Below are 57,075 nucleotides of genomic sequence, written 5' to 3'. Positions count from 1 at the left end.
CAGATTGTCCAGCTTGCTGCGGTCGAACGTCGGGCCGAAAGTGCGGCGCCCGCCACGCACGAGCGCGAAGGCCAGAAATGACCAGTAGAGCAGGAAGTCGTCCATGAACCGGTGCGGCACCGGGTTGTCGATCACGGTGACGTGGTGTCCGAGTTCCTCGAGCAGCGTGGCGGTCTCGAGGGTCAGCTCGGTGACCTCCGCGCTGGCTCCATGCGATATGGACTGAGTGCACACCGCGATTCGCAGCCGCTGCCGGCCGGGTCCGGTCACATCTCCGATCGGCGCCAGCTTGGGGTTGGCGACGACCTTCTCCATCTCGCGGTAGAAGGCGGCGGTGTCGCGAACCGAGCGGGTCACCACCCCGTTGGCCACGATGCGCAGCGGCATCTGCCGCATGTGCCGGTCCAGCGGCAGCCGGCCGCGGCTGGGTTTGAGGCCCACCAGGCCGTTGCACGAGGCCGGAATCCTGATCGAACCGCCACCGTCGTTGGCGTGCGCGACGGGCACCACTCCGGCGGCGACGAACGCCCCCGAACCCGAGGATGACGCTCCGGCAGTGTGATCGGTGTGCCACGGATTGCGCACCGGACCCAGTCGGGGGTGTTCGGCGGCGGCGCTGAACCCGAACTCCGACATCCGCGTCTTGCCGACCGGCACCAGGCCGGTGGCCAGGAAGGCGGCGGCGAAGTCACCGTTGTCGCCGGCCGGCACCGGATCCCAGGCGTCGGTACCGTTCATGGTGGGCATCCCGGCGACGGCCACGTTGTCCTTCACGAACGAGGGCACGCCGTCGAAGAACCCACCGTAGGGCCGGCGGGACGCACCGCGAGCCCTGGCCCGCGCATAGGCTTCGTGGGCCAGACCGTTCAGTGCCGGGTTCACCTTCTCGGTCCGCGCGACGGCGGCCTCGATCAGTTCTGTGGCCGACACCGCGCCCCGGCGCATCTCGTCGACCATTCCGACGGCGTCGAGGTCACCCAGGGCGTCGTCGCCGAAGGCGGTTACACGATCCATGGCCGGAACGGTACCAAAGCGTACCGCCACCGACCGGCCGGTTCGCCAGGGCCGACAGGGCCGGCCGGTTCGGCAGGGCCGACAGGCGTCACTCCGCGCGCCGAAGTACTGCCACCAGGGTCATCGCGAGGATCTTCCAGTCCAGCCACAGCGACCAGTTCTCGATGTAGTAGTTGTCCCACTCGGCACGGTCAGCGATCGAGGTCTGCCCGCGCAGGCCGTGCACCTGCGCCCATCCGGTGATACCTGCCTTGACCCGGTGACGGTCTCCGTAGCGGGCAATCTGCACGTTGAACAGGTCGACGTATTCCGGTCGTTCCGGCCGCGGACCGACCAGGCTCATCTCACCTCGGACGACGTTGATCAGCTGGGGCAGTTCGTCGAGAGACGTGGCGCGCATGAACCTGCCGATCGGCGTACGGCGGTCCTCGCCCTCCACTCCTCCCGGAGCGGAATCCGGATCGAGGGCGAAGGCCGCGTCGGAGGCTGCCGGCGGGCGCATCGATCGGAACTTCAGGCACGGGAACACCCGGCCGTCACGGCCTATCCGGGGCTGGGCGAAGAAGACCGGGCCGGGTGAGCTGAGCCGGACCAGCAGCATCAATGTGAGGAACAGCGGTGAGATGAGCACCAGCCCGACGGCGGCGACCACTCGGTCGGACACATGCTTGGCCACGAACTGCCAGCCGCGGGGGTCGGTGCCCGGGGCCGCGATCAGCGGTAACCCGCCGATGTGGTCGATGCGGGCGTGCACGCCGATGGTGTCGAAGATCCGCGGCACGATCCAGACCGCGAGACCGCGCCGGTGCGCCGCCCTGACAGCGGCTGCCATCGACTCGTCGCGGGTGCGGGAGAAGGCGACGATCATGCACTGGGCGCCACTGCGGGTGATTGCCTGGTCGATGTGGTCCAGCTTCCCCAGATAGGGGACGCGCCAGGGCTGGTCGCGTTTCAGCCCCACCGACGGCAATTCGTCGTCGACCACCCCGACCGGTCGCAGCCCGTACTCCGGCGTCATGTCCAGGCGGTCGACGACTTTGGCGGCGATACGCCCGTTACCGACGATCAGGGTCGGGGCGGTCAGCACGTTGCGGCGGTACAGCTGCCGCTTCACGCCGAACCACAGCAGGCGCCCCAGCGGGATCAGGATCGCCGCACACAGCCAGACGACCGAGACGGCCGTGCCGGCCGCGTCGGACACGGCCGGATTGATCACGAGACCGCTCAGGAGCAGCACCGCAGTCAGCGCGGTGACCGCTTCGATGGTCGGCAACTCGTCGAGGAAGGTGCGATTGAGCGCGCGCCGGTACAGCCCCCGCAACGCACCGAGGGCCACGACTGTCGGCGCGAAGAACCACATCATCCAGGTGGGTGGCAGGGGCAATGCCTCGTTGTTGGCCAGGGTCATTCCCAGGGCCACCGCCACGGACGCCGTCGTGAGATCGATCATCGGGCCGGCGACCGGCTCCCATACCCGTCGCGCGGGTAACTGGCCGACTTCCGCCGGAACCGGGGCCGGGACGTCTGGCGTGGCGACGGTGTTTGCCATCTGCTCGGACTCAACTGTGTTTGTCAACGTGGACCACAGCAGTCAACACGGTCCACCATGCACTGAGATTAGCTCCACCGAGGGCCCGACTGACGCCGATTGCCGTCCCCGGCGCGGCTTCGGTGGCGTACCGGTTAGCTGACGCCATTGCTGAATCCCGGTCGGCCGATGCCGGGCAACAGGCCGGGAGAACAGTGGGGCGCTGCTCGACTCGTCTTTCGCCTGCGCACCGACATGGCGGCAAACAGCCGACCAGCGGTGGCGCCGTCGCTGCACCGGCCGGTGCGCAGCGCAAGGCCCCCGGGACCTGCGGTCCCGGGGGCCTCATCACGCTGGGTCACACTGGGTCACAACACCGGGTCACACCGGATCGACACCGGAGCGACCGGCTGATCAGCCCTGTCCGACCTCGAACCGGACGAACCGCGTCACGGTCACCCCGGCCTCGTCCAGCAGTGCCTTGACGGACTTCTTGTTGTCCGACACCGACGGCTGATCGAGCAGCACGACGTCTTTGTAGAAGCCCGTCACCCGACCCTCGACGATCTTCGACAGCGCCTGCTCGGGCTTGCCCTCGTTGCGGGCGGTCTCCTCGGCGATCCGGCGCTCGTTGGCGACGATGTCCTGCGGGACATCCTCACGGGTGAGGTACTTGGCCTTCAACGCCGCGATCTGCAGCGCCACCGCGTGAGCGGCCACGGCGCCTTTCTCGGCGTCGCCGGCTTCGAACTCAACCAGGACACCCACCGCCGGCGGGAGATCGGCGGCACGCTTGTGCAGGTAGGTCTCGACCGTGCCGTCGAAGTAGGCGGCGCGACGAAGTTCGAGCTTCTCGCCGATCTTGGCCGACAGGTCGGCGATGGTCTGCTCGACCGTGGTGTCACCGAGCTTGACGGCTTTGAGCGAGTCGACATCGGCCGCCTTGGCCTCGGCCGCCGCGGTGACGATCTGCTCGGCGACAGCCTGGAACTCGGCGTTCTTGGCGACGAAGTCCGTTTCGGAGTTCAGCTCGATGAGCGCGCCGTTCTTGGCTGCGACCAGGCCCTCGGCGGTGGCACGCTCGGCGCGCTTCCCGACGTCCTTGGCGCCCTTGATGCGCAGCAGTTCGACGGCCTTGTCGAAATCGCCTTCGGCCTCGACCAGGGCGTTCTTCGAATCCAGCATGCCGGCGCCGGTCAGTTCCCGGAGGCGCTTGACGTCGGCAGCGGTGTAGTTAGCCATAGAAGTCTTTCCTCAGATTCGTGGCGTGTCAGGACTGTTCGGGTGCGGCCTCGCCCGAGGCGGCCTCGGGTGCGGCGGTGGTGGCGCCGGCCAGCAGCTCCTGCTCCCATTCGGCGAGCGGCTCGGCAGCCGCCCCGTCCTGACCGGCGGCCTGCTTGTCGGCACCGGCACCGGAACGGGCCTGCAGACCCTCGGCGACGGCCGAGGCCACCACCTTGGTCAGCAGGGCGGCCGAGCGGATGGCGTCGTCGTTACCCGGGATGGGGTAGTCGACGAGGTCGGGATCGCAGTTGGTGTCCAGGATCGCGATGATCGGGATGTTGAGCTTGCGCGCCTCGGCGACCGCGAGGTGCTCCTTGTTGGTGTCGACGACCCAGATCGCCGAGGGGACCTTCTGCATGTCCCGGATACCGCCCAGCGAGCGCTCCAGCTTGTTCTTCTCACGGGTCAGCATCAAGATTTCCTTCTTGGTGCGACCCTCGAAACCGCCGGTCTGCTCCATGGCCTCGAGCTCCTTGAGGCGCTGGAGGCGCTTGTGCACGGTCGAGAAGTTGGTGAGCATGCCACCCAGCCAGCGCTGGTTCACGTACGGCATGCCGACGCGGGTCGCCTCTTCGGCGATGGATTCCTGCGCCTGCTTCTTGGTGCCGACGAACATGATCGAGCCGCCGTGCGCGACCGTCTCCTTGACGAACTCGTACGCCTTGTCGATGTAGGTCAGCGTCTGCTGCAGGTCGATGATGTAGATCCCGTTGCGGTCGGTGAAGATGAACCGCTTCATCTTGGGATTCCAGCGACGGGTCTGGTGCCCGAAATGGGCGCCGCTGTCAAGCAGCTGCTTCATGGTTACAACAGCCATGGTTGTGTCTTACCTTCGGTTGTCGGTTGTCGTCCGGCGTCGGGTGAGCCGAACCCTGGCGACTGCTTCGATGCCGGACCCGCCTTCGGAGAAGAACCCCGGGGGCGGGACCGCCCGGCATACAGGTGACGAACCGGTGGGTCCGTGCCGCAGACGCGCGAAGTCAGCCCGCGCAAACGAGCTGCGGGTAGCAGTTTACACCCCCGGAGCAGGTGCTTTTACCAGCGCGCAGAGCATCCACAGCAGGCCGTTTTCTGGGTTACGCACCGCGGCGGCAGTGCGCTGAACTGGAGGGATGCATCGCGCGGTGATCAGGACGGTGATCAAGACGGCGGCCCGGGTGTCGGTGGTGGCCTCGGTCCTGGTCGCGGTCCCGTCGCTGACCGCAGCCCCGGCCTCGGGCGGCATCGGCCGGCTCGGTTGGCCGCTGCATCCCCGCCCGGCGGTGTTGCGGCAGTTCGACGCACCCACCCCGAACTGGCAGCGCGGCCATCGCGGTGTCGACCTGGCCGGCGTCCCGGGTCAGACGGTGTTCGCCGCAGCCGAGGGCACCGTGGTGTTCGCGGGCACGTTGGCCGGCAGACCTTTGGTTTCCATCGCTCATCCGGGAGGGCTGCGCACCACGTATGAACCGATCGAGCCCGCGGTCCGCCGGGGGCAGTGGGTCACGTTCGGCTCTGCGGTGGGCGCGCTGTCCGCCGGCCACCCCGGCTGCGCCGCAGCCGCGTGCCTGCATTGGGGCGCGATGTGGGGATCGGCGTCGCGGGCCGCCTACGTCGATCCACTCGGACTGGTGGCGACAACCCCGCCGAGACTGAAGCCGGTGCGCTGACGGCGATCGCGATATTGCATGGCGCGCTGGCACTTTCGCCGCTACCCGGCGGATGGCCGGTGGCCGCGGTAAGTTCGCCGGGTGCACACTTTGGGGGGATCTGTCCGCCGTGTCGCTGCGTTGCCGGCGGCCTCCTGTTTGACCGCCGCCGCTCTGGTCACCGCCTGTCTGGTCACCGCCTGTCTGGTCGCCGTACCGACGGCGGTCTCGGTCGCCCAGCCCGCGGCAACCGACGCCACACTCGATGTCGGCCCCTACCCCACCGTGCCGGCAGCACCGCTCGGCGCGGCCGGGTCGCCGCACGCGGGCGCTGCCGCAGAAGGCCGGCGGATGGCCGACTTCGTCGTCGGACCGTGGGAGTTCGACCCCGCGCTGATCGGTGAATACGAGAACAGCGCCGTCGTCATCGACGGCCCTGAGACCGCCCGCGGCGAATTCCCGGTGGAGGTGGCCGACGTCCTGGCCGGTCACCAGCTCATCGACGGCTTCGGTACGGCGCGCTGGTCCGACGACATCGAGTTTCAGCACACCGTGCTCAGGTTCGCCGACCCGGATGTCGCCGCCGCGGCGGCCCGAGATCTCGCCCATGCGATAGCGCACCGGCCGGTGCCCGCCGGACCGACGGTGCCAGGGTCGATCCCCGGCCATCCGCAGACCGCGGCGTTCGAGGTACCGCTGGCCGAGGACGGCCGCACGGCGACCTACGTCCGCGCCATCACCGCGCACGGGCCCTACGTCTTGTCCGAGCGTGTGACGTCGGCTGCCGGAGTGGACGCCGCCGCGACGATGATCGCGACGGTTCTGGACCGGCAGCTCCCGTTGATCGACCGGTTCCCGTTGACCCCGCCGCCGTTGCTGGCCGGCCTGCCGGTGGACCCGTCCGGCCTGATGGCGCGCACCCTCCCGCTCCCGTCGGACCAGATCACCGCGAGCCGGCCCGGCAGTTACGGCACCCACGGCACCCTGCATTTCCAGAGCAACCCGGTCCGCTCGGCGAAGATCTTCGCCGAGACCGCGATGAGCAACGCGGCCTACGGGTCGACCGGGGTCTATGAGACCCGTGATGCCCAGGCCGCACAACAGCTTTCGCAGGAGCTGATCGCCCAACACCTGGTGTACGGCACCGAAGCCGGTGCGGTCGAAGGCATCCCGGCCAGCCGCTGCACCGACATGATCGACCCGGACAACGGCCGTTACAGCAGTTACTGCGTCGCGACATTCGACCGCTATCTGGCCGAAGCCCAGGCGGACACCCTGCTCGACGCCCAGCAGCGCACTGCCGCGCAATACGTCCTCTTGACGCGGTAACCCGCCGACGAGGCGGCAATCGTACGGTCGACGCGGCCACCGTGCCGTCGCGCGGCCTGGGGCACCCGCAGCCCGCACCAACCATGCCGAGAACCCGACCATGCCGAGAACCCCGACCATGCCGGCACCGCTCCCTCGACGGACCCGTCTATGTGAGCGTTCACCGTGGCCAGTCGTCCGTCTTGATCTGCATGATCAAGCATTGACAGCGTCAAAACGTTAGCGTTAACATTCGACCAGTGTAATCCAGGCCACACTCGCGTTCCGCTGTGACCGAGCCGACGGCATGGGCCACACAGGCACGAGTGCCGACCCCCAGGAGCCGGACCCCCCAAAAGCAAGGAGCGATCGTGAGAACACGAGCACTGTTCGCGGCAATGGCAGCCGCAGTGGCCACCCTGGTGGTGGCGTGCGGCAGCGGACCCGCGCCGGGCAATGGCGGCAACAGCGCCGGCGGCACCGGCGACGGCAGCATCACGATGGGCTTCTCCCAGGTCGGCGCGGAGAGCGGATGGCGGACCGCCAACACCAAATCCGTGCAGGAGGCCGCAGCGGCGGCCGGTGTCGACCTCAAATTCTCCGACGCCAACGGCAAGCAGGAGAACCAGATCTCAGCCCTGCGGTCCTTCATCCAGCAGCGCGTCGACGTCCTCGCGTTCAGTCCCGTCGTCCGAACCGGTTGGGACGCAGTGCTCCTGGAGGCCAAGAACGCCGGCATCCCGGTGATCCTCACCGACCGCGCCGTGGACACCACCGTTCCCGACGCGTACGTGTCGTTCCTCGGCGCGGACTTCGTCGACGAGGGCCGCCGCGCCGGCCAGTGGGCGGTCGACGAGTACGCCGACCAGACCGACCCGGTGAACATCGTCATCCTGGAGGGCACCACCGGGGCCGACCCCGCCATCGACCGCAACACCGGTTTCTCCGAGGCCATCTCGGCATCGCCGAACCTCAACGTGATCGCTTCGCAGACAGGCGATTTCACAAGGTCCGGCGGCAAACAGGTGATGGAGGCGTTCCTCAAGGCGCACCCCGACATCGATCTGGTGTTCGCCCAGAACGACGATATGGGCCTCGGTGCGGTGGAAGCCATCCAGGCGGCGGGCAAGACCCCCGGTCAGGACGTCAAGATCGTCGCAGTCGATGCGACGAGCGATGGCATGCGCGCGCTGGCCGAGGGCAAGTTCAACTTCCTGGTCGAGTGCAACCCGCTGCTGGGGCCCCAGCTGATGGAGCTGGCGGAGCAGGTGGTCGCCGGAGAACCGGTGCCCGCGCGTGTGGTGGTCCCCGACGAGACCTTCACCACGCAGCAGGCGATCGAAGCCCTTCCCAACCGGCAGTACTGACGCGGTCAACGGACAGCGAAACCGGCTGACATGGACCGAAGCGACGAAGCGGTGGTGTCGATGCACGGCATCGACGTCACGTTCCCCGGGGTCAAAGCGCTCGACGGGGTGGACTTCCGGCTGCTCCCCGGTGAGGTGCACGCGCTGATGGGCGAGAACGGCGCCGGAAAGTCGACGCTGATCAAAGCCCTGACCGGCGTCCACGACATCGACGGCGGTCAGATCACCGTCGACGGCGTGCCCCGCCGGTTCACCGGGCCGAGGCAAGCCCAAGAAGCCGGGATCAGCACCGTCTACCAGGAGGTCAACCTGTGCCCGAACCTCACGGTCGCCGAGAACATCCTCTTGGGCCGGGAGCCCCGCCGCTTCGGTCGCATCAGGTACCGGGCAGTGCACGATGCGGCACGCAGGCTGCTGGCGCAGCTCGAACTCGACATCGACCCACGCTCGACGTTGGGCACCCATCCCATCGCCGTCCAGCAATTGGTCGCCATCGCCCGCGCGATGGCCGTGTCGGCCAAAGTGCTCGTGCTCGACGAGCCCACCTCGAGTCTGGACGCCGACGAGGTCGCCGAGCTGTTCCGCGTCATCCGTCGACTCCGTGAGCGCGGCGCAGCCGTCCTGTTCGTATCCCACTTCCTCGATCAGGTCTACGAGATCTCGGACCGGATGACGGTGCTGCGCAACGGCAGGACAGTCGGTGAATGGCGCACCGCCGACCTCGACCGTCACCGGCTGATCGCGGCGATGGTCGGTCACGAACTCGACGTACTCGGCGAGATCGCCTCCGACGCTTCGGAACTGCGGGTGGACCAGACGGCCACCGCGTTCGTGTCGATGCGGCAGATCGAGCGCGCCCCGCGGGTCAAGCCCACCGACCTGGACCTGCGAGCCGGTGAGATCGTGGGGCTGGCCGGGTTGCTCGGGTCCGGACGCACCGAACTGGCGCGACTGGTCTTCGGCGCCGATCGGCTGACCGACGGCGAGATCCGTGTCGACGGTGCACCCGTACAGATCCGTTCACCGCGCGCCGCAATCGACTACGGGTTCGCCTTCACCTCGGAGAACCGTAAGACCGAGGGCATCGTCGCCGACATGTCTGTGCGCGACAACCTGGTACTGGCACTGCAGGCGCGTCGTGGGTTCGCCAGACCGCTGGCCGCACAAGTCAAGAACGACCTCGTCAAGCGCTACATCGCCATGCTCGACATCCGTCCCGCCGACCCCGACATCCCGATCAAGAATCTCAGCGGCGGCAATCAGCAGAAGGTGCTGCTGGCCCGCTGGCTGATCACCGCGCCCCGGCTGCTGATCCTCGACGAACCGACCCGCGGTATCGACGTGGGCGCCAAGGCGCAGATCCAGAGGCTGATCACCCAGCTGTCGGCCGACGGGATGGCAGTGCTGTTCATCTCCGCCGAGCTCGATGAGGTCGCCCGCATCAGCAACCGCATCGCGGTGCTCCGCGACGGACGGACCGTCACCGAGATCAGCGGCGGCTGTTCGGTTTCCGACCTCACCGCATTGATCGCCGGGAGCGCACGAGAATGACCGGTCCCGAAACCACAACCGACACGACCGACCCCGCGACCGACCCCGCGACCGACACCGTCGGCCGGATCCGAACCGGCTGGGGGCCGCTGCTGCGCCGGGTCAAGGGCTCACCTTTGATCTGGCCGGCCCTCGCGCTGGTCGCGCTGATGGCGCTCAACGTGGTGCTGACCCCCGGATTCCTCAGCGTGCGTATTCAGGACGGACACCTCTACGGCAGCACCATCGACATTCTGCGCAACGGGGCGCCGACCATGCTGGTCGCCCTGGGCATGACTCTGGTCATCGCATCGCGCGGGATCGATCTGTCGGTCGGCGCCGTGGTCGCCATCTCCGGCGCGCTGGCGTGCGCCCACGTCGCCGGCTCCGCAGATCCCACCAGCACCACCACGATCATCGTGGCGATGGCACTCGCCCTGGGCGCGGCAGCGGTACTGGGACTGTGGAACGGCGCGCTGGTCTCGATATTCGGAATCCAGCCGATCATCGCCACTCTGGTGCTGATGACGGCGGGCCGCGGCATCGCACTGCTCATCACCGAGGGCCAGATCCTGACGGTCACCGGGGAACCCTTCAAGGTCCTGGGCGCCGGATATGCCTTCGGGTTGCCGGTGGCGGTGCTGGTCAGCCTCGCGGTGTTCGCCCTGGTGGGATTGATGACCCGCTGCAGCGCGCTGGGGATGCTGGTGGAGGCGGTCGGGATCAATCCCGAGGCCAGCAGGCTCGCCGGGGTCCGCTATCGCAGCATCGTCTTCGCGGTGTACGTGTTCTGCGCGGTGTGTGCCGGGGTCGCGGGCGTGATGATTGCGTCGAACATCGCCGCCGCCGACGCGAACAACGCCGGACTCTGGATCGAGATGGACGCGATCCTGGCTGTGGTGATCGGTGGCACGTCGCTGCTCGGCGGCAAGTTCAGCCTGACCGGAACCCTGTTGGGTGCGTTGATCATCCAGACCCTGACCACCACGGTCTACACCGCCGGCATCACGCCGGAGACCACGTTGGTGTTCAAGGCCGCCGCGGTCATCCTGGTCTGTCTGGCGCAGGCGCCCAAGTTCCGGGCGTTGCTGCGGCGCGGCCTCGTCCGCCGACGCACCCGACGACCGGTGCGGCCCGCCGGGCCCCCGCAACCCGACACAGCGCACCCGGCTTCGGCAACCGAGCCGCGCTCGCAGAAGGTGAGCACGTCATGAGCCTTGAGCTCGCGCCCCGGCCCCGACTCCTGGACCTACCCCGCGGGGTGGACCTCGGCGGTCGCTTCCGGCCGCTGCTGGCGTCGTCGGGGTTGTTCGTCGCGTTGTTCGGTTTCGTCGTCCTGCGCTACGAATTTTCCAGTCCCACACAGCTGTTCCTGAATCTGTTGATCGACAACGCCCACCTGGTGGTGCTCGCCGTGGGAATGACCTTCGTCATCCTCACCGGCGGGATCGACCTCAGTGTCGGGTCGGTGGTGGCGCTGTCGACCGTCATCCTGGCCAAGACCCTGCAGGTGGGCTGGCCCACCCCGGTCGCCGTTGCGGTGGTGTTGCTGGTCGGACCCGCACTGGGGCTGGTGATGGGGTTGATCATCGAGTACTTCGAGGTGCAGCCGTTCATCGTGACGCTGGCCGGCATGTTCCTGGCGCGCGGCCTGTGTTACGTGGTCAGCGTCGAGACGCTGCCGATCAACGACCCGTGGTTGCGCACCTTCGGGTTGCACTACCTCTATGTCTGGGAGGACAAGTTCATCCGTCCCACCGTGGTGGTGATGCTGATCGTGATCGCGGTGGCGGCCTACGTGCTGCATCAGACCCGCTTCGGGCGCACCGTGTACGCCGTCGGCGGTAACCGTCAATCGGCAATGCTGATGGGCCTGGCCGCCGGCCGCGCCCGGGTGTCGGTGTACGTGGTCAGCGGTCTGTGCGCATCGCTGGCCGGACTGCTGCTCAGTGTGCAGAAGCTCTCCGGGTACAGCCTCAACGGGATCGGGCTCGAGCTCGATGCCATCGCAGCGGTCGTCATCGGCGGGGTGCTGCTCTCCGGCGGCGTCGGGCTGGTCCTCGGATCGGTGATCGGCGTACTGATCCTGGGCACCATCCAGACCCTGGTGACCGCGGAGAACCTCGACTCGTACTGGACCCGGATCGTGACCGGCGTGCTGCTGTTGTTGTTCGTCCTGGTTCAGCGCGCACTGTCGAGGGACACCCGATGAGCGCCGACCGGGCGCTGCGGCGACCTGTCATGGCCGACGTCGCCCGCCTCGCGGGCGTGTCCCATCAGACGGTGTCGCGGGTCATCAACGGCTCGGACAACATCCGGCCGGCGACCCGTTCGCGGGTCGAGCACGCGATCGCTGCCCTGGGGTACCGACCCAACACCGCGGCCCGCACGTTGGTCACCCGCCGGTCCAAGACCATCGGCATCATCAGCAGCAACACGTCCCAGCACGGGCCCGCGAGCATTCAGCACTCGCTGCAGGAAGCGGCCCGCTCGGCCGGCTACTTCAGCAGCGTCGTCACCCTCTCGGAGGTCACCCATCACGAACTGCGCGACGCCCTGGACCATCTCGATCGCCAGTCGGTGGAGGCCATCGTGATGATCGCGACTCAGAACGACGCGCTCGCGGTCGCGCATGCCGAGGTGACCTCGACCCCGCTCGTCCTGGTCGAGGGCGAGCTGACCGGACGCGGATTGTCGGTGGGCGTCGACCAGGCAGCCGGTGCACGGCTGGCCACCCAGCACCTCGTCGATCTGGGGCACCGGCAGATCGTGCACGTGTCGGGGCCCCTGAGCTGGACCGAAGCGCGGGCACGCCGCACCGGCTACATCGAGGTCATGCGTCGCGAGGGACTGCGCGTCGACGCCGACCTCGAAGGCGACTGGAGCCCGGCCCGCGGCTGCGCAATCGGCCGCTCCCTGGCCGAACGAGGCCATTTCACCGCGGTTTTCGTCGCCAACGACCAGATGGCGCTGGGCATCCTGCACGCCTTCGCGCAGGCCGGTGTCGCGGTCCCGGCCGACGTCAGTGTGGTCGGCTTCGACGACATCCCCGAGGCGGCCTACACCAACCCGTCGCTGACCACCGTGCACCAAGACTTCCCTGCCGTGGGAAGACGGGCAATCGAGGTGGTCACCGCCGTGCTCAGCGGCGTCGAGGTGGCGACCCCGTTGTTGGCGCCGCAGTTGGTCGTCCGGGCCAGTAGTGGCCGGGCGTTTCCGAATCAGCAGAAAGGACTCAGGGCATGATCGGTTCCCGCCTCGTCGACTCCGAGGTTTGGTTCGTCACCGGCAGTCAGTCGATGTACGGACCGGACACCTTGGAACAGGTGGCCGTGCAATCGCAGGAGATCGCCGCACTGCTCGACAGCTCTCCCGAGATTCCGGTCCGGGTGCGCTGGCAGCCGACCGTGGTGTCGGCGGAGGCGATCGCCGCGGTGGTGGCCGACGCGAACCGGGATCCGCACTGCATCGGCATCGTCGCCTGGATGCACACCTTCTCCCCCGCCAAGATGTGGATTCGTGGGCTGAAGGCGCTGGATCGCCCGCTGCTGCATCTGCACACCCAGCACAATGTGGAGCTGCCGTGGAGCACCATCGACATGGACTTCATGAACCTCAACCAGGCCGCCCATGGCGACCGCGAGTTCGGTTTCATCCAGTCTCGGCTTTCGGTGCCCCGCAAGACTGTTGCCGGGCATGCCAGCGATCCGACGGTACGGCGCCGGATCGGCGCCTGGGTGCGGGCCGCGCTCGGCTTCGCCGAGATACGCACCATGAAAGTGGCCCGCTTCGGGGACAACATGCGCAGCGTTGCGGTCACCGAGGGCGACAAGGTGGAGGCGGAGGCACATTTCGGCGCGTCGGTGAACAGCTTCGCCGTCAACGACCTCGCCAACGCCGTGTCGCGGATAGGCGAGGACACCGTCGACAAACTGATCCGCGAGTACCGCGACCGCTATGACGTGGCCGAAGAGCTGCTGCCCGGCGGTGCGCGCCACACCGCACTGCGTGACGGCGCCCGGATCGAGGCCGGTCTGCGCCGCTTCCTGGAACAGCACGACTTCCGGGCCTTCACCACCAATTTCGAGGATCTGGGCGCGCTGACCCAACTGCCCGGGCTGGCCGTCCAACGGTTGATGGCCGACGGATACGGATTCGGCGGTGAAGGCGACTGGAAGACCGCGGTGATGCTGCGGACCGTCAAGGTGATGGCCGACGGGCTTGCCGGCGGCACCTCGTTCATGGAGGACTACACCTACGACCTGACGCCCGGCCGGGAGCGCGTCCTCGGGGCGCACATGCTCGAGGTGTGTCCGTCGATCACCGAATCGCGGCCCTCGCTGGAGGTGCACCCGTTGTCGATCGGCGACCGCGACGATCCGGTGCGGCTGCGATTCACCGCCACCCCCGCAGACGCCACCATCCTCGGGATCTGCGATATGGGACCGCGGTTCCGCTTGGTGGCCAACGCCGTTCGGGTCGTCGAGCCGACCGCCGCCCTCCCCCGGCTACCGGTCGCGTGCGCGGTGTGGGAACCGTTGCCGAGTTGGTCGGTCTCGACCGAGGCGTGGCTGGCCGCAGGGGCGCCGCACCACACGGTGCTCACGACCGCCTTGGGCACCGAACCGTTCGCCGACTTCGCCACCATGACCGGCACCGAACTGCTCGTCATCGACGCCGACACCACAATCGGTTCGTTCGCACGGGAACTGCGCTGGAACAACGCCTACCACCATCTGGCGGCCGGGCTGTGACCATCGTCGCACCGGTGACCGAGACCTCCACGTGCGGGGACGAATACGAGCTGACCCTGCCCGGTCGGGAACCGGTGCGGGCGGTGATCACCGAGGTCGGTGCCGGGCTCCGAGAGCTCTGGGTCGGCGGGGTGGCTCTCACACCGGGGTACCGCACCACCACGCCGCGCCCGTTCTTCAGCGGTGTGGTGCTCGCGCCGTGGCCCAATCGGGTGCGCGACGGCCGGTGGCAGCTCGACGGGGTGCCCCAGCAACTCGACATCACCGAACCCGAGCACGGCAACGCATTGCACGGGCTACTGTGCTTCACCGCCTACCGGCCGACCGAGATCAGTGCCGCAGCGGTCACATTGGGCGCCCGCATCCACCCGCAGCACGGCTACCCGTTCAGCCTTCGGACCCGGGTGCGGTACGCGCTGACCGACTGCGGGCTCAGCGTCACCCACACCGTGGGCAACCTCGGCTCCACACCCGCTCCCGTCGCGGTGGGGGCGCATCCGTTCCTCGGCATCGGCGGCGTCCCCACCGAGGATCTCGTGCTGACCGTCGCGGCGGACCGGCACATCGACGTCGATGCCAGACTCAATCCCATCGGCACCACCGCGGTGGCGGGCACCCGGTGGGACCTGCGCCGGGGGCGCCGGGTCGCGGAACTGGATCTCGACGACAGCTGGACCGGGGTGCGCACCGTCGGCGGTGTCAGCACCCACACGCTGCGGGCACCTGACGGTCGTTCCGTGTCACTGTGTGCAGGAACCGGATTCGACTATGTGCACATCTTCGTGACCCGGCACTATCCCGCGCCGGACGGACACGTCACCGCGGTGGCGGTCGAACCGATGTCGGCGCCGGCGGACGCGTTCAACAGCGGCTCCGGTTTGCGCTGGCTGGGCCCGGGACAGTACTGGTCGGCGTCGTGGTCGATCCGCTATCAGAGCCCCGTTCAGTAGACGCGGCGCGCCGCGGCCGCGCAGGGGGCGGCCAGAAATCGGGGCTGCGGCAACCCGTTGTCGTGTGCCCGTCGCAGCACCGCCTCGGCGACGACCGGCACCCGCCTGCGCTCGGTGAGGACCAGCACCGAGCCACCGAACCCGCCGCCGATCATCCGGGCGCCGAGCGCGCCGACGTCGAGCGCCGCCTCGACCGTTCGGTCCAGTTCCGGTGCACTCACCCCCAGGTCGTCGCGCAGCGAGTTGTGCGAGGCACTCAACAACGGTCCGATACCTGCCAGGTCCGCCGACCGCAACCGCGTCACCGCGGCGTCCACCCGCCGGAATTCGGTGAGGAGGTGCCGCAGTGAACCGCGCAGATGTGCTGCCCCCAGGGTGGCGAGATCGACCACATCGGATACATCCGCACCGGAGTGCACGACGGTCGGGTCCACCCGCGCGTACGCCTGCTCGACCTGCGTCCGGCACCTGCGGTAGTCGTCCTCGACGAGGCGGTGCGGAGAGTTGGTGTCGATCACCAGGAATGCCAGATCCGGAGTTCCCCCGTCGAGCGCGATGTGTTCGATACTGCCGTCGCCGCAGTCGAGCACCATGGCATGTCCGGCTCGGGCGCGCAGCGACACCGACTGGTCCATCGTGCCGGTCGACGCCCCTACCACGACGTTCTCCGCGGTCGCACAGTCGCGGGCCAACACCGCCCGCCCGGTGTCATCGGTCGCCACCCCGGCAAGCTCGGCAACAGCCAATGCGACAGCGCATTCCAGCGCAGCCGAACTGGACAGTCCTGCTCCCTGAGGCACCGTGGAGCTCACGGCGATGTCGACGCCGGGCATCCTGGCGATGGTCTCGTGATAGGCCATCGCCCACACCACCCCGGCGGCGTAGCCGGCCCAGCCCGCGGGTCGGCCCGGACCGATGTCACCCACCCTTCCGGTCCAATCCGGGTGCGGCCCGGTCGAGGTGCACCGCACCACGTCATCGGAACGGATCCTGACCGCCACCGCGGTGGCATAGGGCAACGCGAACGGCACCACCCGTCCGCCCACGTAGTCGACGTGCTCACCGATGATGTTGGCCCGGCCCGGGGCCACCCACACACCTTGCGGCGCAACGGCGAACGCTTCGGCGAACACCGTGTGGACATGCTCGGCGAGCACCTGGTCGGGCACCGGCGGCAGCAGACGTGGCCGCGTGATCGGGAACGCGTTCACCGGACCTCCCGCAACCGATCGGCGATCCGTTCGGGGGTGGTGTCGTTGATCCAGGCCCCCATTCCCGACTCCGACCCGGCCAGGTACTTGAGCCGACCGGGCGAGCGCATGACCGAGAACAACTGCAGGTGCAACCGTCCGAGTCCGCGGTCGGCGCTCAGCGGGGCCTGGTGCCACCCCGCGACGTAGGGGGTCTCGTCGACCCCGTCGAAGAAGCGGTCGACCCGGCCGAGCAGGTCCAGATAGATGGTGGCCAACTCGTCCCTCTCGTCGTCGGAAAGCTCCGGGAAATCGGCCACCTCGCGGTGCGGCATCAGCTGTACTTCCAGCGGCCAGCGTGCGGCGGCGGGCACGAACGCCGTCCACTGCTCGCCGGACACCACCACCCGCCGGCCCGAACGCCGTTCGGCGTCGAGCACATCGGCGAACAGATCGGCCCCGGTCGCGGCACGGTGCCGTCGCGCCTGGCGCAGCATCGCCTCGGTGCGCGGCGGCAGATACGGATAGGCGTAGATCTGTCCGTGCGGGTGGGTCAGCGTCACCCCGATCTCCCGGCCGCGATTCTCGAAGCAGAACACTTGTGCGACGCCGGGCAACTGGGAGAGCTCGGTGGTCCGGTCAGCCCACACGTCGATCACGGTGCGGGCGCGCCGATGACCCAGTGTCGCGAAGCTGGCGTGCGGGTCACTGGTGAAGCAGACCACCTCGCAGCACCCGGTTCCCGGCTGCAGCGGCCACAGCGGTTCGGCGTCGAGGTGCGGCGGGAGGGTCTGGTCGGCCGCACGCGCCGACAACGATGGGAACCGGTTCTCGAACACCACGACGTCGTAGTCGGCGGCCGGGATCTCGGTGGCCGGGCCGCCCGGCCGGGTCGGCGCCAGCGGCGAGGCCGCCACCGGCGGCAGATAGGTGCGGTCCATGCGCTGAGCCGCGATGGCGATCCACTCCCCGGTCAGCGCGTCATAGCGCAACTGGGAGTGCGAGGTTGCCGGCGGGAGGGTACGGGTGTCACGTGCGGTCCGCGCCGGCGCGTCGCTGTCGTCGAAATAGATCAGCCGGCGCCCGTCGGCCAGGGTCGTCACCGTCTTGCGCACAGCCGATGCGGCACTGTGCGCTACCGGCATCGGCGGGTTAACGGCCACCGCGACGCTTGTTGTACACGTCGAAACCCACTGCGGCCAGCAACACCAGCCCCTTGATGACCTGCTGGACGTCGGTGCCGATTCCCAGGATCGACATGCCGTTGTTGAGTACACCCAGCACCAGCCCGCCGACGATGGCGCCGAGAACCGTCCCGACTCCGCCGCTGGAGGAGGCCCCGCCGATGAACGCGGCCGCGATCGCCTCCAGTTCGAAGTTGATACCCGCCTGCGGGGTGGCCGAGTTCAGCCGCGCCGCGAACATCAGGCCCGCGACCGCCGCCAGCGCACCCATGTTGACGAACACCAGCAGCGTGACCCACCGGTTGCGGACGCCGGACAGCTTGGCCGCCGCGGCGTTCCCGCCGACCGCGTACACCTGCCGGCCGAACACGGTGTTGCGCATTAGGAACGCATAGACCAGCGTCAGCACCACCAGGATGATGCCGACGATCGGAACGCCGCGATAGCTGGCCAACAGGAGCGTGACCGCGCCCAGCGCACCGGTGATCGCCACGCATTTGGCGATGAACAGCGCCATACCCGAAACCGGCTGACCGAAGCGGATCTGGGAGCGACGCCGGCGTATCTGCATGCCGACCGCAGCCACCACGATCACGCCGCCGAGCAGGATCGTGGGCCAATGGTAGAGCGCGTCGGTCCCCCACTCGGGCAGGAACCCGCTGCTGAACGTCTGCAGCGCGGGGGGCATCGGCGCGATCGACTGCCCCTGCAGGATGTACTGCGTGGCGCCGCGGAAGATCAACATCCCACCGAGGGTGACGATGAACGACGGGATGCCCACGAACGCGATCCAGAACCCCTGCCAGGCTCCGATCAAAGCGCCCATCGCGACGCACAGCACCACCGCCAGCAGCCACGGCAGATCATTGCGCACCATCAGGACCGCCGACATCGCCCCGGTGAACGCGGCGATCGAGCCCACCGACAGGTCGATGTGACCGTTGATGATGACGATCACCATCCCGATCGCGAGCACCAGGATGTAGCCGTTCTGCTGGATGATGTTGGTGACGTTGAGCGGCATCAGCAGGATGCCGTCGGTCCAGACCTGGAAGAGCAGCACGATCGCCAGCAGGGCGACCACCATGCCGGATTGCCGGATGTGCGAGATCAGGAACTGTGCGATGCGGTCCCGCAGGCCGGGCGGATTACTATGAGATCCGTTGGGCTGCTGGGTCACCGGCGAATTCTGCGACGGTTGGTCGACGGTGGCGGTCACGGAATCAGCGTCCTTTCATCATCAGCCGCATCAGGGTCTCCTGATCGGCGCGCGCCCGCTCGACTTCGCCGGTGAGCCGCCCTTGGCTCAACGCGTAGATGCGATCACAGAGACCGAGCAGCTCGGGTAGTTCGGAGGAGATCACGATCACGGCCTTGCCGCGGGCGGCCAGTTCGTTGATGATCTGGTAGATCTCATATTTGGCGCCGACGTCGATGCCCCGGGTGGGCTCGTCGAGGATCAACACGTCGGGATCGGTGAACAGCCATTTGCTCAGCACCACCTTCTGCTGATTGCCGCCGGACAGTTTGCCCGTCACCGTCGACACCGACGATGCCTTGATCCGCATCGATTCCCGGAATTGCTCGCCGACAGTGGTTTCGGCGCGGAAGTCGATCACCGATCGGCGGCTGATCTTCGTCAGCGACGGCAGGGTGATGCTGGTGGCGATGCTGTCCATCAAGTTCAGCCCCAGCTGTTTGCGATCCTCGGTGACGTAGGCGATGCCGTTGCCGATCGCTGCCGGGACCGTGCTGGTGTTGATGTCGCGGTCGCCTTTGCTGACCCGGCCGCTCACGTACCGCCCGTAGGAACGGCCGAACACGCTCATGGCCAACTCGGTCCGGCCCGCGCCCATCAATCCGGCGATACCGACGATCTCGCCGGCGCGGACGTCCAGCGACACGTCGTCGACCACCCTGCGGTGGGTGTCGATGGGGTGCAGCACCGTCCAGTTCGACACCGCGAAGGCGACCGGACCGATGTCGCGCTGCAGTCGCGGCGGGAACCGGTGGGTCAGATCGCGACCCACCATGCCGCGCACGATGGCGTCCTCGGTCAACCCGTCCGCGACACGGACGGTGTCGATGGTCGCACCGTCGCGCAGTGTCGTCACGCTGTCGGCGATCTCGAGGACCTCGTTGAGCTTGTGCGAGATCAGGATCGAGGTCAGACCGTGACCGCGCAGATCGGTGATCAGATCGAGCAGGTGACGGCTGTCGGAATCGTTGAGCGCCGCGGTGGGTTCGTCGAGGATGAGCAAGCGGACGTCCTTGGCCAGGGCCTTGGCGATCTCCACCAGCTGCTGCTTGCCCACCCCGATGTCGGCGACCCTGGTCTGTGGGCTTTCGTCGAGTCCGACCCGGTCGAGCAGTTCCTGGGCCCGTTCCAGGGTGCGTTGCCAGTCGATCACCCCGAACCGCCGGATCTCGTTGCCCAGAAACAGGTTCTCGGCGATCGACAGGTAGGGCACCAGGGCGAGTTCCTGGTGGATGATCGCGATGCCACACCGTTCACTGGAGCGGATGTCTTTGAACTCGCACAGTTTCCCGTCGAAGTAGATCTCACCGCGGTAGCTTCCGTGCGGATACACCCCGCTGAGAACCTTCATCAGTGTGGACTTGCCCGCACCGTTCTCACCGCAGATGGCGTGGATCTCACCCGAGTCGACCCGCAGATCGACATCGGAGAGAGCTCGGACACCGGGAAACTCCTTGGTGATGCCCTTCATCTCCAGCAGCGCCGAACCCTGCCGGGTCATTGCACCTGAGCCTGCGTGTAGTAGCCCGAATCGACAAGCACCTGTTCGTAATTGGCTCTGTCGACGCTGACCGGCTCGAGCAGGTAGGCGGGCACCACTTTGACCCCGTTGTCGTAGGTCTCGGTGTCGTTGACCTCCGGCTCACCGCCGTTGAGCACGGCATCGGACATCTGGACCGCAGAGCGGGCCAACTCACGGGTGTCCTTGAACACCGTCTGGGTCTGCTCACCGGCCACGATCGACTGCACCGACGCGAGCTCGGCGTCCTGACCGGTGACCACCGGCAGCGGTCGGGCGGCGTTGCCGTAGCCGGCGCTCCTGAGCGCGGAGATCACGCCCCGGGATATCCCGTCATACGGGGAGAGCACCGCGTCGATCGGGACGGCGGTGTAGGCCTGGCTGAGCAGGTTGTCCATCCGGGACTGGGCCAGTCCGCCGTCCCACCGCAGGGTGGCCACCTGGGTGAAATCGGTCTGACCGCTGCGCACCACCAGCTTGCCGCTGTCGAGGTAGGGAGCCAGGACGCTCATCGCGCCGTCGAAGAAGAAGGTCGCGTTGTTGTCGTCCGGCGAGCCCGCGAACAGTTCGATGTTCAACGGCGCGGGTGCGGCGTCGGGATCGAGCGTGTCGACGATGTACTGCGCCTGCAGCACACCGACCTGGAAGTTGTCGAACGTGGCGTAGTAATCGACGTTGTCGGTGCCGCGGATCAGACGGTCGTAGCTGATCACCGGGATGCCTGCGGTCGCGGCGTTCTGCAAGGTGGCGGTCAGCGACGAGCCGTCGATCGGGGCGACGACGAGCAGGTCCACCCCCTTGGTGATCATGTTCTCGATCTGGGAGACCTGGTTCTGCACGATGTCGTCGCCGTACTGCAGATCGGTCTGGTACCCCAGTTCCTGGAACTGGTTGACCATGTTCTGCCCGTCGGCGACCCACCGTTCGGAGGATTTGGTGGGCATCGCGATCCCGATAGTGCCCTTCTGTCCGCCGGAGTCGGCGGTCTCGGCGGCTCTGCCGCAGCCGGCCAGCGCCGCCGCCAGCAGCGCGATCACCAGCACCGCTGCCCAGTTCAGTTTCTTCATCGACTACCTCCCGAGATTCGGGCCGACCGCATCACTAATGTGAGCGTTAACATTCGGGGACAAGTATGTGATGGCGCTCACGCCGTTGTCAACGGTGCGCCGACACGAAGCGCCCGGACGACACATCGTTCCAGGTCGTGAGCGCTAACATGCGATAGCCGAGTGCTCGTACCAAGCCCGGGCGCGGCACGCACAGACGAGGAGATCACGTGCCACCACCGCGGGGTAGCGCCGGACGCCACGTCAGCATGTTCGACGTCGCCCGCCTGGCCGGGGTGTCACACCAGACCGTCTCGCGGGTACTCAACGGGTCCGACGCCGTGCGCGACTCGACCCGCCAGCGGGTCACCGAGGCGATCGACCAGCTGGGCTACCGCCGCAACCTCGCAGCGCGCGCCCTGGTGACCCGGCGCACCGCCACCATCGGCGTCATCTGTTTCAACACAACGTTGTTCGGTCCCGCCAGCATGCTCTATGCGATCGAGCAGGCTGCCACCGAGGCGGGATTCTTCGTCAGCGTCGCCACCGACTCGACGGTCGACAGCACCACCCTGCCCCGGGCGTTGCGGCGATTGGAGGAACAGTCGGTGGAGGGCGTGATCGTCATTGCGCCGCTGGCTGCCAACCGGGAGGCCCTGCGGACTCTGCGCAATCCGGTTCCGGTCGTCGCGGTGGATGCCACGGCGGGTCTGGGGATCCCGGTCGTCGGTGTCGATCAGACCGACGGCGCCCGCCAGATGACCCGGCACCTGCTCGGCGGCGGTGCCACGACCGTGTGGCATATCACCGGCCCCGCGGAGTGGACCGAAACCGACGCGCGACTGGAGGGCTGGCGCAACGAACTCATCGCGCAGGGCTGTGCGATTCCGGAACCGCTCCACGGTGACTGGACGCCCCGCTCGGGCTATGCCGCCGGTCTCGCACTCGGCGCCGACCCCACCGTGGAGGCGGTCTTCGTCGGCAACGACCAGATGGCGCTCGGCGTGCTGCGTGGCCTGGCCGAGTCCGGCCGCTCGGTTCCCGGCGACGTTCTGGTCGGCGGCTTCGACGACGTCCCCGAATCGGAGTTCTTCTGCCCGCCGCTGACCACGGTGCGGCAGGATTTCGCCTCGGTCGGACGTCGCAGTGTCGACCTGCTGGTCGAGGAGATCGAGCGCGGCCCGGACGGGCAGCCGTCCACCGCGAACGCGCTGATTCCCGCCGAACTCATCGTGCGCCAGAGCTCGGTACGCCGCTGATCGTGAGGCCGGTCCCATTGACCGGTAGATTGTGTTATCGCTAACATGTGAGCGCTAACACTCGGGTGCGCAGAAGGGATTGTCGATGCCGCATCATCACCTCGCCTCCTACCCCACGAATCCCGGCGCACTGTGAACGGCGCCGAAAAGTCCGCCGAAAAATACACGGTGGGAGTGGATTTCGGAACGCTCTCGGGACGGGCGCTGGTGGTCCGGGTGTCCGACGGCGGTGAGGTCGGCAGCGCGGAGCACGCCTACCGGCACGGTGTCATCACCGAGCATCTGCCGGACCGGCCGGCCACTGCGCTACCGCCGGACTACGCGCTGCAGTTCCCCGGTGATTACCTCGACGTGCTGCGCACCGCCGTGCCCGCCGCGGTGCGCAGCGCCGGCATCGATCCCGCCGATGTCATCGGGCTGGCCACCGACTTCACCGCCTGCACAATGGTCCCGACCCGGCAGGACGGCACACCGCTGTGCGACCTGGAGCCGTGGCGCGATCACCGGCACGCCTACGCCAAGCTGTGGCGCCACCACGCCGCCCAGCCGCAGGCCGACCGCATCAACCGTCTGGCCGCGCAGCGGGGCGAGAGCTGGCTGAGTCGTTACGGTGGTCTGATCTCCAGTGAGTGGGAGTTCGCCAAAGCCCTGGAGATCCTCGACGAGGATCCCGAGCTGTACGCCGCGATCGACCGCTGGGTGGAGGCCGCCGACTGGATCGTCTGGCAGCTGTGCGGAACATACGTCCGCAATGTCTGCACCGCAGGCTACAAAGCGATACGGCAGGACGGACGCTACCCGTCGCGGGAGTTTCTGGCCGCATTGGATCCGGGGTTCGCCGACGTCGTCGTCGACAAGATCGACCAGCCGATCGGACGTCTGGGTGACCGCGCCGGCGGGCTCACCGCCCGGGCCGCCGAGTGGACCGGACTGCCGGTGGGCACCCCGGTCGCGGTCGGCAACGTCGACGCCCACGTCACCGCCGCGGCCGCCGACGCCCTCGATCCGGGCCGGCTGGTCGCGATCATGGGCACGTCTACCTGCCACGTGGTCAATGCGACTGTGATGCAACAGGTCCCCGGGATGTGCGGTGTCGTCGACGGCGGCATCGTGGACGGACTGTGGGGTTATGAGGCGGGTCAGTCGGGGGTCGGCGACATCTTCGCGTGGTTCGTCGAGCAGTGTGTCCCCGGCCGCTACGAGCGGGAGGCCGCCGCGTCCGGTCGCACCCTGCACGAACACCTGAGCGCGCTGGCCGCGACCCAGGAGGTGGGCCAGCACGGCCTGATCGCGCTGGACTGGCACAGCGGTAACCGGTCGGTGCTCGTCGATCACCGGCTTTCGGGGGTGATCGTCGGCCAGACCCTGGCCACCACCTGCGTGGACCAGTACCGCGCGCTGCTCGAAGCAACCGCGTTCGGGACCCGCGTGATCGTGGAAACGTTGCAGCGGCACGGTGTTCCGATCATCGAACTGGTGGTCGCCGGAGGCTTGGTGAAGAACAGCCTGCTGATGCAGATCTACGCCGATGTCACCGGCCTGCCGCTGTCGTGTGTGCAGTCGGCGCAGGCGCCCGCTCTGGGGTCGGCCATCCATGCCGCAACCGCGGCGGGAGCGTACCCGTCGGTGCGCGAGGCCGCCGCCCGGATGGGGCGGCGCAAGCAACGGGCCTTCCTCCCGATCCCGGCGAACGTGGAGCGCTATGACGCCCTCTACGCCAAGTACCTGGCGCTGCACGACCACTTCGGACGAGAGAACACCATGATGCGCGAACTGCGCGAGGCCAACCACCACCCGAACGTGGGAGCATTGACATGACCCTCACCCCGTCCGTCGAGATCGACGATGCGATCGCGGCGTTGCGCGACCAGTTATGCGCACTGCACGCCGAACTGACGCGGTATCAACTGGTCATCTGGACCGCCGGCAACGTCTCCGCGCGAGTTCCCGGAGCGGACCTGATGGTGATCAAACCCTCTGGGGTGTCCTATGATTCGCTCACCCCGGAACAGATGGTGGTGTGCGATCTGGCCGGCCGCCCGGTGGCCGGTGACCTCGCACCGTCGTCGGACACCGCCGCGCACGCCTACGTGTACCGCCACATGCCCGAGGTCGGCGGTGTGGTGCACACCCACTCGACGTATGCGACGGCGTGGGCGGCGCGCGCCGAGCCCATTCCGTGTGTGCTGACGATGATCGCCGACGAGTTCGGTGGCGACATCCCGGTCGGTCCGTTCGCGGTGATCGGCGACGATTCCATCGGCCAGGGCATCGTGGCCACCCTGGCCGGCAGCAACTCGCCGGCGGTGCTGATGCGCAATCACGGCCCGTTCACCATCGGTCGCACCGCGCGCGACGCCGTCAAGGCCGCCGTCATGCTCGAGGATGTGGCGCGCACGGTCCACATCAGCCGACAGCTCGGCGCACCGCTGCCGATCGACGCCGCCGATATCGACCGGCTGCACCACCGGTACCAGCACGCCTACGGTCAGGGCGGTCACTGACCCAATCTCCGCCGTCAGGCCCGGGGATGCGCCTGGTCGTGCACAGCGCGCAACCGGGCGACGGTGACATGGGTGTAGAGCTGGGTGGTGGCCAACGTGGAGTGGCCGAGCAGCTCCTGAACGATCCGCAGATCGGCACCGCCTTCGAGCAGGTGTGTCGCGGCACTGTGCCGCAGCCCGTGTGGCCCGATGTCGGGCGCACCCGCGACCGCGGCCATGGTCTGGTGCACGACTGTGCGCGCCTGCCTGGGGTCCAGCCGGGCACCGCGCGCACCCAGGAGCAGCGCCGGTCCCGAACGTGAGGTGACCAGCGCGGGTCGGCCCTCGGTCAGCCATCCGGTCAGCGCGGCGTGCGCCGGTTGACCGTAGGGAACGGTGCGCTGTTTGTCGCCCTTGCCCAGCACCCGCACCACCCCCCGGGAAGTGTCGACGTCGTCGACGTCGAGGCCGCACAGTTCGCTGACCCGGATGCCGGTCGCGTAGAGCAGTTCGACGATGAGCCGGTCCCGCAGCGCGAGCGGATCACCCTGTTGCGCACCGGATTCGGCGGCCTCCATGGCATCGCGCGCCTGGTCCTGGCGCAGCACCGCGGGCAGCGTGCGCCGCGCTTTGGGCACCTGCAGCCGAACGGCGGGATCCTCGGCGATCAGACCGCGCCGCAACGCCCAGGCGGTGAAGGTCTTCACCGCCGAGGTACGGCGGGCCAGCGTGGACCGGGCGGCGCCGGCGCCGGCCTGCGCGGCCAGCCAGGACCGCAGCACCGGCAGGGTCAGGCCGCGCAGGCCGGTGTCGGGCCGGCGGTCGGCGAGAAAGCCGAACAGCGACCGTAGATCACCCAGGTAGGCGCGGCGAGTGTGCTCGGAGCGGCCGCGTTCGAGCGCGAGATACTCGTCGAACTCCTGGAGGCAATATTCGATCCCCGTGTCGCTACGCTGCTGCCCGCCGGTCTCCACGCCGCCACCGTGGCAGAAACCGGCTGCTGGTTCACAGGACGCGCCGCAGCGTGTCCGGAGTGAGATCAGCCAGGGTGGGATAGCCGTCGACGGCCATGATCAGGTCGGTCTCGGCCAGCAGCGAACGCAGCACATGCACGATGCCGTCCTCGCCGCCGATGGCCAGGCCGTAGGCATAGGGCCGCCCGACCCCGACCGCGGTGGCACCCAGCGCGAGCGCCTTGACGATATCGGCTCCGCTGCGGATCCCGGAGTCGAAGAGCACCGGCAGTCCGTCGGCGGCCTCGATCACCCCGGGCAGGCAGTCGAGCGCGGGCAATCCCCCGTTGGCCTGCCGTCCGCCGTGGGTGGAGCAGTAGATGCCGTCCACACCGGAGTCCTTGGCGCGCCGGACGTCGTCGGGGTGACACACACCCTTGAGCACCAGCGGCAGATCCGTCAGCGACCGCAGCCACGGAAGGTCGGTCCAGGTCAACGGATTCCCGAACAACTGCACCCAGTGCAGGACCGCTGCCTGCAGGTTCTCCTCCGGTGTCTGCGCCAGCGCTGCCCGGAACACCGGATCGCTGGTGTAGTTCGCCAGGCAGCGCCCGCGCAACTGGGGGAAGTTCGACATCGCCAGATCGCGGGGCCGCCAACCGGGGATCCAGGTGTCCAGCGTGACGATGATCGCGCGGTACCCGGCGGTCTCGGCGCGGTGCACCAGACTCGCGGCCAGGTCGCGATCGGTGGGTGTGTAGAGCTGGAAGAATCCCGGAGTGTCCCCGAACTGCGCGGCCACGTCCTCCAGTGGATCTTCGGTGAGGGTGGAGACGGTCATCGGGACCCCGGTGCGCGCCGCCGCACGGGCCGCAGCGAGGTCGCCGTGGCCGTCTTGTCCACAGATCCCGATGACCCCGATCGGCGCCATGAACAGCGGAGACGGCAGTGTCATGCCGAACAGGTCCACGGTCAGATCACGCTCGGTGGCCCCGATGAGCATCCTGGGGACGAGTCCCCAGCGGTCGAACGCGGTGCGGTTGGCGCGTTGGGTGTTCTCGTCGCCCGCGCCGCCGACCACGTAGGACCAGACCGACGGCGGCATCGCCGACTCCGCCTTGGCCTCCCAGCCGGCATAGTCCATCGGGAGGTTCGGCAGGACGCCGGACAGGCCCTGCAAGTAGATCTCGAGTTGGTAGTTACCGAAGGTCATGGCATCAGCCTGCCATCGGCGGCCGGGCCCCCACGGTTATTTCGCTTCGGCCTCGGCGAGTTCGCGCTTCCACTGCCGGAACGTCTCCTCGGTGCGGCCCCGCCGCCAGTAGCCCGAGATCGAGGACGCCCATTTGGCTTCCACGCCGCGCTCCTTGCGGATGTAGGGCCGCAGGTTGTGCATGACGGCCTGCGCCTCCCCATGGATGAACACCTGCACCTGGCCCGGCAGCCAGGCGGTCTCCTTGACCGCGGTGATCAACGGTGCGTGATCGCCGGCGCTGTCGTCGAGCACCAGGTCGGCGCGCCCACCGCGGTAGATCCACATCACCTCGACGCCGGCGGGCGCGGTGAGTTCGACCTGGTCCTCCGGCCCGGCGACCTCGATGAACACTCGGCCGATCGCGTTGTCCGGCAACGTTTCCAGCGCGGCGCTGATTGCCGGCAGCGCCGACTCGTCGCCGGCGAAAAGGTGCCAGTCGGCGGCCGGATCCGGTGCGTAGGCGCCGCTGGGCCCCATCACGAACAACCGCTGCCCGGGTACGGCCGAGGCAGCCCACGGTCCCGCCACACCGTGCTCGCCGTGCACCACGAAGTCGATCGTGATCTCGCGGCGGTCGGGATCGGCGCGACGCACGGTGTAGGTGCGCACGGTGGGTCGCCGCTGCGGCGGCAGGGCGTTGAAGCTGTCCAACGTCAGCGGCTGATCGAGTTCGGCGACGTCGACGTCGTCGGCGACGAATACCAACTTCACGTAGGAGTCGGTGCACACGTTCGGGGTGAACGTATCGAATCCATTGCCGCCGAGCACAACTCGCACCATATGCGGGGCCAGTTGTTCGGTGCGCACCACCTCGAAGGTGTGCACGGGACGTCCTGCCACTTCAGTTCCTCCGCTACCTCGCTGTCGTGTCCGACTATACGAGCGCCCGTCCCGGCGCAGGGACCTAGCGTTTGGCGAGGCGTTTGGCGAGCTTCCAGCACCCGTCCTGCTGAACTGCCAGCCCACGCACGTTGAGCATGGTCAACGGCCCGAGAACGTCGGTCGCCGGGATGCCCGCAGCGACCGCGATCTCGTCCACGGAACGCGCACCGCGTCCCGGCAGCGCTTCGAACACGATCAGTTCCCGGTCGCTGAGACCGTCCACCTCGGTGACGGGTCGGTCACGCTCGGGCGCGAGCTCGCCGCACCGTCCGACGAGTTCGACGACCTCGGCGGCCCGAGTGACCAACTCGGCCCTGCGCTCCCGGACCAGCTCGTGGCAGCCCGCCGAGGCCGCCGACGTGATCGGGCCGGGCACGGCGCACACCGGCCGACCCAGGGCGTCGGCCCAGGCGGCAGTGTTCGCTGCACCGCTGCGCACACCCGCCTCGATCACCACCGTCGCCCCGCCGAGCGCGGCCACCAGCCGGTTGCGGGTGAGGAACTGTCGGCGGGTGGGCCGGGTGCCGGGCGGATATTCGCTGACCAGCAGGCCGTGTCGGGCCACTCGGTGGAACAACGCGGAGTGACCCGCGGGATAGGGCACGTCCAACCCCGCGGCCAGCACCGCCACCGTCTCACCGTCACCGGCCAGCGCGGCGCGGTGAGCCGCGCCGTCGATGCCGTACGCCCCGCCGGAGACCACCGCGACATCGCGCTCGACCAGTCCGGCGGCGAAGTCGGCGGCGACGTGCTCACCGTATGCGGTGGCCGCCCGGGTTCCGACGATCGCGGCGCTGCGTCCTGGCACCTCACCCAACGACACCGGACCGAGCGCCCACAACGCCAACGGCGGCAGTGCCTGCGGTCGTTTCGCGCGATCCACCCCGGCGAAGGACACGAACGCCAGATACGGCCATTCGTCGTCGTCCTCGGTGAGCAGTCGACCACCCATCCGATCCAGAACCTCGAGATCCTCGTCGGCCCGGTCGACGTCGAACCGCGCCTCGGTGGCCCGGGCCAACCTGGCCTCGACATCCCGGCACCGGATCCGCTCGGCTGCCGCGACAACACCTTCCCGCGACACCAACTCGGCGAGGAGCTGGTTCGGTGGCTCGGCCACCCTGGAGAGGTAAGCCCAGGCCCGCCGCGTGTTCTCGTCCATCAGAAGCCACCCCCCTGCCGGAAACTCATCGCCGCGGTGACGTCATCGCGATTCGGTGACGTGCGACCGGCCAGATCGCACAGGGTCCACGCGACCCGGATACTGCGATCCATGCCCCTGATGCTCAGCGCTCCCCGATCCACGGCCGTGCGCAGGGGTTTCATCGCCTCGGCGCCCAACCGGAAGCGCCGCCGCAGCAGCGAACCACTGGCTTCGGCGTTGGTGGTGATCCCGTGCGGACCCCAGCGCGCCCGAGCCGCCTCGCGCGCTGCCCAGACTCGTTCCCGGACAACAGAAGTCGACTCACCCTGGTCATCGGTGAACGTGCCCTCCCGGGACGCGTGCATCTGCACCCGCAGGTCCACCCGGTCGACCAGCGGTCCGGACAACTTGGTCTGATAGCGGCGCCGCTCGGCGGCACCGCACACGCAGTCCCGCGGATCCGGTGGCGCGCACGGGCACAGGTTCGCCGCCAGGACCAGCTGGATCCGGCACTGATAACACGCGACACCATCGCGACGGGCCAACCGGATCTCACCGTCTTCCAGAGGTGTCCGCAGCGCCTCCAAGGCGCCGCTGTTGATCTCGGCGAACTCGTCGAGGAACAGCACGCCGCGGTGGGCGCAGCTGAGCGCGCCCGGGCGGGCCATTCCCACACCGCCTCCGACGAGCGCAGCGATGCTCGCGGTGTGGTGCGGTGCCACGAACGGCGGCCGGGTGATCAGCGGGGCGTCACCGGTGAGCAGCCCGGCAACGGAGTGGATCGCGGTGACTTCCAGCGACTCGGCATGCGAGAGCGGAGGCAGAAGGCCCGGCATACGTTGGGCCAGCATGGTCTTGCCCACCCCCGGCGGCCCGGTCAGCAGCAGGTTGTGCCCACCCGCCGCGGCGACCTCCACGGCGTACCGGGCGTGGGACTGACCGACGACGTCGGCAAGGTCGTGCCCGGGATCGGGCGGTTGCTGCCTGCGCTCGACCCGCGGGTGCAGATCTGCCTTGCCGGCGAGCCAGGACCGCAGCTGTCCCAGACTGCCGACCCCCCACACCTCGATGCCGTCGACGAGACTGGCCTCGGCCAGGTTCTCGACGGGGACCACCACCGTGGGCCAGCCCTGCCGCTGCGCGGCGAGCACCGCGGGCAGCACACCCTTGACCGGTCGCACCCGCCCGTCGAGCGCAAGTTCTCCCAGCAGCACCGTCTTGTCCAACCGCGGCCAGGATTTCCTGCCGTGCGCCGACAACACGGCCGCGGCAAGCGCGGTGTCGTACACCGAGCCCATCTTCGGCAGCGTCGCCGGCGACAGGCCGAGCGTCAGCCGGGTCTTCGGCCATTCGAAACCGCAGTTGCTGATCGCCGCGCGGACGCGATCGCGCGATTCGCGCAGCGCGGCATCGGCCAAGCCGACCAGATGGACGCCCGGCAGGCCCGAGGAGATATCGGCCTCGATCTCGACGGTCTCCCCCTCGACCCCACGTACCGCCACCGAGAACGCCCGCCCCAGTGTCATCACCCCACCCCCGTGATGTGGGTGAGCTCGGGGATGCGGCGCCGACCTGCCTGCACGGTGATCACGTCGATGCGCACCTCGGTCCACCGTTTGTCCTGCGCGGTCAACCACAGCCCGGCCAGCCGCCGCAGGCGGCGCACTTTGGCCGGGGTGACCGCTTCGGCGACACCGCCGAAGCGATCGCCGGTGCGGGTCTTCACCTCGACGAACACCGCCGCATCCGCGGCGTCGTCAGCGGCGACGATGTCCAGCTCACCGTATCGGCATCGCCAATTGCGTTCCAGCACACGCAATCCGTGTGCCTGCAGGTAGTCCACGGCCAGTTGCTCGCCCCACGCCCCGAGCTCGCCGCGAGTAGGTGTTTCGGTCACAGGACAACCGTGCTCCGGGCCGCCGACAGGACCTGGAAACCATCCCCAACCCCGCGACCATCCCCAGCCGGCGAAATCGCAGTTTCACCGGCGTCAAATCTGGGGTATCCGGCACCATCCGTCGACCAGGAGGACCCCCGATGGCCACCCGACCTTCCGCATCGTCGCTGCACCGCAGCGCCCACGGCGCCGCCGACCGCGCCACCGACAGCGACGCCTTCCAATATCTGGCTCGGGCGGGCTTCGCCGCCAGCGGCCTCTTGCACCTGCTCGTCGCCTTCATCATCGCCAAGCTGGCCTTCGTCGGCGGCGCCGGCGGCGGGCCCGACAACGCCGACCAGTCCGGTGCGCTCGCGACGCTGGCCGGCCAAACCGGCGGGACCGTCATGTTGTGGGTGGCCGCGGCCGGGTTGGTGGCGCTGGGCCTGTGGCGGGTTGCCGAGGCGGTGATCGGCGCCAAACCCGGGGAAAGCTCCGGGCGCCAGGGCGACAACCCCGCCTGGAAGCGGGCCAAGGCCCTGGCCCTGGCGGTGGTGAACTTCGCGATCGCCGTCTCGGCGGCGCGCTACGCGATGGGCAGCGGCCAGTCCAGCAGCCAGCAGAACGCCGGCCTGTCGGCCCAGCTGATGCAGTCCGGGTGGGGCAAAGCGGTGCTGATCGCCGTCGGTCTCGGTGTCGCCGCGGTGGGCGCCTACCACGTGTACAAGGGGGTCTCGGAGAAGTTCCTCGACGACCTGCGGGTCTCCGGCGGGACCGCGGTGACCGCGGTCGGCGTCACCGGCTATGTGGCCAAAGGCCTGGTCCTGGCCGGCGCCGGGCTGCTCGTCATCGTCGCCACCGTCCAGGCCGACCCGGCCAAGGCCAGCGGCCTGGACGCCGCGGTCAAGACACTCGGACAGGCGCCGTTCGGCAAGTTCCTGCTCATCGCCGCGGCGCTGGGCATCGCGGCGTTCGGTGCGTACAACTTCATCAGGAGCCGGTACAGCCGGATGTGATCAGGGGGCCCAACTCAGGCGAGGGTATCCTCACCGGGTGAGCTCGCTGGTCGACCATCTGCGCGGTCACGGTGACCGTCCGGCGGTGCTCACCGTCGACCGACAGCTCAGCTATGTCGAACTTGCGGACCGAGTCCACGACGTCGCGCGAACGCTGGGTGCCCGGCGCCGGTTGATACTGCTGGAAACCCGCAACGACATCGCGACGCTGGTGGGCTATCTGGGCGCGCTGGCGGGCAGGCACGTGGTGCTGCCGGTCCCCGCCGGCCGTGACCACAGCGCCATGATCGCCACCTACCGCCCCGACGTCGTGATCGACGCGGCCGGAACGCACGTGCACACCGAGGCCGCCCATGAGTTGCACGAGGACCTGGCGCTGGTGATGTCCACCTCGGGCAGCACCGGTTCCCCGAAGCTGGTGCGACTGTCCCGCGCCAACCTGATCGCCAACGCGCGGTCGATCACCGAATACCTCCAGATCCGCAACACCGACCGGGCGGCGACCACACTGCCGATGTCGTACTGCTACGGCCTGTCGGTCGTGCACAGTCATCTGCTGGCCGGGGCGGCCCTGATCCTGACCGAGAACTCGGTGTCCGAGCCGCAGTTCTGGGAGCTGTTCCGTCGGCACCGCGGTACCACGTTCGCCGGTGTGCCGTACACGTTCGAACTGCTCGAGAGGTCCGGCTTTGCGTCCATGCACCTGCCGCACCTGCGATATGTCACCCAGGCCGGCGGCCGAATGCCTGCCGAGCGGGTCCGCGAGTATGCCACGCTGGCCCAACGTCAGGGCTGGCAGTTGTTCGTGATGTACGGCGCCACCGAGGCGACCGCCCGAATGGCTTATCTGCCACCGGATCTCGCGCTGACCCGAAGCGCCGCCATCGGGCGCCCGATCCCCGGCGGATCGTTTCGCATCGAACCCGTCGAGGACTGGCCGGAAGCCGGCACCGGAGAGCTGGTCTATCGCGGCGCCAACGTGATGATGGGTTACGCCCACGATCCGGATGATCTCGCGCTGGCCGCCGGCCCGAACGAACTGCGCACCGGCGACATCGCGCGCCGCGGCGCGGACGGACTGTACGAGATCATCGGCCGCAGAAGCCGTTTCCTCAAGATGTACGGCCTTCGCATCGACCTGCAGCAGCTGGAGACCTCGCTGGGCGCGGCCGGGGTGCGCGCGCTGTGCACCGACAACGCCGAGCGCCTCGCCGTGGTGGCGACCACCGATCACCAGCCCGACCAGGTGCGCCGGACCGCGGCGGGTGCCGCCGGTGTGCCGGCCGGTGCGGTCGACGTGGCGTGCGTGCCGGAGTTGCCCACGCTGCCGTCCGGTAAGCCCGACTACCCCACCGCCCGAGTGCTGGCCTCCGCGGCTGCGCGCTGCACCCCGCACGACGAAGACCTGCGCCGGATCTTCGCCGACGTGTTGCACCTCGACCCGGTCGACATCGACGAGGATGCGAGCTTCGTCGATCTCGGCGGCAACTCGCTGACCTATGTGACCATGTCGGTTCGACTGGAACGTGCGCTGGGTTGGCTGCCCGGCGACTGGCAGCGGTTGTCGCTGCGGGAGCTTCGAGGCCGACCCGCACCCAAGCAACGGCGCTGGCAGTCCTGGGGCCACACGCTGGAGACCAGCGTCGCGCTGCGCGCGATCGCCATCGTGTTGATCGTCGGATCCCACGCCGAACTGTTCGAACTGTGGGGCGGCGCGCATGTCCTGCTCGGGGTGGCGGGCTACAACTTCGGCCGGTTCTGCCTGACACCGCTGCCGCGGCCGGCCCGGATCCGACACCTGCGCACCACGATCGCCTGGGTGGCCGTTCCGTCGGTGGTATGGATCACCTTCGCGCTGGTCGTCACCGATGACTACCACGCATCGAACCTGTTGCTGGCCAACAAGTTTCTCGGTCCCCACGACAGCATGACCGCGGGTCGGCTGTGGTTCGTGGAAGTCCTGGTGTGGACGCTGATCGCACTGGCGGTGCTGTTCTGGATCCCGGCGATGGACCGGTGGGAACGCCGCGCTCCGTTCGCTGTCGCGATGGGGTTTGTGGCGCTGGGCCTAGCGCTGCGTTACGACGTGGTGGATGTCGGGATCAGCGGTGACGCCATGTTCTCGATACTGGCCTTCTGGTTCTTCGCAGCCGGCTGGGCCGCGGCGAAGGCGACCACGCTGTGGCAGCGCGCCGCGGTGACAGCGGTGCTGTTCATCGGACTGCACGGTTACTTCGACGACACCGTGCGCCAGGTGATGGTGCTCGGCGGTCTCGTTCTTCTGATCTGGTTGCCCGCGGTCCGGTGCCCGGCCGGCGTGGCCGTGGTGGCGGGCGTGATCGCCGAGGCGTCGCTGTACATCTACCTGACGCACTATCAGGTGTATCCGCTGTTCGGGAGCCACGAACTGGTCGGCGTGGTGGCGTCGGCCGTGGTCGGCATCACCATCTCGGCGGCGGTGACGCTGGCGCGCCAGTGGCACCTCGAGCGACGGTTCAGCGCACCGGATCCGGCGCAGGCTCCCGCTCTGCGATGAGCCCCTCCTGAACCAGTGTGGCCGCGATCGTGCCGTCGGATCCGACCAGGCTCGCGGTCACCACTGCACGTCCCCGCGCCGCGGCCGGTGACCGGCATTCCAGCAGGTTCCACTCATCGGCGCGCAGCTGTCGGTGAAACCACACCGACGCATCCGTGGTGCCGCTGCGGTGCGTCCGCGATCTCATCGAGTGTCCGTGGACCTGCAGCGCGGGATCGATCAGATAGACGTCGGTGACATAGACCGCGATCAGCGTGTGCACCAGCGGATCGTCGGGCAGGTCGACGACGGCGCGCCACCACAGGCGGCGGACGAAGTTCTCACCGGAACCGGTATCGGTGAAACGGATATCGAGTTCGTCGAGCGGCAGCGCGGGAGCCGGTCCGGGCGGACCGGTCGTCGCCGAGACGTCCGGGGCACCCGGCCGGTCGCGCCGACCGTGCTCCGGGCCGGGCAGGGCGGCGGCGAAGGCCACCGTGGCGGTGGTCAGCAGCCGCCCGTTCTGGGCGGCGTCGATCCGCCGTGCCGTCGCAGTTCGGCCGTCGTGGACGTGCACAACCCGGTAATCGACCGGGTCACCGGCCGCACCGCCGCGCAGGAACTGCAGATGCATCGCGCTCGGCGCCCTGGCCGGGTCGACGGTGCGCGCGGCCGCGGCCAGGCTCTGCGCCAACAGCTGCCCACCGTAGGCACGTTTGCCCGCCGGACCGCTGCCGCGGCCACGCCAGCTCTGCTGCCCGGTCTCGGTCACCTCGAACAGGTCAAGCAGTCTGCTCACGCGACGACGCCCGAACCGTAGAGGTCGTCGATCTGGTCGTGGTTCAGGGACAGCCACTGCGCCAGCACCGCGGCGGTGTCGTCGCCGAGCGCGGGCGCCGGGACGGCGGCCGGGTAGCCGCCGTCGATCGACACGGGCAATCCTGCGGCCAGGTGACGCCCCACCCGGGGCTGGTCGAGTTCGGTGAACAGGGGGTTGTCGGTCACCCGCGGATCGGCGGCGGTCTCGCCGAAGGTCTGATATCGCTCCCAGAGCACCGATGTCGACGACAGCGCGGCAGCGATCTCGCCGCCGGTGTGCGTGCTGAACCACTCGGCGAACAACCCGCTCAGCGCGTCCCGGTGCCGATAGCGCTCACCTTCGTCGGAGAAGTCCACGTCGAGCGAATCCGCAAGCGCGCCAACGGCTTCGGTGGTCCCGGTGAGTGCCGTCAAGTCGCCGAAATGGCGGTTGGTCAGCGCCACCACCATGTAGGAGATCCCGTCGCTGCTGGTGAAGTCCTGACCGTAGGTACCGTAGACCGCGTTGCCGATGCGTCGGCGCGAGGTGCCGTTGATCATCGCCTCGGTGAGCAGGCTCAGGTTGCCCGCGGTGGCGAGCGCCACGTTCTCCAGCGGGATGCGGATCTGTTGGCCACGCCCGGAGGCGTCGCGATGGCGCAGCGCGGCGAGCACCGACAGTGCCGTGTAGACGCCGCAGGTGACGTCCCAGGCCGGCAGCACGTGGTTGACCGGGGTGGCCAGCTCGGCGGGCCCGGTCACCATCGGGAATCCGATGGCCGCGTTGACCGTGTAGTCGACCGCGGTGCCGCCGTCCTGGCGCCCGGACACCTCGACGTGGATCAGATCGGGACGCACCTTGCGCAACGCTTCGTAGGAATGCCACTGCCGGCCGGCGACATTGGTGATGAACACCCCGCAGTCGGCGATCAACCGGGTCACCAGATCCCGGCCGCCCTCCGAGCGGATGTCGGCCGCCAGTGACCGCTTGCCCTTGTTGAGCCCGGCCCAATAGATACTGTCCCCGGATTCGGTGAGCGGCCACCGGTGATAGTCGGCGGCTCCGCCGACCGGGTCGACGCGCAGCACCTCGGCACCGAGCTGAGCCAAGGTCATCCCCGCCAACGGCACCGCGACGAAACTCGAGATCTCCACGACCCGCACCCCGGTCAGCGGTCGCGCCGGGTCGGGCACTGGATCGGTCACCCGCTCAAGCTAGCAAGTGCCGCATCAGACGAGCTCGATCGCCTCGGCGATGCTCGGCAGCACCCGGCTGGGGCGGAACGGGTAACGCTCGACGTCCTCGACGGTGGTGGAGCCGGTGAGCACCAGGATGGTCTCCAGACCGGCCTCGATCCCGGCGACCACATCGGTGTCCATCCGGTCGCCCACCATGACGGTGTTCTCCGAGTGCGCTTCGATCCGGTTCAGCGCGCTGCGGAACATCATCGGGTTGGGCTTGCCGACGAAGTAGGGCTCACGTCCGGTGGCCTTGGTGATCATCGCGGCCACCGATCCGGTCGCCGGCAGCGGCCCCTCCGCCGACGGGCCGGTGACGTCGGGGTTGGTGGCGATGAAGCGGGCGCCGCCCAGAATTAACCGCACCGCCTTGGTGATGGCCTCGAACGAATAAGTCCGGGTCTCACCGAGTACCACGAAGTCCGGCGCGACATCGGTGAGTGTGTAGCCGGCCTCGTGCAGCGCCGTGGTCAGACCGGCCTCGCCGATGACGTAGGCGGATCCGCCCGGCAGCTGATCGGCCAGAAAGGCCGCGGTGGCCAGCGCCGAGGTCCAGATCGCGCTTTCCGGGACGACCAGGCCCGAACGGGTCAGCCGCGCCGCCAGGTCGCGCGGGGTGAAGATCGAGTTGTTGGTGAGCACAAGGAATGGCCGCTCCCGCTCGACGAGACGCGCCAGGAACTCGGCGGCGCCGGGGAGCGCGTGTTCCTCGCGGACGAGCACGCCGTCCATATCGGTGAGCCAGCACTGCGGTGTAGAGCGCACGCCGTCCAGTGTGTCAGTTGCGGCAGGCACGCGTGGGAGTCGACCGCGGGCCGACCTACTCGGGCAGTCTCAGCTCGGGTTTTTCGACCTCTTCGATGTTGACGTCCTTGAAGGTGATCACCCGCACCTGCTTGACGAAGCGAGCCGGGCGATACATGTCCCACACCCACGCGTCGCCGAGGCGCAGCTCGAAGTACACCTCGCCGTCGGCGTTGCGCGGGATCATCTCCACGCTGTTGGCCAGGTAGAACCGCCGCTCGGTCTCGACGACGTAGCTGAACTGGCCGACGATGTCCTTGTACTCGCGGTAGAGCGAGAGCTCCATCTCGGTTTCGTACTTTTCGAGATCTTCGGCACTCATCGGCTCAGCTGTCCTTCGGGTTGATCGCCGTCCATCGGCATGTCCACGAGCATTTTCCCGCACACCAGTTCTGCATGCTCCTCGGGTTCCCCGTCTCGCACCAGTCGTCGCACATTGATGAACGAATACCGGTGCTGACGCGAAGGGCCCAGTCGGGACAGCGCCGCACTGTGGGCACGCGTGCTGTAACCCTTGTGCTCGGCGAAGCCGTAACCGGGATGGTCGTGGTCCATCGCGACCATCAGCCGGTCCCGGCTGACCTTGGCCAGCACGCTCGCCGCCGCGATACAGGCCGCGGCGGCGTCGCCCCCGACCACCGGCAGTGACGGCATCGGCAGGCCCGGCACCCGGAAGCCGTCCGAAAGCACGTAACCGGGGCGCACCGGCAGCCCTGCGACGGCCCGCCGCATGCCTTCGATGTTGGCCACGTGCACACCGCGGCGGTCGACCTCCTCGGACGGGATGAACACCACGTGGTAAGCCAGCGCATATCGCGTGATCAGTGGGAACAGCCGTTCCCGCTCATTCTCGTTGAGCTTCTTGGAGTCATCGAGGGCGGCCAGGCTGTCCATCCGGTTGGGCCCCAACACGCACGCCGCCACGACGAGCGGACCGGCGCAGGCGCCGCGTCCCACCTCGTCCACACCGGCCACCGGGCCCAATCCGGCGCGGTAGAGCGCCGATTCCAGCGTGCGCAGGCCGGAGGATTTGCGGATGACCGTCCTCGGTGGCCAAGCGGCAGGCAAGTGACTAGGACTCCTTCCAAGCCGACCGTTACGACTGCGGATTCACCGAGCTGACGCCGCCCCATCGCCCGGGCGGCCAGGCGATGAACCGGGCTTTACCGATGACATTCTCCTCCGGGATCGTCCCTGCCATCGGGTCACCCGTGCACAGGAGGCCACGCTGGGCATCGGCGGGATCGTTGGAGCAGTGCGTGCGTGAGTCGGCCGAATGCGTGCGGTTGTCCCCCATCATCCACAGCCTGCCCTCGGGGACGGTGACCGGACCGAACTCGTTGCCCAGACACGGGTACACGGCCGGGTCGGCCATCATCGTCTCGGGATCGAGGTAGGGTTCGTCGAGCTTCTTGCCGTCGACGGTCAGGCCGGTGTCCACCCGGCACTCGACGGTCTGGCCACCGGTCGCGATGATCCTCTTCACCAGATCGTTCTGGTCCGGTGGCACGAAACCCACCACCGAGAGCGCGTTCTGCACCCACCGCAGTGCGGGATTGTCCGAGCGGATCGACTGGTAGCCGATGCTCCAGTTGGGCGGGCCTTTGAAGACCACGACGTCACCGGGCTGAGGTGAGCCGAACCGGTAGGTCAGCTTGTCGACCATGATGCGATCACCCACACAGCCGTTGCACCCGTGCAGCGTGGGTTCCATCGACTCCGACGGAATCAGGTACGGGCGGGCGACGAACGTCAGCATCACGTAGTACAGCACCAACGCGATGGTGATGAGGATCGCAGCCTCGCGCAGTGCACCGCGCTTCTTCTTGCCGGGCGTGTCCTCGCCCTCGGCGGTGCCGGGCTCGGAGTCCTCGAGCGTGCGCTCGGCGGAAGGATCGTCGGGATCGGAAGGTACCGAGGGGTCCGAAGCGGATGTCACGGGATCAGCGTAGCCAGCGCGCCGACGAACCCGACTCGGTGGCGCAGGTCAGCGCTTTTCCTTGATCTTGGCCTTCTTGCCGCGCAGCTCGCGCAGGTAGTAGAGCTTGGCGCGACGCACGTCGCCGCGCGAGACGATGTCGATGTGATCGATGTTGGGCGAATGCACCGGGAAGGTGCGCTCGACGCCGACACCGTAACTTTCCTTGCGAACGGTGAAGGTCTCGCGGATCCCGCCACCCTGGCGACGCAGGACGACACCCTTGAAGACCTGGATGCGTTCCTTGGAGCCCTCGATGACCTTCACGTGGACGTTGACGGTGTCGCCCGGGCCGAAGGCCGGGACATCGTCACGCAGCGACGACTGGTCGACGAAATCCAGCGTGTTCATCGGTGGCACTTCCTTGCTGTTCGCGGCTCCGTGTCGGCGTCCTGGGACACGCACGGAACCGGGTTGGTTGCGGACGTCTTGGCGGGTCGTGCGACGGGGCGGTACCTGCCGTGCACAGACAACTGCCCAATTGTGCCAGACCGGGACCCAAACCTTGAAATCCGCGATTCACCCACGTCGGCCCGCCAGCGGCTCGGCAGGGTTCGCGCCCGGCGTGACGGGTATCCACCCGCTACCCTTGAACACAGGTTATCCATGGTGTGCCGACCGAAATTCGGGGGGCAGTACCTGCAAGGCGGCAGCACGAAGAGGCAGCACGACGAGGCAGCGCCTGGGGCAGGTCGGCCCACACTCTCGCCACACCCGCCACACTCTCGGAGGAAGAAACGTGGAGACACAACGATGCCACAGCCGGTGAGGCGGACCGCAGCCATTGCCGCGGTAAGCGTCGCCGCCATCGTTGTGGCCGGATGCACGGCCACCGGCAACGGGGCCACACCGGTATCGGGCGGGCCGCATCTGACGGTGGTGGCCCCGCTGGGCAGCATGGCTCCGCTGCCCGAAGCGCCGCCGGACGAACCCCCCGCCGCGTTCACCGGACTGTCCGCCCGTCAGATCGAAGCGACCCGGCAGGCCGAGGCCGCCGGCGCCGAGATCACCTCGGCGGTCCTGGACCGCAACACCGGGACGCTGGTCACCAACGGCAACGACATGCCCATCGCCATCGCCTCGGTGGTGAAGATGTTCATCGCCGATGATCTGCTGCTGCAGGTCGCCGACGGACAAGCCGAGCTTTCCGCGCAGGACCGCCGGTCACTGGACGTGATGCTGCGATCCTCCGACGACAGCGCCGCCGAAGTGTTCTGGAACCGCAGCGGCGGCACCGCGATCATCGACCGGATCGTCGAGCGCTACGACCTGTCGTCGACCTCCAGGCCCGCCGACGGGCGCTGGTTCAACACCATGAGCACTGCGACCGACCTGGTCCGGTACTACGACATGTTGCTGTCGGGAACCGGTGGCCTGCCGGCCGAACAGGTGGACCTCATCATCGGTGACCTGTCCGCGTCGACGCCCACGGCGCCGGACGGGATGGTGCCCGGCGGCGTCTATCCCCAGCGCTTCGGCATCCCGGAGGGGCTCCCCGACGAGGCGGTGGCGGTCAAGCAGGGATGGATGTGCTGTATCGGCGCGGACTGGCTGCACCTGTCCACCGGGGTGATCGGGACCGACCGGCGCTACGTGATGGTGATCGGCTCGATGCAGGCCGCCGGCGACGACGAGGCACGCCGGACCATCACCGACGCGGTCCGGACGATGTTCCCGGACGGACGGATCTAGCCGGGACAAACCCCCAGATCCGCTCCCCCGGGTCGAACACCGGCTGTGCCGCCGGTGAATGCGGTCGGATCAATCGCGTTTCGCCGCGTAGCGCAGCAACACCGCGCCCCCCGGGAACGTGCGGTTCTCCAACAGCTGCAGCGGAATCCACGACGGCAGGGCCGGGAAGAACGGGATCCCGCCGCCGACGGCGGTAGGGGCGACCACGATCCGGAATTCGTCGACCAGTCCCGCCTGCACGATCGGTGCGGCCAGCGTCGCGCCGGCAACCTCAAGCCTGCCGTCGGTTTCGGCTTTGAGTCTCGTCACCACTTCCACCGGGTCGCCGCGTTCCAGGCGGGAGTTCCAGTCGACGGACTCCAGCGTGCGCGAGAAGACGATCTTGGGCATGTCGCGCCAGATGCGGGCGAAGTCGACGGTCACCGGGGAGGCATCCGCGGCCGTATCGGCGGTCGGCCAGTACGCCGACATCAACTCATAGAGCCGCCGTCCGTAGAACGACAGCGCGGTGTCCCGCTCGAAGTCATTCCAGTACCGGTGCAGTTCCTCGCTCGGTTCGGACCAGTCGATGCTGCCCTGTGCGTCGGCGATGTACCCGTCCACCGACACAGTGAGGCTGTAGATGAGTCTGCCCATGGGTGATCAGACTGCACCAGGGCACCGAACTCATCGCGAGGTCGCGCAGCGCAGACCGCCGTCGTCGGGAACCGCCGAGCCGGGCGGCTTCAGCACAACTGCCCCGGGGGCTTCGGCACATCTGCCCGGGGGCTTTGGCACACCGAGTTCGGGCAGCTACAGCACCGCTAATCGAGCAGATCGGGTCGCCGGTCCCGGGTGCGCTGCAGCCCCTGTTCCCGCCGCCACGCGTCGATACGGGCGTGGTCACCGGAGAGTAAGACGTCGGGGACATCGAGCCCACGCCAGCTTGCCGGTCGCGTGTAGCTGGGCCCCTCCAACAAACCACCGACCAGCTCGGAGTGTGAATCGTCTTGGTGCGATTGGGGATTGCCGAGTACATCGGGCAGCAACCGCACCACGGCCTCGATCATCACCACCGCCGCGGATTCCCCGCCGGGCAACACGTAGTCCCCGATCGAGACCTCCTCGACCCGCATCCGGCGGGCGGCGTCGTCGATCACCCGCTGGTCGATGCCCTCGTAACGTCCGCACGCGAACACCAGGTGCCGCTCCCCGGAGAAGCGGTGCGCCGTGGCCTGATCGAACAGCCGCCCGGCCGGCGACGGCACCACGAGAAGGGTTTCCTGCGTGCAGATCTGGTCGAGGGCCGCACCCCACACCGGAGCCTTCATCACCATGCCAGGTCCACCGCCGTACGGGGAGTCGTCGACCGAGCGGTGCACATCGTGCGTCCAGTCGCGCAGGTCGTGCACCGCGAGCCGCACGATGCCCGCATCGATAGCCCTGCCGGGCAACGATTGTCGGAGCGGATCCAGAAATGCCGGAAAGATGGTCACGACGTCGATCTGCACAGTCACCCACTCCCTACAGTTCGAGCAGACCCTCGGGAGGGTCGATCACGATGACGTTGTCGGCCAACGACACCGAGACGACGATGGCGGACACGAACGGGACCAGCACCTCGGCGCCCTCGGGGGCACGGACTGCGAGCAATTCGCCCGCCGCGGTGTGCAACACCTCGGTGACCGTGCCGACCGCGTCACCGGTGTCGGTCGTCACCGCCATTCCCTCGAGTTGATGGTCGTAGAACTCGTCGGGGTCGGCGATGGGTGGCAGGTCCGTGGAATCGACGAGGAAGAGCGTGCCCCGCAGCGCATCGGCGGCATCACGGTCGCCGACGCCCTGCAGACGCAGCAGGACGCGGTCACCGTGCGCGCGCACCGATTCGACAACGTAGCCACGCTCGGCACCACCGCGCGACGGACGGCCCCGTAGCACCGCACCGGGGACGAAACGACCCTCGGGATCGTCGGTGCGGATCTCGACCGCGACTTCACCCGTCACGCCGTGCGCTTTGACAACGCGCCCGACAACCAGGTCCATCAGCTGCGACGCTACTGGTCGGTGTCCACCACGTCGACGCGGATCCCGCGACCGCCGATACCGGCCACCAGTGTTCGCAGCGCGGTCGCGGTGCGACCGCCGCGCCCGATGACCTTGCCCAGATCTTCAGGGTGGACGTGCACCTCGACGGTGCGGCCGCGCCGATTGGTCACCATGTCCACCCGGACGTCGTCGGGGTTGTCGACGATTCCGCGAACCAGGTGCTCGACGGCGTCGACGACGACAGAACTCACCGCCGGCTCAGCTCTCGGCCGGAGCCGCGGGCTCGGCCTGCTCGGCTGCCGGCTCGGTGGCCTCAGCGGCGGGCTCAGCGGCCGGCTCGTCCTTCTTGGCCGGGGCCTTCTTCTTCTTCGGGGTGGTGGCTTCGGTCGACGGAGCACCGTCAGCCTCGGCCAGCGCGGCGTTGAACAGGTCCAGCTTGGACGGCTTGGGTTCCTTGACCTTCAGCGTGCCCTCGGCACCGGGCAGACCCTTGAACTTCTGCCAGTCACCGGTGATCTTCAGCAGCTGCAGCACGGGCTCGGTCGGCTGGGCGCCGACGCCCAGCCAGTACTGTGCGCGCTCCGAATCGATCTCGATGACGCTGGGCTCTTCCTTCGGGTGGTACCGGCCGATGACCTCGATGGCGCGACCGTCGCGGCGGTTGCGCGCATCGGCGACGGCGATGCGGTACTGGGGATTGCGGATCTTGCCGAAGCGGGCGAGCTTGATCTTGACAGCCATGGTTGAGCGACTTCTCCTGTGATTGCCGCGGGTGCAATTCGAGCGATCTCCGGCGGGATGCCGGGACCCGGTTTTGCCTTGCGCGTGTGACCGCCGCAGAGCCGGAGTCCCGCGGCAGACAGCCGCCCATTGTGCCAGACCACGTCGGCCCTGCGGAAATCGTGGATCAGATGCCCAGGACCGCCTTGGCGATCATGAAGTAGATCAGCAAGCCGGTGGCATCGACGAACGTCGAGATGAACGGATTGGAGAACACTGCGGGATCGACACGGATCGCCCGCGCGATCAACGGCATCGCGCCGCCGACCGTCGCCGCCATGGTGCACAGGCTGACCAGGGTCAATCCGATGACCGTACCGATGGAGCGGTCGTAGACCATGCTGGTGACCAGGAATGCCAGGCCGCCGAGCAGCAGCCCCAGCGCCAGGCCCACCCGCAGCTCACGGAACAACACCTTGCCGAGGTCGCGCGGGCCCACGTCGCCGAGGGCCAGGGCCCTGGTCACCGTCGTGGCCGCCTGATTCCCGGTGTTTCCACCGGTGCCGATGAGCAGCGGAACGAACAGGGCAAGGGTGACCACCTCGTCCAGGGTGGCCTCGAACACCTCCAGCACCTGCACCGTCAGCGTCGCGCCGATCGCGAGGACCAGCAGCCACACCACGCGTGAGCGGACCAGGCTGACCACCGGCGCGGTGAGATAGGGACGGCGCAGCGGTTCGGTGCCGCTGATACGGGCCTGGTCTTCGGATTCGGCGGTCTCCAGGATCTGCAGCGCGTCGTCGACGGTCAGGATCCCGACCAGCCGCGTCTCGTTGTCGACCACCGGTAGCGCGAGCATCTTGAGATCGGCGCAGCGGCGGGCGGCCACTTCGGCGCTTTCGGTGGCGCGGGCCCAGTGCGGTGGGCGCATGATGTCGGCGATCGTGGTGCCCGGTGCTGCCGCCAGCAGCTCGCGCAGGCTGACCACGCCGATCAGGACGCGTTGGTCGTCGATCACCGGCAGCGTGTAGACCGTCTCGGCGTCGCCCAACCGAGCGGACACCCTGGTGAGCGCTTCCGCCGTGGTCATGGCGGCGCGCACCGACACGAACTCCGGACTCATCCGACGTCCGATCGACCCCTGCGGGTAGCCGAGCATCGCGGCGGTCAATTCGCGTTCGTCGGAGGGCAACCCGTGCAGCAACCGCCCCGCCACCTTGGCGGGGAGTTCGTCGAGTAGTTCGACGCGGTCGTCGGGATCCATGTCGGCGAAAAGCGCTGCCACCGCGTCGTCCTGCAGCGCACCGACCAGGTCACCCTGCAGACTGGGGTCGAGCATCTCGAAGACTTCCAGTGCCCGGTCCTTGGGTAGCACCCGATACAGCACCGCCTGGTCGCGCCGGTCCAGCCGTTCGAGCACGTCGACTATCTGGATCGGCGACAGCGGCCGGAGCGCCTCGTTCAACGCCGGCAGGTCGACGTCGTCGAGGGCTCGCAGGATCGTCTTGAGCTGTGTCTCTGAGGGTGGCGCAGTCATGTCGGTCATATCGTGGGATACCTCTACACCATCCCGGTGAATGGCTGCTTGCGCAGCGGCGTCCTCATCGTTCACGGCACGGCCAACGGTGCTCCGGCGGCACGTTCGTCCGGGCGTGGGGGCGCGCCCGGGTGGTCACACCAACTTGTCGAAGCACTTCTCTTCCACCCGCTTGCTCATCCGCCAGCCCTGAGCCGTCCGAACGAATTCGTCGACGTACCAGATCCCGACGAAATAGATCTGTCCCTGGTCTCCGCCCATGACCATCGGGTTGAAGCAGATGGCCCGTGAGGTCGCGGTGTCGCCGTCCAGGCGCACATCGACGTTGCCGAGCATGTGGTAGTACGCCGGGAAATTCGGCAGCACCTCCTTCAACCACGCCTTCACCTCCGGGAACCGCCCGTCGATCCCGCCGCTGACGCGATAGTCGATGTAGGCGTCCGGGGTGAAGACGGCATCGAGGTCGTCGAAACGTTTCCCGTCGATGGCGGTGGAGTAGTCGATCAGCAACTGCTGGATCTCCAGCCGGTCCGAGATCTCCTGAAGGCTCAACATGGCTCGATTGAACACGATCGCGCGTGCCGGTTTAGGCTGACCGGTCATGACGAGGCTTCTCGCATGCCTGGGGACCGCGCTGTGCCTGTTCGGGGCAGGCTCCCTTGTCGCCACCGCGCCGCCGGCCGCGGCTGTGCCCGTCACGGGGGTGGTGCAACCGGTCGGCTCGGTTCCGATCCCGGACGGTCCCGCCCAGGCCTGGATCCTCGCCGACATGGACACCGGGGCGGTACTGGCCGCGCGCGACGAGAACGGCCACTACGCCCCGGCCAGCACCATCAAGGTGCTGCTGGCGATGGTGGTCCTCGACGAGTTGCCGCTCGACGCGACGATCGTGGCCAACGAGGCCGACACCCGAGTCGAGTGCAATTGCGCCGGCGTCACCCCCGGCCTGACCTACACGACCCGCCAGCTGCTGGAGGCGCTGCTGCTGGTGTCGGGCAACGACGCCGCCAACACGCTGGCCACGATGCTCGGTGGACGCGACGTCGCGGTGATGAAGATGAACGCGAAGGCCGCGATGCTGGGCGCCTACGGCACCAATGCCGGTTCCCCGTCGGGGATCGACGGGCCCGGCATCGACATCTGGTCCACACCTCGCGACCTGGCCGTCATCTTCCGCGCGGCGATGGCCGACCCGGTGTTTGCGCAGATCACCGCCCAGCCCAGCGCGGTGTTCCCGACCCGCACCGGTGATGTGGTGCTGGTGAACCAGGATGAGTTGCTGCACCGGTATCCGGGCACGTTCGGGGGTAAGACCGGATACACCGACCTGGCCCGCAAGACGTTCGTCGGCGGCGCCGAGCGCAACGGCAGACACCTGGTCGTCGCGTTGATGTACGGGCTGGTCGCCGAGGGCGGTCCGACGTACTGGGATCAGGCCGCCGCGCTGCTCGATTGGGGTTTCGCGCTGGGACCGAACGCCGGCGTCAGCCGGCTCTGAACTGCCGGCAGGGGTTGCGGGCCGCCCCGCATCGTTGCCGTCCGGGCGCACAGTCGAGACCCGATGGAGATCTGATCGCGCGCTCGTCGAGTCCTGGCCCGACTAGCGTCGCCAACCGTGCGAAGAGGATTCGCGGGGCTCGTGCTCGCGCTCGGCGCGATCCTGACCGCCGCCCCCGTGTCGGTGGCACCGGCCGTCTCCGCTCAACCGTCGGTCGAACCGGCGGCCGCACAACCACTTCCGGACGGTCCGGCCAAAGCATGGCTGGTGGCCGACCTGGACACCGGGCGGGTGCTCGCCAGCAAGGATCCCTACGGAGCCTATGCGCCGGCGAGCACCATCAAGGTGCTGCTGGCGATGACGGTGCTCGATCATCTGCGCCCGGACAACTTCGCGCGCGCCAACGAATCCCACACGCGCGTCGAATGCTCCTGCGTCGGGCTCAAACCCGGTCAGGCGTACACCACGGCTGCGCTGGTCGCGGCGATCCTGATGGTGTCGGGCAACGACGCGGCCAACATGCTCGCCGACATGCTCGGCGGACAACGGGTCGCCGTGGCGGCGATGAACCGCAAAGCCGCTCTGGTCGGGGCCCGAAGCACCAAGGCGTCGTCACCGTCCGGACTGGACGGCCCGGGTTGGGAATCGGTCACCACACCACACGATCTCGCGGTCATCATGCGCGCGGCGCTGCAGTACCCGTTGATCGCCCAGATCATGCGGTCACCGTCGGCACCGTTCCCGGGCAAGACACTGCACAATCAGAACGAGCTGCTGACCCGTTACCCAGGAGATCTCGGCGGCAAGACCGGTTTCACCAATCTCGCGCGCAAGACCTATGTCGGTGCGGCGCAGCGCGGCAACCGGCGTCTGGTCGTCGTGCAGATGTATGGCACCGGCGATCTCTATGGTCAGGCGATCCGGCTGCTGGATTACGGGTTCAGTCAGCCCTAGGCAGGGCACACCTCGGCAGCGCCGTCAGTACACGACACCGCGCAGCATCACCAGCGTCGGGTCGGCCAGCACGTCGGCGCCCGAGCGCGGATCCTCGGCGTAGCAGACCAGATCCGCGGAGGCGCCGTGTCGCAGTCCCGGACGGCGCAGCCAGTCCCTGGCGTCCCAGCACGCCGCGCCGAGCGCCGCGGTGGGCGACATGCCGATCCGCTTGAGCGCGTCGACCTCTTCGGCGATCCGTCCGTGCGCGACCGCACTTCCGGCGTCGGAGCCCGCGTAGATGGCCACCCCCGCCTCATGTGCGGCGGCGATCCGGGCCGGACAGCTCTGATACAGCGCGCGCATGTGCTTCTGGTAGACCGGGTAGCGGTCGGCCGCTGCCGCGATGTCGGGAAAGTTCTCGATGTTGATCAGGGTGGGTACCAGGGCTGTGCCGTGGGCGACCATCAGGTCGATGGTGTCCTCGGTCAGGCCGGTCCCGTGCTCGATGCAGTCGATTCCCGCCCTGATCAGACCCAACAGCGCATCCTCACCGAACACGTGGGCGGTGACTCGGGCGCCGTTGGCGTGTGCGGCGTCGATCGCCGCTTCGAGGACGTCGTCGGACCACAGCGGAGCCAGGTCGCCGGTGTCCCGGTCGATCCAGTCCCCCACCAGCTTCACCCAGCCGTCACCCCAACGGGCCTGCTGCGCCACCGCGTCGGGCAGCTGCCATTGGTCCTCGAGCTCGACGGCGAAGCCGCGTTGGTACCGCTTGGGGCGAGCCAGATGCCGACCCGCCCTGATGATCCGCGGCAGATCCGGCCGGTCGTCGAAACTCCGTGTGTCGGTGGGCGATCCGGCGTCGCGCAGCAACAGGGCCCCGACCCCGCGTTCGGTCTCGGCCTGTGCGACCGCGTCGTCGATCCCGATCTGTCCGTGCGGCCCGAGACCGACGTGGCAGTGCGCATCCACCAGGCCGGGCAGGATCCAGCCGTCGTCGCTGTCGGCACCGAACACCGTCACCGCGTCGGGGACCGGCTCGGCACTGAGCCAGCCTGAGCGCCAACCGCTTTCGGGGGCGCCGTCATCGACGATCCACCATTGGACGGGTTCACCGTCGGGAAGCCCCCGACCGCGGACGTGCAGCGCAGCCATCGCTAGTTCTTGGGGAATTTCAACTTCGACAGATCGATGTCGGCCAGCCCCGGCGGCAATTCGTCGAGGCCCTTGGGCATGTTCGACAGGTCGGGGAAACCGGCCGGCATACCCGGCATACCGGGCATGCCCGCGCCGAGCGGGTTGCGCTTCGGCGGTGTCGGACCCCGGCCCTTCTTGCCCTTCTGCTTGTTCTTGCCCTTGGCGGCCTTGCGGGTGTTCTTGCGGCCGAACGGCATTCCCATCTGGCCGGCCATCTGCGACATCATCTTGCGCGCCTCGAAGAACCGGTCGACGAGTTGGTTGACCTCGGACACGGTGACACCGGACCCGTTGGCGATGCGCAGCCGGCGCGAGGCGTTGATGATCTTGGGGTCTTCGCGCTCCTGGGGCGTCATACCGCGGATGATCGCCTGCACCCGGTCGAGTTGTCGGTCGTCGACGGCGGCCAGCGCATCCTTCATCTGGCCCGCACCGGGCAGCATCCCGAGCAGGTTGCCGATCGGACCCATCTTGCGGATCGCGAGCATCTGTTCCAGGAAGTCCTCGAGGGTGAGCTCCCCGCTGCCGATCTTGGCGGCGGTGGCCTCGGCCTGGGCGGCGTCGAAGTGCTGTTCGGCCTGTTCGATGAGGGTGAGTACGTCGCCCATGCCGAGGATCCGGCTGGCCATCCGGTCGGGGTGGAAGACGTCGAAGTCCTCGAGCTTCTCCCCCGCCGAGGCGAAGAGGATCGGCACGCCGGTGACCTCGCGAACCGACAACGCCGCACCACCACGGGCGTCGCCGTCGAGCTTGGTCAGCACGACACCGGTGAATCCGACCCCCTCGCGGAACGCGTCGGCCGTGGTCACGGCGTCCTGACCGATCATCGCGTCGAGGACGAACAGCACCTCGTCCGGGTTGACGGCGTCGCGGATGGCCGCGGCCTGCGCCATCAGCTCCTGATCGATACCCAGGCGGCCTGCGGTGTCGACGATCACGACGTCGTGGTGCTTGGACTTCGCCTCGGCCAGGCCCGCGGCGGCGACCGACACCGGGTCTCCGGTGGCCATCTGCTCGATGGTGGCGCCGTCGGGGGACACGCCCGGATGCGGCGCGAACACGCTCACGCCCGCGCGTTGTCCGACGATCTGCAGCTGGTTCACCGCACCGGGACGCTGCAGGTCACAGGCGACCAGCAGCGGGGTGTGCCCCTGCGCCTTGAGCCACCGGGCCAGCTTGCCCGCCAACGTCGTCTTACCCGAACCCTGCAGACCGGCCAGCATGATGACCGTCGGCGGGGTCCTGGCGAACGCCAGCTGACGGGTCTCGCCGCCGAGGATGCCGATCAGTTCCTCGTTGACGATCTTGACGACCTGCTGCGCGGGGTTCAGCGCCGCGGAGACCTCGGCGCCCTTGGCGCGGTCCTTGATCCGGGAGATGAATTCGCGGACGACGGGCAGCGAGACGTCGGCCTCAAGCAGGGCCAGCCGGATCTCGCGCGCGGTGGCATCGATGTCGGCATCGGTGAGCCGCCCCTTGCCCCGCAAGCCCGAGAGGGCTCCGGTCAACCGGTCGGACAGGGATTCAAACACGGGGCCAAGCCTATCGCGGGCCCGCCCCGGGCTTCCGGCAACGCCATATCGCGGCGGCCGGGTCCGCATCGGCGTTCCACCTGAGCTGCGGGTCACCGCTCCCCCGCGCTGCGGGCACCGTGACGCTCTCTCGCCCACGCCGAGCCGATCGGCCCCGTAGCGGACGGTGCTGGCGCTCAGTCGCTGGCAATGATGCGCTCGGCCACCTGGACGGCCCGATCGATCGGCACCGCGAAACCGATCCCGATGCTGCCCGCCTCCGGCCCGCCGACCCTCGCGATCGCGGTGTTCACCCCGATCACCTGACCTTCCAGGTTGGCCAGTGGCCCGCCGGAGTTGCCCGGGTTGATCGACGCATCGGTCTGCAGCAACTGCTGTTCGGGCTGGCGACCCAGGCGTGCCCGTCGATCCACTGCGCTGATGATGCCTGCGGTGACTGTGCTGGACAGTCCCAGCGGGGAGCCGACGGCGATCACCGGCTGGCCGATCACCAAAGCCGAGCTGACGCCCAGGGCCGCGGCCGGCGGAGGCGCGCCGGCCACTTCGAGTACCGCGACATCGGTCGCCGGATCGGCACCGACCACCCGCGCCACGGTGCGGCGGCCGTCGGCCATCTGCACCTGTACCCGGGTATAACCCTCGACCACGTGGCTGTTGGTGAGCACCCGGCCGGAATCGTCGATGGCGAATCCGGAACCCCGGTTGTTGCCGGCGCCGATCTGCACGACGCTGGGCAGCAGCGCGTGCGCGGCGGTCTGGGTGTCACCGTCGCCCGGTTGCCCGGCGGGTGGCGGTGCGTTTTGGCGGATCACCGGCGCGGACCCGGTGTCGGCAACCAGCAAGCCGGCACCGCCGCCGGCCGCCGCCCCGATCAGCAGGCATGCGCCGATCAGGAACGCCGCGCCGGCGCGACGCCGCCGGGGCGCCGACCCGAGTTGGATCCGGGTGGGCGGCGGGGTGGGACGGGCACCGGGTGGCGGGGCTCCGGGTGGCGGGGCTCCGGACCCGTCCGGCGGCAGGAAAGTCGGCCCCGCGGGACGCCCGCCCAGGTCGAAGCGCCGATCGAACGCCGGTCTGGTCATGGGAGCTCCTTCTCAGACGAGTCGCGTCAGACGAGTCGCGCGAACCAGCGCATGGACAGGGCCGCGGCGACGAGGCCGAAGGCCAGCGCGATGCCCGCGACCAGCGGAGTCACTTCGCGCCACTCGGTTCGCCACCCGATCGACGAGCTGATGTCGCGGTAGACCTCACCGAGTTCGTCACTGCTCTGCGCGGAGTAGGCGATGCCGCCGGTGTCGGCGGCCAGTCGGGCCAACGTCTCGGTGTCCACCGGTACCGCGATCTCATACCCACCACTGATGAACACGCCGTCAGGCGTCCCGTAGGCGATGGTCGAGACGGGCACGCCGGCCGCCGCGGCCGCCAGGGCTGCGGCACCGGTGTCCCGGCCGCTGGTATTGGTCCCGTCGGAGAGCAGCACGATATGAGCGGGCACCCGGTCCTGGCCGTCCTCGGGTTCGTCGGTCATGGTCTGGATCTGCGCCAGTGAGGTGAACACGCCTTCACCGATGGCGGTCCGCGGCTGAGTCACCAGCACCTGCAGGCTGGCCTTTGCGGCATCGCGATCGGTGTCAGGCGGATGCACGACGGTCGTGGTCCCGGCGAAGGTGATGACGCCGACGTTGAATGTCGCGGGTAGCTCGTCGATGAAGTCCCGGGCCGCGGCGACCGCGGCGGTGAGACGGTCGGGCCTGACATCCTCGGCCCGCATGGAATCCGAGGTGTCGATCGCCAGCATGATGGTGGCGCGCTCGTAAGGCACCCGCACCGGCATCTCGGGCCGGGCCACGGCCAACGCACACAGCGCGAACGCCGCGAGCAGGAAGACCGCCGGCAGGTGGCGTCGCCAGCTGGGGCGTTCGGGAATCACACGGTCCAACAACGGAAGTGCGGTATAGCGCACCACGTAGCGCTGGCGGCGCCGGATCGTCACCAGGTAGGTGACGGCCAGCAGTGCCACCGGCACCAGCATCAGCAGGCCGGCCGGGGACAGGAACGTCATCGGCGCATCGCCCCTCGTCCGCGGACACGGCGGGTACGTTGCCGCTCGCGCAGGAATCGGGCCAGATCGCGCACCCAGTCGCCGGCGGTGCTGGCCCGCAGATGATCGGCGCCGCTGGCCGTGATCGCGGCGGCCACATCGGCGCGGTGCCGGGCCGCGGCGTCGCGGTAGCGTCGGCGCAGTCGGACGTCGGAGGTCCACACCTGGCGCTGCCGGCCCGACTCGGGGTCGACGAAGACGACCGCGCCGACGTCGGGCAGTTCGAGTTCGCGCGGGTCGAGGATCTCGACGACGATGACATCGTGGCGGGCCGCGAGCCGGCGCATCGGCGTCTGCCAGTCGAAGGGCGCGGTGTGCGCGCCGCCGGGATCCAGGAAATCCGACAGGATGACCCGCAGTCCGGGACCGCCGCGCTGAGCGCCCAGGGTGGAGACAGCGTCGGCGAGCGAGGGTGCGCCCCCACCGGACCGCGATCCGTCGTGCAGCAGATGCCGGGCGGCCCGCGATGCGGCGGAGCGGGATCGTTCGGGGCGGTGCCACCGCATGCCGTCGGCACCGAAAGTCACCAACCGCAAGGTGTTGCCAGGCGCATCGGTGAGAACCCCGACCGCCGCGACGATGCGGGCGGCCAGTTCCTGCTTCTCGTCGGCGACGGTGCCGAAAGCCATGCTGGGCGTGGTGTCGACCAACACCGCGGTGTCCAACCTGTTGTCGGCCCGCGGCCGCCACACGTGTGGTTCCGCCGATCGCGCGGTGATGTTCCAATCGATCCGACGCACGTCATCACCGGGCTGATAACGCGACAGCTCCTCGCGCTCGCTGCCGACGCCGATGCGTAAGCCTTCGTAGTCGCCTGAGATCATACTGTCCACCCGGCGCAGAACCCGGAGATCGAGTGCCTGCCAGGCATTTTCGTTACTGCCTGTCATGACGCCACTTCCGCGAGGTCGTGGCTGTCGGGTGCGATCTGCGGAGGAGCGACGGTGGCGAGAAGCTGCGCGACGACCGCGCGCGGATCGACACCGTCGGCAACCGCGTCGAACGTCAGCACCAACCGGTGCGCGAGCACCTCGGGTGCGATGTCGGCGATGTCGGCGGGCAGGACGTAATCGCGTCCGCGCAGCATGGCCAGCGCCCGACCCGCAGACAGCAGCCCCAGTGACCCCCTGGGACCGATCCCGTAGTCGAGCACCCCGTCCAGTCCCGGCACGCCGTACTCGTGCGGCGCCCGGGAGGCCATCACCAGGCGCACGATGTAGTGCGCCACCGCATGGTGGACGAAGACCTGCTCGGTGGCACGCTGCAGCCGCAGGACGTCGGCGGGTGTCATCAGCGTCCTGGCGACGGGCGGCTTGGCTCCCATCCGCGCCAGGATCGCGAGCTCCTCCAGCTCATTGGGGTGGGTCAGGTCGATCTTGAGCAGGAATCGGTCTCGCTGCGCCTCGGGCAGGTGATACACGCCGTCGGTTTCGATCGGATTCTGGGTGGCCAGGACCAGGAAGGGCTCGGGCAGCGCGAAGGTGGTGCCACCGATGCTGACCTGACGTTCGGCCATCGCCTCGAGCAGAGCCGACTGAACTTTCGCCGGCGCCCGGTTGATCTCATCGGCGAGTACCAGATTGGCGAAGATCGGGCCCAGTTCGATGTCGAAGGCTTCGGTCGACGGCCGCCACACCCGGGTGCCCAGGATGTCGGCGGGCATCAGATCGGGGGTGAACTGCAGGCGGTGGAAGGTGCCGCCGACCACAGTGGCCGTGGTGCGCACCGCGAGTGTCTTGGCCAGCCCGGGCACCCCTTCCAACAGCACGTGTCCACCGGCTAGCAGTCCCACCAGCAGCCTTTCCAGCATCGAGTCCTGGCCGACGACAACACGTTTCATCTCGAACAGGGCCCGCTCGATCAGTGCGCTGGTGCTGTGCGCCGGGCCTGGGTCCCGGGCCGCACCGAAGTCGTGGTCGTTGCTGCTCATGTGCGACAGTCCACCAGCGGGTGGCGAAAACCTGTGAAAACCGCGGCGAAAGCTCACCGAAAGCGAAGTGGTCGCAGGGCCGGCCCGCCGCTACCCTCGACGTACATGCGGATTCTGATCGTCGAGGACGAGGAAGGGCTGGTCAGCGCGCTCCGCATCGGCCTGCAGCGGGAGGGCTACGCCGTGGACGCCGCATACACCGAAGCAGACGCCGTCGAGCGTCTGACGGTCAACTCCTACGACGTGGCCCTCATCGATGTCAACCTCCCCGACGGTGACGGGCTCGAGCTGGCCCGCAGGCTGCGCAGTGGCGACCTGGACTCACCGGTCGGGCGAGATCTGCGGATTGTCATGCTGACCGCGCGGGGCACCCTTCCCGACCGGGTCCGTGGCCTCGACGCGGGTGCCGACGACTACATCGTCAAACCGTTCGCGCTCGCCGAACTGACCGCACGGCTGCGTGCGGTGCTGCGACGCGAGGTGTCCGGTGGATCCTCGGTGCTTCGACTCGGCGACATCACGGTCGACACGGCGCGCCAGATCGTCAGACGAGGTGGGCGCGAGGTCGACCTGACCCTCAAGGAGTTCTCGGTGCTGCGTTATCTGATGACGCGACCCGACCACGTGGTCTCGGCCGAGCAGATCCTGGAGCACGTCTGGGATGAGAACGCCGACCCGTTCACCCAGACCGTGCGGGTGACGGTCGGCACGCTGCGCCGCAAGCTCACCGTGGGCGGAGAGCAGCAGGTGCTGCACACGCTGGTCGGCCGCGGCTACCGACTGCGCACACCGGCGGCGCAGCCGTCGACGAAATCCTCCTGATGCGCACCATCCGGGTGCGGCTGGCACTGACCACCTCGCTGTGGCTGTCCGCCGTATCCGCGGCGATCCTGGCCGGAGTGTACTTCGCGCTGGCGAGAACCGTCGACGCCGCGCCGCTGGACCCGGTCACGGTCAAGAAGTTCGAACGCAAACCCGACGGCACCATGGTCTACCGGGCCGGAGAGAGCTTCCAGGCCGCTGATCTCGGCAGTGTGCAGCGGGCGGTCAATCACTCGACGCTGGAAACGCTGCGCGATTACTCACTGTTGGCCCTCGGTGTCATCTTTGCGGTCAGCCTCGTCGTCGGGTGGTTTGTGGCCGGGCGGATGTTGCGCCCCGTCGGAGAGATCACCGCTGCTGCCAATCGGCTGTCGGCCAGCGACCTGTCGCAGCGCATCAACGCCGGTGGCCCCAGAGACGAGCTGCGGACGCTGGCCGACACCATCGATGGCATGCTGGACCGCCTCGACACCGCCTTCCGTACCGAACGCGCTCTGGTCGAGGACGTTTCGCACGAGTTGCGCAACCCGGTGGCGGTGGTGCAGGCCAATGTGGAGGCGGTGCTCGCCGATGAACATTCCAGCGCCGAGGAACGCGCACACGCGCTGGCGGTCATCTCCCGGGCCACCACCCGGATGTCCCGGCTGCTCGAGGATCTGTTGGCCACCGCGCGCCGCCGCTCGGGTTCGTTCGCCGATCAGCGGGTGGACCTGCATGGCTTCGTCGGCGACGTCGTCGACGAACATCGCATCCTGGCCGAGGACCGGCCGCTGCGGGTCAACACCCGACTGTCGCCGGGACCGGTGGTCTATGCCGACCCCGAATCCCTGGCGCGAGCGCTGGCCAATCTGCTGTCCAATGCGATCCGGCTGGCGCCGGCCGGATCTGAACTCACCGTCGCGAGTGGAAGTACCCGGGGCTGGGCGTGGATCGCGGTGCGCGACCAGGGACCCGGCATCGCCGAGGAGGATCGGCAGCGGGTGTTCGACAGGTTCCGGCGCGCCGACAACGGCGGCCGACGCGGTTCCGGTCTGGGCCTGGCGATCGCGCGTCAGATCGTGGAGAGCCACGAGGGCAAGATCGCACTGTTCAGCACGCTGGGAGTGGGCAGCACCTTCGTGATCTGGCTGCCCGACCGCGCGATCGCCGACCGGCCGGAACGGGCGGACCGTAACCCGGCGGACTGCCCCCTCTAACTGGCCTCGTCGCGCTGCACCGGTGTGGGCGCCGGCGGGGCGGGCAGCACCGCGAACAATTCGCGCTCCAGCGCCTGCCGCACCGCGGGATCACCGGCGGGCAACCGGATCCCGAACACGTCGACCA

55 protein-coding genes (2 of these 55 cut by a window edge) are annotated in these 57,075 nt (G+C 68.5%); 19 read left to right on the top strand and 36 right to left on the bottom strand.

Features of this window, described 5'->3' with window-relative positions:
• The 4 genes from ACNUDN_RS10470 to rpsB form a co-directional block, all read right to left on the bottom strand.
• Positions 1 to 1,014: the 5' portion of an amidase gene (locus tag ACNUDN_RS10470; protein WP_419121869.1), read on the bottom strand. 405 nt of this gene lie to the left of the window's left edge; 1,014 of the gene's 1,419 nt are visible here — the first part of the coding sequence; it begins with the start codon at positions 1,012 to 1,014; its stop codon lies beyond the left edge, outside the window.
• Positions 1,015 to 1,102: 88 nt separating this feature from the next.
• Positions 1,103 to 2,563: a sugar transferase gene (locus ACNUDN_RS10465; protein WP_419121868.1), complete on the bottom strand. Its 1,461-nt coding sequence runs from the start codon at positions 2,561 to 2,563 to the stop codon at positions 1,103 to 1,105.
• 393 nt (positions 2,564 to 2,956) lie between these two features.
• Entirely contained in the window at positions 2,957 to 3,784 is an 828-nt protein-coding gene (tsf, locus tag ACNUDN_RS10460; protein ID WP_419121867.1) for a translation elongation factor Ts, read from the bottom strand.
• 28 nt (positions 3,785 to 3,812) lie between these two features.
• Positions 3,813 to 4,643, bottom strand: coding sequence for a 30S ribosomal protein S2 (gene rpsB, locus ACNUDN_RS10455; protein ID WP_419121866.1), 831 nt, complete (start codon positions 4,641 to 4,643; stop codon positions 3,813 to 3,815).
• Between the two features lie 295 nt (positions 4,644 to 4,938).
• Here rpsB and ACNUDN_RS10450 point away from each other — a divergent pair, with 295 nt between their 5' ends.
• The 9 genes from ACNUDN_RS10450 (at position 4,939) to ACNUDN_RS10410 (ending at position 15,363) form a co-directional block, all read left to right on the top strand.
• Positions 4,939 to 5,475 (top strand): murein hydrolase activator EnvC family protein, encoded by a 537-nt coding sequence (locus ACNUDN_RS10450; protein ID WP_419121865.1) that lies wholly within the window; start codon positions 4,939 to 4,941, stop codon positions 5,473 to 5,475.
• An 81-nt stretch (positions 5,476 to 5,556) separates the two neighbouring features.
• A complete protein-coding gene (locus ACNUDN_RS10445; RefSeq protein ID WP_419121864.1) occupies positions 5,557 to 6,783 on the top strand; it encodes a DUF7373 family lipoprotein in 1,227 nt (408 codons plus the stop codon).
• A gap of 350 nt (positions 6,784 to 7,133) precedes the next feature.
• Positions 7,134 to 8,129, top strand: a complete 996-nt coding sequence (locus ACNUDN_RS10440; RefSeq protein ID WP_419121863.1) for an ABC transporter substrate-binding protein — start codon at positions 7,134 to 7,136, stop codon at positions 8,127 to 8,129.
• Positions 8,130 to 8,159: 30 nt separating this feature from the next.
• Complete coding sequence (locus tag ACNUDN_RS10435) at positions 8,160 to 9,680, top strand: sugar ABC transporter ATP-binding protein (protein WP_419121862.1); 1,521 nt, start codon at positions 8,160 to 8,162, stop codon at positions 9,678 to 9,680.
• Positions 9,677 to 10,873, top strand: coding sequence for an ABC transporter permease (locus tag ACNUDN_RS10430; RefSeq protein ID WP_431959812.1), 1,197 nt, complete (start codon positions 9,677 to 9,679; stop codon positions 10,871 to 10,873). Before ACNUDN_RS10435 ends, ACNUDN_RS10430 begins: the two co-directional genes overlap by 4 nt.
• Complete coding sequence (gene yjfF, locus ACNUDN_RS10425; RefSeq protein WP_419125105.1) at positions 10,870 to 11,871, top strand: galactofuranose ABC transporter, permease protein YjfF; 1,002 nt, start codon at positions 10,870 to 10,872, stop codon at positions 11,869 to 11,871. The genes ACNUDN_RS10430 and yjfF overlap by 4 nt, the downstream gene beginning before the upstream one ends.
• Entirely contained in the window at positions 11,868 to 12,905 is a 1,038-nt protein-coding gene (locus ACNUDN_RS10420) for a LacI family DNA-binding transcriptional regulator (RefSeq protein WP_419121861.1), read from the top strand. The genes yjfF and ACNUDN_RS10420 overlap by 4 nt, the downstream gene beginning before the upstream one ends.
• A complete protein-coding gene (araA, locus tag ACNUDN_RS10415; protein WP_419121860.1) occupies positions 12,902 to 14,413 on the top strand; it encodes an L-arabinose isomerase in 1,512 nt (503 codons plus the stop codon). The genes ACNUDN_RS10420 and araA overlap by 4 nt, the downstream gene beginning before the upstream one ends.
• Before the next feature lie 14 nt (positions 14,414 to 14,427).
• A complete protein-coding gene (locus ACNUDN_RS10410) occupies positions 14,428 to 15,363 on the top strand; it encodes an aldose 1-epimerase family protein (protein WP_419121859.1) in 936 nt (311 codons plus the stop codon).
• Here the strand turns inward: ACNUDN_RS10410 and ACNUDN_RS10405 are convergent.
• From ACNUDN_RS10405 to chvE, 5 genes are read right to left on the bottom strand one after another with little or no spacing between them, the layout of a single operon-like run.
• A complete protein-coding gene (locus ACNUDN_RS10405) occupies positions 15,357 to 16,574 on the bottom strand; it encodes a galactokinase (protein WP_419121858.1) in 1,218 nt (405 codons plus the stop codon). The genes ACNUDN_RS10410 and ACNUDN_RS10405 overlap by 7 nt on opposite strands.
• On the bottom strand, positions 16,571 to 17,698 hold the full coding sequence (galT, locus tag ACNUDN_RS10400) for a galactose-1-phosphate uridylyltransferase (protein WP_419125104.1): 1,128 nt from the start codon (positions 17,696 to 17,698) through the stop codon (positions 16,571 to 16,573). The genes ACNUDN_RS10405 and galT overlap by 4 nt, the downstream gene beginning before the upstream one ends.
• Before the next feature lie 7 nt (positions 17,699 to 17,705).
• Positions 17,706 to 18,956: a multiple monosaccharide ABC transporter permease gene (mmsB, locus tag ACNUDN_RS10395; RefSeq protein WP_419121857.1), complete on the bottom strand. Its 1,251-nt coding sequence runs from the start codon at positions 18,954 to 18,956 to the stop codon at positions 17,706 to 17,708.
• Positions 18,957 to 18,960: 4 nt separating this feature from the next.
• Positions 18,961 to 20,496 carry a multiple monosaccharide ABC transporter ATP-binding protein gene (mmsA, locus tag ACNUDN_RS10390; protein WP_419121856.1) on the bottom strand — a complete coding sequence of 512 codons (1,536 nt, stop codon included), beginning with the start codon at positions 20,494 to 20,496 and terminating at the stop codon, positions 18,961 to 18,963.
• Positions 20,493 to 21,581, bottom strand: a complete 1,089-nt coding sequence (chvE, locus tag ACNUDN_RS10385; protein WP_419121855.1) for a multiple monosaccharide ABC transporter substrate-binding protein — start codon at positions 21,579 to 21,581, stop codon at positions 20,493 to 20,495. Before chvE ends, mmsA begins: the two co-directional genes overlap by 4 nt.
• 209 nt (positions 21,582 to 21,790) lie before the next feature.
• On the opposite strand from chvE, the gene ACNUDN_RS10380 reads away from it, so the two are divergent.
• From ACNUDN_RS10380 to ACNUDN_RS10370, 3 genes are all read left to right on the top strand, one after another.
• On the top strand, positions 21,791 to 22,819 hold the full coding sequence (locus tag ACNUDN_RS10380) for a LacI family DNA-binding transcriptional regulator (protein WP_419121854.1): 1,029 nt from the start codon (positions 21,791 to 21,793) through the stop codon (positions 22,817 to 22,819).
• Between the two features lie 132 nt (positions 22,820 to 22,951).
• Complete coding sequence (araB, locus tag ACNUDN_RS10375) at positions 22,952 to 24,637, top strand: ribulokinase (protein ID WP_419121853.1); 1,686 nt, start codon at positions 22,952 to 22,954, stop codon at positions 24,635 to 24,637.
• Entirely contained in the window at positions 24,634 to 25,323 is a 690-nt protein-coding gene (locus ACNUDN_RS10370; protein ID WP_419121852.1) for an L-ribulose-5-phosphate 4-epimerase, read from the top strand. The genes araB and ACNUDN_RS10370 overlap by 4 nt, the downstream gene beginning before the upstream one ends.
• Before the next feature lie 14 nt (positions 25,324 to 25,337).
• Here the strand turns inward: ACNUDN_RS10370 and ACNUDN_RS10365 are convergent, their stop codons facing one another.
• The 6 genes from ACNUDN_RS10365 to ACNUDN_RS10340 form a co-directional block, all read right to left on the bottom strand.
• Positions 25,338 to 26,240, bottom strand: a complete 903-nt coding sequence (locus ACNUDN_RS10365) for a tyrosine recombinase XerC (protein WP_419125103.1) — start codon at positions 26,238 to 26,240, stop codon at positions 25,338 to 25,340.
• Positions 26,241 to 26,307: 67 nt separating this feature from the next.
• The gene (locus ACNUDN_RS10360) at positions 26,308 to 27,468 is read right to left on the bottom strand and encodes a lactate 2-monooxygenase (protein ID WP_419121851.1); all 1,161 of its coding nucleotides are present in this window, start codon (positions 27,466 to 27,468) and stop codon (positions 26,308 to 26,310) included.
• 36 nt (positions 27,469 to 27,504) lie between these two features.
• Positions 27,505 to 28,350 (bottom strand): siderophore-interacting protein, encoded by an 846-nt coding sequence (locus ACNUDN_RS10355; RefSeq protein ID WP_419121850.1) that lies wholly within the window; start codon positions 28,348 to 28,350, stop codon positions 27,505 to 27,507.
• A 64-nt stretch (positions 28,351 to 28,414) separates the two neighbouring features.
• Positions 28,415 to 29,554: a DNA-processing protein DprA gene (gene dprA, locus ACNUDN_RS10350; protein ID WP_419121849.1), complete on the bottom strand. Its 1,140-nt coding sequence runs from the start codon at positions 29,552 to 29,554 to the stop codon at positions 28,415 to 28,417.
• Positions 29,554 to 31,062: a YifB family Mg chelatase-like AAA ATPase gene (locus ACNUDN_RS10345; RefSeq protein ID WP_419121848.1), complete on the bottom strand. Its 1,509-nt coding sequence runs from the start codon at positions 31,060 to 31,062 to the stop codon at positions 29,554 to 29,556. Before ACNUDN_RS10345 ends, dprA begins: the two co-directional genes overlap by 1 nt.
• Entirely contained in the window at positions 31,062 to 31,433 is a 372-nt protein-coding gene (locus tag ACNUDN_RS10340; protein WP_419121847.1) for a YraN family protein, read from the bottom strand. Before ACNUDN_RS10340 ends, ACNUDN_RS10345 begins: the two co-directional genes overlap by 1 nt.
• Before the next feature lie 140 nt (positions 31,434 to 31,573).
• Between ACNUDN_RS10340 and ACNUDN_RS10335 the strand changes: the two genes are divergently transcribed.
• On the top strand, positions 31,574 to 32,428 hold the full coding sequence (locus tag ACNUDN_RS10335; RefSeq protein ID WP_419121846.1) for a DUF1206 domain-containing protein: 855 nt from the start codon (positions 31,574 to 31,576) through the stop codon (positions 32,426 to 32,428).
• Positions 32,429 to 32,465: 37 nt separating this feature from the next.
• On the top strand, positions 32,466 to 34,964 hold the full coding sequence (locus tag ACNUDN_RS10330; protein WP_419121845.1) for an AMP-binding protein: 2,499 nt from the start codon (positions 32,466 to 32,468) through the stop codon (positions 34,962 to 34,964).
• Here the strand turns inward: ACNUDN_RS10330 and ACNUDN_RS10325 are convergent.
• From ACNUDN_RS10325 to rplS, 7 genes are read right to left on the bottom strand one after another with little or no spacing between them, the layout of a single operon-like run.
• The gene (locus ACNUDN_RS10325) at positions 34,924 to 35,742 is read right to left on the bottom strand and encodes an acyl-CoA thioesterase (RefSeq protein ID WP_419121844.1); all 819 of its coding nucleotides are present in this window, start codon (positions 35,740 to 35,742) and stop codon (positions 34,924 to 34,926) included. The genes ACNUDN_RS10330 and ACNUDN_RS10325 overlap by 41 nt on opposite strands.
• Positions 35,739 to 36,947 carry a CoA transferase gene (locus ACNUDN_RS10320; RefSeq protein ID WP_419121843.1) on the bottom strand — a complete coding sequence of 403 codons (1,209 nt, stop codon included), beginning with the start codon at positions 36,945 to 36,947 and terminating at the stop codon, positions 35,739 to 35,741. The genes ACNUDN_RS10325 and ACNUDN_RS10320 overlap by 4 nt, the downstream gene beginning before the upstream one ends.
• 24 nt (positions 36,948 to 36,971) lie before the next feature.
• Positions 36,972 to 37,745 (bottom strand): HAD-IIA family hydrolase, encoded by a 774-nt coding sequence (locus tag ACNUDN_RS10315; protein ID WP_419125102.1) that lies wholly within the window; start codon positions 37,743 to 37,745, stop codon positions 36,972 to 36,974.
• Positions 37,746 to 37,800: 55 nt separating this feature from the next.
• On the bottom strand, positions 37,801 to 38,106 hold the full coding sequence (locus tag ACNUDN_RS10310; protein ID WP_011895015.1) for a DUF2469 domain-containing protein: 306 nt from the start codon (positions 38,104 to 38,106) through the stop codon (positions 37,801 to 37,803).
• On the bottom strand, positions 38,103 to 38,852 hold the full coding sequence (locus ACNUDN_RS10305; RefSeq protein ID WP_419121842.1) for a ribonuclease HII: 750 nt from the start codon (positions 38,850 to 38,852) through the stop codon (positions 38,103 to 38,105). Before ACNUDN_RS10305 ends, ACNUDN_RS10310 begins: the two co-directional genes overlap by 4 nt.
• A 28-nt stretch (positions 38,853 to 38,880) precedes the next feature.
• A complete protein-coding gene (gene lepB / locus ACNUDN_RS10300) occupies positions 38,881 to 39,723 on the bottom strand; it encodes a signal peptidase I (protein ID WP_419121841.1) in 843 nt (280 codons plus the stop codon).
• A gap of 48 nt (positions 39,724 to 39,771) precedes the next feature.
• Entirely contained in the window at positions 39,772 to 40,113 is a 342-nt protein-coding gene (gene rplS / locus ACNUDN_RS10295; RefSeq protein ID WP_419121840.1) for a 50S ribosomal protein L19, read from the bottom strand.
• 402 nt (positions 40,114 to 40,515) lie between these two features.
• On the opposite strand from rplS, the gene ACNUDN_RS10290 reads away from it, so the two are divergent.
• Entirely contained in the window at positions 40,516 to 41,454 is a 939-nt protein-coding gene (locus ACNUDN_RS10290; protein WP_419121839.1) for a serine hydrolase, read from the top strand.
• Between the two features lie 69 nt (positions 41,455 to 41,523).
• On the opposite strand, the gene ACNUDN_RS10285 is transcribed toward ACNUDN_RS10290, so the two are convergent.
• The 7 genes from ACNUDN_RS10285 to ACNUDN_RS10255 all read right to left on the bottom strand — a co-directional run bounded on the left by ACNUDN_RS10285 (position 41,524) and on the right by ACNUDN_RS10255 (position 46,291).
• The gene (locus ACNUDN_RS10285; RefSeq protein ID WP_419121838.1) at positions 41,524 to 42,090 is read right to left on the bottom strand and encodes a dihydrofolate reductase family protein; all 567 of its coding nucleotides are present in this window, start codon (positions 42,088 to 42,090) and stop codon (positions 41,524 to 41,526) included.
• A 167-nt stretch (positions 42,091 to 42,257) separates the two neighbouring features.
• On the bottom strand, positions 42,258 to 42,944 hold the full coding sequence (trmD, locus tag ACNUDN_RS10280; RefSeq protein ID WP_419125101.1) for a tRNA (guanosine(37)-N1)-methyltransferase TrmD: 687 nt from the start codon (positions 42,942 to 42,944) through the stop codon (positions 42,258 to 42,260).
• Between the two features lie 13 nt (positions 42,945 to 42,957).
• On the bottom strand, positions 42,958 to 43,476 hold the full coding sequence (rimM, locus tag ACNUDN_RS10275) for a ribosome maturation factor RimM (protein ID WP_419121837.1): 519 nt from the start codon (positions 43,474 to 43,476) through the stop codon (positions 42,958 to 42,960).
• Positions 43,477 to 43,487: 11 nt separating this feature from the next.
• Positions 43,488 to 43,730: an RNA-binding protein gene (locus tag ACNUDN_RS10270; RefSeq protein WP_005148848.1), complete on the bottom strand. Its 243-nt coding sequence runs from the start codon at positions 43,728 to 43,730 to the stop codon at positions 43,488 to 43,490.
• A 7-nt stretch (positions 43,731 to 43,737) separates the two neighbouring features.
• Positions 43,738 to 44,220, bottom strand: coding sequence for a 30S ribosomal protein S16 (rpsP, locus tag ACNUDN_RS10265; protein WP_419121836.1), 483 nt, complete (start codon positions 44,218 to 44,220; stop codon positions 43,738 to 43,740).
• A gap of 166 nt (positions 44,221 to 44,386) precedes the next feature.
• On the bottom strand, positions 44,387 to 45,745 hold the full coding sequence (mgtE, locus tag ACNUDN_RS10260) for a magnesium transporter (RefSeq protein ID WP_419121835.1): 1,359 nt from the start codon (positions 45,743 to 45,745) through the stop codon (positions 44,387 to 44,389).
• Between the two features lie 126 nt (positions 45,746 to 45,871).
• A complete protein-coding gene (locus ACNUDN_RS10255) occupies positions 45,872 to 46,291 on the bottom strand; it encodes a nuclear transport factor 2 family protein (protein WP_419125100.1) in 420 nt (139 codons plus the stop codon).
• 46 nt (positions 46,292 to 46,337) lie between these two features.
• On the opposite strand from ACNUDN_RS10255, the gene ACNUDN_RS10250 reads away from it, so the two are divergent.
• Both ACNUDN_RS10250 and ACNUDN_RS10245 read left to right on the top strand, forming a co-directional pair.
• Positions 46,338 to 47,234 carry a D-alanyl-D-alanine carboxypeptidase family protein gene (locus ACNUDN_RS10250; RefSeq protein WP_419121834.1) on the top strand — a complete coding sequence of 299 codons (897 nt, stop codon included), beginning with the start codon at positions 46,338 to 46,340 and terminating at the stop codon, positions 47,232 to 47,234.
• A gap of 117 nt (positions 47,235 to 47,351) precedes the next feature.
• Positions 47,352 to 48,188: a D-alanyl-D-alanine carboxypeptidase family protein gene (locus tag ACNUDN_RS10245; RefSeq protein WP_419121833.1), complete on the top strand. Its 837-nt coding sequence runs from the start codon at positions 47,352 to 47,354 to the stop codon at positions 48,186 to 48,188.
• A gap of 24 nt (positions 48,189 to 48,212) precedes the next feature.
• Here ACNUDN_RS10245 and ACNUDN_RS10240 read toward each other — a convergent pair whose 3' ends face one another.
• The 6 genes from ACNUDN_RS10240 to ACNUDN_RS10215 form a co-directional block, all read right to left on the bottom strand.
• Entirely contained in the window at positions 48,213 to 49,325 is a 1,113-nt protein-coding gene (locus ACNUDN_RS10240) for an amidohydrolase family protein (RefSeq protein WP_419121832.1), read from the bottom strand.
• 2 nt (positions 49,326 to 49,327) lie between these two features.
• Positions 49,328 to 50,899, bottom strand: coding sequence for a signal recognition particle protein (gene ffh / locus ACNUDN_RS10235; RefSeq protein ID WP_431959798.1), 1,572 nt, complete (start codon positions 50,897 to 50,899; stop codon positions 49,328 to 49,330).
• Positions 50,900 to 51,075: 176 nt separating this feature from the next.
• The gene (locus ACNUDN_RS10230; RefSeq protein WP_431959796.1) at positions 51,076 to 51,981 is read right to left on the bottom strand and encodes a S1C family serine protease; all 906 of its coding nucleotides are present in this window, start codon (positions 51,979 to 51,981) and stop codon (positions 51,076 to 51,078) included.
• Between the two features lie 26 nt (positions 51,982 to 52,007).
• Positions 52,008 to 52,961 (bottom strand): VWA domain-containing protein, encoded by a 954-nt coding sequence (locus tag ACNUDN_RS10225; RefSeq protein ID WP_419121830.1) that lies wholly within the window; start codon positions 52,959 to 52,961, stop codon positions 52,008 to 52,010.
• Positions 52,958 to 53,824, bottom strand: a complete 867-nt coding sequence (locus tag ACNUDN_RS10220; RefSeq protein WP_419121829.1) for a DUF58 domain-containing protein — start codon at positions 53,822 to 53,824, stop codon at positions 52,958 to 52,960. Before ACNUDN_RS10220 ends, ACNUDN_RS10225 begins: the two co-directional genes overlap by 4 nt.
• 62 nt (positions 53,825 to 53,886) lie before the next feature.
• Positions 53,887 to 54,930, bottom strand: a complete 1,044-nt coding sequence (locus ACNUDN_RS10215; protein ID WP_419121828.1) for an AAA family ATPase — start codon at positions 54,928 to 54,930, stop codon at positions 53,887 to 53,889.
• Between the two features lie 105 nt (positions 54,931 to 55,035).
• On the opposite strand from ACNUDN_RS10215, the gene ACNUDN_RS10210 reads away from it, so the two are divergent.
• Both ACNUDN_RS10210 and ACNUDN_RS10205 read left to right on the top strand, forming a co-directional pair.
• Entirely contained in the window at positions 55,036 to 55,752 is a 717-nt protein-coding gene (locus ACNUDN_RS10210) for a response regulator transcription factor (protein ID WP_419121827.1), read from the top strand.
• Positions 55,752 to 56,948, top strand: coding sequence for a sensor histidine kinase (locus tag ACNUDN_RS10205; RefSeq protein ID WP_419121826.1), 1,197 nt, complete (start codon positions 55,752 to 55,754; stop codon positions 56,946 to 56,948). The genes ACNUDN_RS10210 and ACNUDN_RS10205 overlap by 1 nt, the downstream gene beginning before the upstream one ends.
• Here the strand turns inward: ACNUDN_RS10205 and ACNUDN_RS10200 are convergent.
• Positions 56,945 to 57,075: the end of a [protein-PII] uridylyltransferase gene (locus tag ACNUDN_RS10200; protein WP_419121825.1), read on the bottom strand. Its footprint extends 2,344 nt past the window's final position; 131 of the gene's 2,475 nt are visible here — the last part of the coding sequence; the start codon falls outside the window, past its right edge; the stop codon is at positions 56,945 to 56,947. The genes ACNUDN_RS10205 and ACNUDN_RS10200 overlap by 4 nt on opposite strands.

The organism is Mycobacterium sp. smrl_JER01, assembly GCF_048513595.2.
Classification (GTDB): domain Bacteria; phylum Actinomycetota; class Actinomycetes; order Mycobacteriales; family Mycobacteriaceae; genus Mycobacterium.
The sequence above is the reverse complement of the archived record's forward strand: the minus strand, read 5'-3'. Positions and strand labels throughout refer to the sequence as shown.

Coding starts and splice junctions, on each gene's coding strand:
- rplS (WP_419121840.1), bottom strand. CDS start 40,113: ATGAACACGCTGGATTTCGTCGACCAGTCGTCGCTGCGTGACGATGTC.
- rpsP (WP_419121836.1), bottom strand. CDS start 44,220: ATGGCTGTCAAGATCAAGCTCGCCCGCTTCGGCAAGATCCGCAATCCC.
- yjfF (WP_419125105.1), top strand. CDS start 10,870: ATGAGCCTTGAGCTCGCGCCCCGGCCCCGACTCCTGGACCTACCCCGC.
- ACNUDN_RS10215 (WP_419121828.1), bottom strand. CDS start 54,930: ATGAGCAGCAACGACCACGACTTCGGTGCGGCCCGGGACCCAGGCCCG.
- ACNUDN_RS10345 (WP_419121848.1), bottom strand. CDS start 31,062: ATGACACTGGGGCGGGCGTTCTCGGTGGCGGTACGTGGGGTCGAGGGG.
- ACNUDN_RS10240 (WP_419121832.1), bottom strand. CDS start 49,325: ATGGCTGCGCTGCACGTCCGCGGTCGGGGGCTTCCCGACGGTGAACCC.
- ACNUDN_RS10465 (WP_419121868.1), bottom strand. CDS start 2,563: ATGGCAAACACCGTCGCCACGCCAGACGTCCCGGCCCCGGTTCCGGCG.
- ACNUDN_RS10225 (WP_419121830.1), bottom strand. CDS start 52,961: ATGACGTTCCTGTCCCCGGCCGGCCTGCTGATGCTGGTGCCGGTGGCA.
- ACNUDN_RS10420 (WP_419121861.1), top strand. CDS start 11,868: ATGAGCGCCGACCGGGCGCTGCGGCGACCTGTCATGGCCGACGTCGCC.
- chvE (WP_419121855.1), bottom strand. CDS start 21,581: ATGAAGAAACTGAACTGGGCAGCGGTGCTGGTGATCGCGCTGCTGGCG.
- ACNUDN_RS10430 (WP_431959812.1), top strand. CDS start 9,677: ATGACCGGTCCCGAAACCACAACCGACACGACCGACCCCGCGACCGAC.
- ACNUDN_RS10435 (WP_419121862.1), top strand. CDS start 8,160: ATGGACCGAAGCGACGAAGCGGTGGTGTCGATGCACGGCATCGACGTC.
- ACNUDN_RS10285 (WP_419121838.1), bottom strand. CDS start 42,090: ATGGGCAGACTCATCTACAGCCTCACTGTGTCGGTGGACGGGTACATC.
- araA (WP_419121860.1), top strand. CDS start 12,902: ATGATCGGTTCCCGCCTCGTCGACTCCGAGGTTTGGTTCGTCACCGGC.
- ACNUDN_RS10205 (WP_419121826.1), top strand. CDS start 55,752: ATGCGCACCATCCGGGTGCGGCTGGCACTGACCACCTCGCTGTGGCTG.
- rpsB (WP_419121866.1), bottom strand. CDS start 4,643: ATGGCTGTTGTAACCATGAAGCAGCTGCTTGACAGCGGCGCCCATTTC.
- ACNUDN_RS10250 (WP_419121834.1), top strand. CDS start 46,338: ATGACGAGGCTTCTCGCATGCCTGGGGACCGCGCTGTGCCTGTTCGGG.
- ACNUDN_RS10335 (WP_419121846.1), top strand. CDS start 31,574: ATGGCCACCCGACCTTCCGCATCGTCGCTGCACCGCAGCGCCCACGGC.
- galT (WP_419125104.1), bottom strand. CDS start 17,698: ATGCCGGTAGCGCACAGTGCCGCATCGGCTGTGCGCAAGACGGTGACG.
- ACNUDN_RS10450 (WP_419121865.1), top strand. CDS start 4,939: ATGCATCGCGCGGTGATCAGGACGGTGATCAAGACGGCGGCCCGGGTG.
- ACNUDN_RS10255 (WP_419125100.1), bottom strand. CDS start 46,291: ATGTTGAGCCTTCAGGAGATCTCGGACCGGCTGGAGATCCAGCAGTTG.
- ACNUDN_RS10360 (WP_419121851.1), bottom strand. CDS start 27,468: ATGACCTTCGGTAACTACCAACTCGAGATCTACTTGCAGGGCCTGTCC.
- ACNUDN_RS10210 (WP_419121827.1), top strand. CDS start 55,036: ATGCGGATTCTGATCGTCGAGGACGAGGAAGGGCTGGTCAGCGCGCTC.
- tsf (WP_419121867.1), bottom strand. CDS start 3,784: ATGGCTAACTACACCGCTGCCGACGTCAAGCGCCTCCGGGAACTGACC.
- ACNUDN_RS10290 (WP_419121839.1), top strand. CDS start 40,516: ATGCCACAGCCGGTGAGGCGGACCGCAGCCATTGCCGCGGTAAGCGTC.
- rimM (WP_419121837.1), bottom strand. CDS start 43,476: ATGGACCTGGTTGTCGGGCGCGTTGTCAAAGCGCACGGCGTGACGGGT.
- ACNUDN_RS10310 (WP_011895015.1), bottom strand. CDS start 38,106: ATGAGTGCCGAAGATCTCGAAAAGTACGAAACCGAGATGGAGCTCTCG.
- ACNUDN_RS10220 (WP_419121829.1), bottom strand. CDS start 53,824: ATGATCTCAGGCGACTACGAAGGCTTACGCATCGGCGTCGGCAGCGAG.
- ACNUDN_RS10230 (WP_431959796.1), bottom strand. CDS start 51,981: ATGACCAGACCGGCGTTCGATCGGCGCTTCGACCTGGGCGGGCGTCCC.
- ACNUDN_RS10370 (WP_419121852.1), top strand. CDS start 24,634: ATGACCCTCACCCCGTCCGTCGAGATCGACGATGCGATCGCGGCGTTG.
- mgtE (WP_419121835.1), bottom strand. CDS start 45,745: ATGACCGACATGACTGCGCCACCCTCAGAGACACAGCTCAAGACGATC.
- dprA (WP_419121849.1), bottom strand. CDS start 29,554: ATGGACGAGAACACGCGGCGGGCCTGGGCTTACCTCTCCAGGGTGGCC.
- mmsA (WP_419121856.1), bottom strand. CDS start 20,496: ATGACCCGGCAGGGTTCGGCGCTGCTGGAGATGAAGGGCATCACCAAG.